At 39.9% G+C, this 57,671-nt stretch carries 34 protein-coding genes (1 of these 34 only partly in view); 9 read left to right on the top strand and 25 right to left on the bottom strand.

Annotated features, from left to right (window positions below):
- The 8 genes from LVD16_RS26805 to LVD16_RS26840 all read left to right on the top strand — a co-directional run.
- Positions 1-234: the final stretch of an AlbA family DNA-binding domain-containing protein gene (locus tag LVD16_RS26805; RefSeq protein WP_233771371.1), read on the top strand. 423 nt of this gene lie to the left of the window's left edge; 234 of the gene's 657 nt are visible here — the last part of the coding sequence; its start codon lies beyond the left edge, outside the window; it ends in the stop codon at positions 232-234.
- Positions 235-338: 104 nt separating this feature from the next.
- Complete coding sequence (locus LVD16_RS26810) at positions 339-896, top strand: Fic family protein (protein ID WP_233771372.1); 558 nt, start codon at positions 339-341, stop codon at positions 894-896.
- The gene (locus LVD16_RS26815) at positions 854-1,432 is read left to right on the top strand and encodes a Fic family protein (protein WP_233771373.1); all 579 of its coding nucleotides are present in this window, start codon (positions 854-856) and stop codon (positions 1,430-1,432) included. Before LVD16_RS26810 ends, LVD16_RS26815 begins: the two co-directional genes overlap by 43 nt.
- Before the next feature lie 88 nt (positions 1,433-1,520).
- Positions 1,521-1,874: a GNAT family N-acetyltransferase gene (locus LVD16_RS26820; protein WP_233771374.1), complete on the top strand. Its 354-nt coding sequence runs from the start codon at positions 1,521-1,523 to the stop codon at positions 1,872-1,874.
- Positions 1,875-1,999: 125 nt separating this feature from the next.
- Positions 2,000-3,340, top strand: coding sequence for a PhoH family protein (locus LVD16_RS26825; protein WP_233771375.1), 1,341 nt, complete (start codon positions 2,000-2,002; stop codon positions 3,338-3,340).
- Positions 3,341-3,396: 56 nt separating this feature from the next.
- Positions 3,397-4,239 (top strand): DUF3298 and DUF4163 domain-containing protein, encoded by an 843-nt coding sequence (locus tag LVD16_RS26830; RefSeq protein WP_233771376.1) that lies wholly within the window; start codon positions 3,397-3,399, stop codon positions 4,237-4,239.
- Positions 4,240-4,360: 121 nt separating this feature from the next.
- Entirely contained in the window at positions 4,361-4,519 is a 159-nt protein-coding gene (locus tag LVD16_RS26835; RefSeq protein WP_233771377.1) for a hypothetical protein, read from the top strand.
- Between the two features lie 99 nt (positions 4,520-4,618).
- Positions 4,619-5,233 (top strand): hypothetical protein, encoded by a 615-nt coding sequence (locus tag LVD16_RS26840; protein WP_233771378.1) that lies wholly within the window; start codon positions 4,619-4,621, stop codon positions 5,231-5,233.
- 56 nt (positions 5,234-5,289) lie between these two features.
- On the opposite strand, the gene LVD16_RS26845 is transcribed toward LVD16_RS26840, so the two are convergent.
- The 24 genes from LVD16_RS26845 to LVD16_RS26960 all read right to left on the bottom strand — a co-directional run bounded on the left by LVD16_RS26845 (position 5,290) and on the right by LVD16_RS26960 (position 50,450).
- Entirely contained in the window at positions 5,290-6,816 is a 1,527-nt protein-coding gene (locus tag LVD16_RS26845) for an alpha-N-arabinofuranosidase (protein ID WP_233771379.1), read from the bottom strand.
- Positions 6,817-6,888: 72 nt separating this feature from the next.
- A complete protein-coding gene (locus LVD16_RS26850) occupies positions 6,889-9,552 on the bottom strand; it encodes a glycoside hydrolase family 2 TIM barrel-domain containing protein (protein WP_233771380.1) in 2,664 nt (887 codons plus the stop codon).
- A gap of 76 nt (positions 9,553-9,628) precedes the next feature.
- Complete coding sequence (locus tag LVD16_RS26855; RefSeq protein ID WP_233771381.1) at positions 9,629-10,615, bottom strand: family 43 glycosylhydrolase; 987 nt, start codon at positions 10,613-10,615, stop codon at positions 9,629-9,631.
- A 67-nt stretch (positions 10,616-10,682) separates the two neighbouring features.
- Positions 10,683-14,054 carry an RICIN domain-containing protein gene (locus tag LVD16_RS26860; RefSeq protein WP_233771382.1) on the bottom strand — a complete coding sequence of 1,124 codons (3,372 nt, stop codon included), beginning with the start codon at positions 14,052-14,054 and terminating at the stop codon, positions 10,683-10,685.
- 74 nt (positions 14,055-14,128) lie between these two features.
- Entirely contained in the window at positions 14,129-16,489 is a 2,361-nt protein-coding gene (locus tag LVD16_RS26865; RefSeq protein WP_233771383.1) for a glycoside hydrolase family 127 protein, read from the bottom strand.
- 15 nt (positions 16,490-16,504) lie between these two features.
- Positions 16,505-18,538, bottom strand: coding sequence for a beta-L-arabinofuranosidase domain-containing protein (locus tag LVD16_RS26870; protein WP_233771384.1), 2,034 nt, complete (start codon positions 18,536-18,538; stop codon positions 16,505-16,507).
- 87 nt (positions 18,539-18,625) lie between these two features.
- Entirely contained in the window at positions 18,626-19,330 is a 705-nt protein-coding gene (locus LVD16_RS26875; protein WP_233771385.1) for a DUF3823 domain-containing protein, read from the bottom strand.
- A gap of 13 nt (positions 19,331-19,343) precedes the next feature.
- Entirely contained in the window at positions 19,344-21,278 is a 1,935-nt protein-coding gene (locus tag LVD16_RS26880) for a RagB/SusD family nutrient uptake outer membrane protein (protein WP_233771386.1), read from the bottom strand.
- A gap of 11 nt (positions 21,279-21,289) precedes the next feature.
- Positions 21,290-24,751, bottom strand: coding sequence for a SusC/RagA family TonB-linked outer membrane protein (locus tag LVD16_RS26885; protein ID WP_233771387.1), 3,462 nt, complete (start codon positions 24,749-24,751; stop codon positions 21,290-21,292).
- A gap of 198 nt (positions 24,752-24,949) precedes the next feature.
- A complete protein-coding gene (locus LVD16_RS26890; protein ID WP_233771388.1) occupies positions 24,950-26,107 on the bottom strand; it encodes a DUF4998 domain-containing protein in 1,158 nt (385 codons plus the stop codon).
- A gap of 28 nt (positions 26,108-26,135) precedes the next feature.
- Complete coding sequence (locus LVD16_RS26895; protein WP_233771389.1) at positions 26,136-27,332, bottom strand: DUF5000 domain-containing lipoprotein; 1,197 nt, start codon at positions 27,330-27,332, stop codon at positions 26,136-26,138.
- 27 nt (positions 27,333-27,359) lie between these two features.
- The gene (locus LVD16_RS26900) at positions 27,360-29,273 is read right to left on the bottom strand and encodes a RagB/SusD family nutrient uptake outer membrane protein (RefSeq protein ID WP_233771390.1); all 1,914 of its coding nucleotides are present in this window, start codon (positions 29,271-29,273) and stop codon (positions 27,360-27,362) included.
- A 20-nt stretch (positions 29,274-29,293) separates the two neighbouring features.
- A complete protein-coding gene (locus tag LVD16_RS26905) occupies positions 29,294-32,728 on the bottom strand; it encodes a SusC/RagA family TonB-linked outer membrane protein (protein WP_233771391.1) in 3,435 nt (1,144 codons plus the stop codon).
- Between the two features lie 143 nt (positions 32,729-32,871).
- Positions 32,872-33,972, bottom strand: coding sequence for a FecR family protein (locus LVD16_RS26910; RefSeq protein WP_233771392.1), 1,101 nt, complete (start codon positions 33,970-33,972; stop codon positions 32,872-32,874).
- An 80-nt stretch (positions 33,973-34,052) separates the two neighbouring features.
- Positions 34,053-34,631, bottom strand: a complete 579-nt coding sequence (locus tag LVD16_RS26915; RefSeq protein WP_233771393.1) for an RNA polymerase sigma factor — start codon at positions 34,629-34,631, stop codon at positions 34,053-34,055.
- 194 nt (positions 34,632-34,825) lie between these two features.
- Positions 34,826-36,631: a glycoside hydrolase family 2 protein gene (locus LVD16_RS26920; protein ID WP_233771394.1), complete on the bottom strand. Its 1,806-nt coding sequence runs from the start codon at positions 36,629-36,631 to the stop codon at positions 34,826-34,828.
- 40 nt (positions 36,632-36,671) lie between these two features.
- Positions 36,672-39,101 (bottom strand): glutaminase family protein, encoded by a 2,430-nt coding sequence (locus tag LVD16_RS26925; protein WP_233771395.1) that lies wholly within the window; start codon positions 39,099-39,101, stop codon positions 36,672-36,674.
- A 42-nt stretch (positions 39,102-39,143) separates the two neighbouring features.
- Entirely contained in the window at positions 39,144-40,178 is a 1,035-nt protein-coding gene (locus tag LVD16_RS26930; protein ID WP_233771396.1) for a glycoside hydrolase family 43 protein, read from the bottom strand.
- Positions 40,175-41,338 carry an aldose epimerase family protein gene (locus tag LVD16_RS26935; protein WP_233771397.1) on the bottom strand — a complete coding sequence of 388 codons (1,164 nt, stop codon included), beginning with the start codon at positions 41,336-41,338 and terminating at the stop codon, positions 40,175-40,177. Before LVD16_RS26935 ends, LVD16_RS26930 begins: the two co-directional genes overlap by 4 nt.
- 21 nt (positions 41,339-41,359) lie before the next feature.
- Positions 41,360-42,544: a glycoside hydrolase 5 family protein gene (locus LVD16_RS26940; protein ID WP_233771398.1), complete on the bottom strand. Its 1,185-nt coding sequence runs from the start codon at positions 42,542-42,544 to the stop codon at positions 41,360-41,362.
- A 67-nt stretch (positions 42,545-42,611) separates the two neighbouring features.
- Positions 42,612-44,627, bottom strand: coding sequence for a hypothetical protein (locus LVD16_RS26945; RefSeq protein ID WP_233771399.1), 2,016 nt, complete (start codon positions 44,625-44,627; stop codon positions 42,612-42,614).
- A 54-nt stretch (positions 44,628-44,681) separates the two neighbouring features.
- Complete coding sequence (locus LVD16_RS26950; protein WP_233771400.1) at positions 44,682-45,854, bottom strand: glycoside hydrolase family 43 protein; 1,173 nt, start codon at positions 45,852-45,854, stop codon at positions 44,682-44,684.
- Entirely contained in the window at positions 45,845-47,371 is a 1,527-nt protein-coding gene (locus tag LVD16_RS26955) for a RagB/SusD family nutrient uptake outer membrane protein (RefSeq protein WP_233771401.1), read from the bottom strand. Before LVD16_RS26955 ends, LVD16_RS26950 begins: the two co-directional genes overlap by 10 nt.
- 22 nt (positions 47,372-47,393) lie before the next feature.
- On the bottom strand, positions 47,394-50,450 hold the full coding sequence (locus LVD16_RS26960; RefSeq protein ID WP_233771402.1) for a SusC/RagA family TonB-linked outer membrane protein: 3,057 nt from the start codon (positions 50,448-50,450) through the stop codon (positions 47,394-47,396).
- Between the two features lie 352 nt (positions 50,451-50,802).
- Here LVD16_RS26960 and LVD16_RS26965 point away from each other — a divergent pair, with 352 nt between their 5' ends.
- Positions 50,803-54,789, top strand: coding sequence for a hybrid sensor histidine kinase/response regulator transcription factor (locus LVD16_RS26965; protein WP_233771403.1), 3,987 nt, complete (start codon positions 50,803-50,805; stop codon positions 54,787-54,789).
- A 3-nt stretch (positions 54,790-54,792) separates the two neighbouring features.
- Here the strand turns inward: LVD16_RS26965 and LVD16_RS26970 are convergent, their stop codons facing one another.
- Positions 54,793-57,492 carry an ATP-binding protein gene (locus LVD16_RS26970; RefSeq protein ID WP_233771404.1) on the bottom strand — a complete coding sequence of 900 codons (2,700 nt, stop codon included), beginning with the start codon at positions 57,490-57,492 and terminating at the stop codon, positions 54,793-54,795.
- Positions 57,493-57,671 lie beyond the last annotated feature (179 nt).

Genomic DNA, 57,671 nt, shown 5'->3' on the forward strand with positions numbered 1-57,671 from the left:
AGGCAAAGTAAAAACAAGAGCATCCAATTCAACTTTGGTGATAAGGAAAAGCTGCTCATGACCTACCTGGAAAACAATGAAACCATTACCGTAAATGAGTTTAAAAAAATTTCAGGTAGAAACTACTATCAAGCTTCCAGGACATTAATCTTAATGGTTCTGGCCAATGTACTGGAAATTCACCCTCATGAGAAAGAGGATTTTTATACTTTGAAGGGAGTTGGGTTGGGTTGACATTAATTCCATATTCCAATGAATTGGAATACAACATTCCATATTCCATTAAAATTAATTATATTAGAATATGAGGATTTATAATCTATTTCATTGGAATAAAAATGAGCTCACAACCACACAAATTAAAACTGCTACCTCCACATATTGATTATTCTGGTTTAATAAAAGAAATTGGAGATGCAAACCGTTCACAAGGCGAACTAAAAGGTCTTTTAGCCAATATTCCTAATCCAGATTTATTGACGACTCCTCTACTAACCAAAGAAGCTGTAGCCAGTTCTAAAATTGAAGGAACTCAAGCCACGATAGAAGATGTATTCAAGTACGAAGCGGAAGGAAGAAACACAGAAAACAATTCCAGAGAACAGGATGTAAGAGAAATCATAAATTATAGAATGGCAATTAGAGAAGCCACTGAAATACTCCCTAAAAAAGCTATTGGAGAAAACTTCATCAAACAACTTCATTCTATTCTACTAAATTCAGTTAGAGGTGAAAGTAAGGATAGAGGGAATTTCAGAAGAATACCTGTTTATATTGGAAAGCCAGGAGGCTCAATAGAAAATGCAATATACATTCCACCTAGTTCATCCGAGTTAAATGAATTGGTTTCTAATTGGGAAAATATATTAATAGCCAAGAAGAACCTGATCCATTAGTTCAGACAGCAATTGCTCACTATCAATTTGAGGCGATTCATCCCTTTCTAGACGGTAATGGAAGAATAGGTCGTTTATTGATTCCTATAATTCTTTATGAAAAAAACATATTATCATACCCTCTTTTATATGTAAGTGAATACTTTGAAAACAATAAACAAGAATACTATAACTTTTTAAGATTAGTAGATACTGAAGAAGATTGGACTTCTTGGATCAGGTTTTTTCTCAACTCAATCAAAATACAAGCTGAAGACACTCAAACCAAGGTAAAGGATATGTTAGAACTATATAAAAAAACAAGAGAAAAGTTGGTCAATTTTAATTCTCAATACGCAGTAGACTTGTTAGATATAATCTTTGAAAACCCAATTGTTTCTTTTAAATCAATCAGGCTACAAATAAAGACTAACAGCTACCAGACCATTTATAATTTATTAAACAAATTTGAGGAGGAAAGCATTTTAAGGCAAATTACAAAAGGCAGAAGAAACAAGGTTTACATATTTGAGGATCTGCTAAAGACTATAAGATAACACTTTATTAATCACTTAACGTTTTACGATCATTTTAGAAATTCACCCTATCCCCCACCACCAAACCTGGCCATTAAGACACACCGTGATGTGGCCGGACAAGCCTTTGGACTATGTAAAACTGGATAATGATGAAGAAGGGTGTCATTATGGCTTGTTTTTAGGTGATCGATTGGTATCTGTTGTTTCTCTTTTTATTGAGGGCGATGAAGGTCAGTTTAGGAAATTTGCCACCGACTTAGATGAGCAAGGCAAGGGTTATGGCTCTAAACTTTTACACTTCCTTTTCAATAAGGCTGAAGAGGAAAATGTAAAACGCATTTGGTGCAACGCCCGAAAGGACAAGGCAGGGTTTTATGAGAAATTTGGTATGCAAACCACTGATAACGAGTTCACCAAAGGTGGAATAGACTATGTGATCATGGAAAAAATAATGAATTAAATAGCTTCATTCTCTTCTTTTTGGGTTCGCCAAAATTTACTTAAAATCTTTTCTTCGTTTATTTCTGTTTTTCACCTAGTTAATTAAATTTACCTAACATCCACTTTTTAAACGACCTACCCTTTATGGCGAAAGCACAGACGAAAGAAAAGAAGATTTTTGTACTTGACACCTCAGTTATCATTTACGAACACAACTCCATCATGAACTTTGAAGAGCATGATGTAGGCATTCCTATTACTGTTTTAGAGGAGCTGGATCAGTTTAAAAAAGGAAACGACACCAAAAACTTTGAGGCTAGAGAGTTTACCCGACTACTGGATAAACTGGCCCAAGGGCAGATGTTGCATGACTGGAATAATCTGAACGGAAGGAATAAAGGGAAGTTTAAAGTGTTGATGCATGCAAAAAGCAAGGTCGATGCAAATGAGGTGTTTGATGAGGAAAAGGCTGATCACAGAATATTAAATGCTGCACTGCAACTTCAGCAAGAATCTAAAGACAAAAAGGTAATTCTGGTAAGTAAAGACATTAACCTCAGGTTAAAAGCCAAGTCATTAGGTCTACCTGCTGAGGATTATAATACAGGTAAAGTGAAGAATGTAAGCTCACTTTATTCTGGAAAAAAAATTCACGACAAACTGACTCCAGATAAGATTAATGAGCTTTATGAAAAAGGATCATGCGAGCCTAAAGACGTTTTAGGCAAAGAAAAGCCTTTAAAAAACAGCTACTACATTTTAAAGAGTGGTAAGAAGTCTATTTTATCGTACTACAATGCGATTACTGATAGAATAGAACATGTAGAAAAGCGGTCAGCATATGGCATAAAGCCAAGAAATGCAGAGCAGACTTTTGCTATTCATGCCATATTAAACCCTGAGATAAAGCTAGTTACCATGCAAGGTGTAGCGGGTACAGGTAAAACGTTAATTGCACTGGCCGCCGCGTTGGAGCAAAAGAGAAGCTTTAAGCAAATCTATCTGGCCAGGCCAATCGTACCTTTAAGTAATAAAGATATTGGATACCTTCCTGGTGACATTAAGTCTAAGCTCAACCCGTACATGGAGCCACTTTGGGATAACCTAAAGTTCATCCAGAATCAGTATCACGAGTCAGATAAGGAATATTCCAAGCTTACTGAAATGGTAAATCAGGAAAAGCTGGTGATAACACCTTTGGCTTATATCAGAGGTCGTAGTTTATCTAACATTTGCTTTATAGTAGATGAGGCTCAAAACCTTACTCCACATGAGGTAAAAACTATTATTACCAGAGCTGGTGAGAACACCAAGATTATTTTTACCGGAGATATTTATCAGATAGACACCCCTTACCTCGATTCGCAGAGTAATGGCCTTTCTTATCTGATAGACCGAGTGAAGGATCATGAACTGTATGCCCATATAACCCTTGAAAAAGGTGAGAGATCCGAACTGGCTAACTTGGCTAACGAGTTGCTTTAACAATTTGATAGCCTTGCCGGTTTTATAGGATCAATTTTATTCAATATATTGGCGACATGAAGATTAATCTACACCATTGGCTGCTGATGCTATTGCTAGCAGCAGCCACCAGTTGTACCAAGCAACCTAAAGAGGAGACTACGGAAGAAGAGCCACAAGAGGAAAAAATCACTTCTCTGGAATATACTTTTAACGATTATACCAAGCAGTATGGTCAGTGCGATACGGATACATCCATCTATTGTACACGCATTGAGCTCAATTACCCTGAATTTGATACTGATAAGCATCCATCGCAGGCCACTGCTATTAATGAGCAAATAGAGTCTTATGTGCTTAATCAGTTTTTCCCTGATTCAGTGGAAAATAAATCTATCGCCATGTTTGTAGAAGGCTTTATAGCGGATTACAAAGAGGTGAAAGAGGCTTTCGGAGAAGCTTTTGGCTGGTATGCTAAAATCAATGGGAAAGTACTTAGAAACGACTCTGTTTCAGTAACAGTAGAGCTCACCGCAGACATTTATACCGGTGGCGCTCACGGAAGCTTTGACATGCATTATCTAAACTTTGATCCTGCTACTGGTGATCTGATTGATTTTGAATCACTGTTTAAGCCCGGATTTGATGCCAAGCTGAACCAAATAGTAGAGCAGAAATTCAGAGAAACTTATAAAATAGAACCTGGCACTGACTTAAGTGACGAAGGCTATGAGTTTGAAGATGGTGTTTATTACAACCTGAACAATTTTGCTCTATTAGATAAAGGAATCAAATTTTACTATAACAGCTATGAAATTGCTCCATATGCCAAAGGTCCATCAGAGGTATTTGTAAGCTATGAAGAGCTAAAAGATTTACTTAAACACCCTGAAGCTGAAACAGTTGCAGAAGTTTTATAATATAGAAAACGCCTCATTATATGGCTTTTGAGCATTTAATGAGGTGTTTTTATATTTGCAGTACCAAGTATTAAATTGAAAAATCAACTTTTTCTTAGTATATTTCGTTAAACACTTAGCTATGAATAGTCACGGAAACAGTCTATCGGAAAAAGAAATTAAAGAGTTATTTAGAGAGAAGAAGTTTGTGGAAACAGACAACAACGCTCTAAAGGTAGACCGAGACTATTTCTACGAAAGCCCCCATATCAAAGTCATCTACGACGATATGAAAAGATAATAATCTCCAAATATGAGCTGGAGTATCATTGTCCTCCCGTTACTCGGAGGATTTTATTTTTTATCACGATCTATTTTTTGGAGAAACAGAATTAGACGCATGCCGCGTCAGGTACTCATTTATGCTTCTGGTGTGGCCGGCATCCTCTGGGGATTTGCTCTTCTTCTTTTATCAAAAACTTTACAATATTGGGATCCTTATGGCATGATCAGCAGCGCCGAAGCAGGCATTAGAAGCTTCGTACAGATCAATGAACCTTATGCCTATACCTTGGCAGCATCATTTCTTATTCCAGCCATACTCACTGAATTTATCAATTTCCTATTTAGGAAAAGGGAAGACTATCAGGTATACCTGGCCATTAGAAAGGAAGGTGATGAATTTCAAAGGCTTTTGCTACAGGAATTTATAAAAAGAAGGCCAATGCTTTTTACGCTGACCACCCAAAAGGTTTATGTAGGCGGCCTTACCAGAATGGGAGATCCACACGGAGAAGATGGCTTCATTAATATTATTCCGCTATTTTCTGGTTACCGCAATGCCGAGGGCAAACTGGACCTCACCACAAATTACCCACGAGATGAGAATGACAATTTCGAAATTGTACTACCCATAGATAAAATCATATCTGCCTCCTCATTTAACTACGAGACATACAAAAAGCTGAATGAAGGAAAAGAGCAATCTTCTATTTTTAAAAAGATCTTTAAATGAAAAACCATCCGATAGTATTACTACCGGATGGCCTCAAAGAATTAAGCAATAATTCACTAATTCACTTCAAATACAACCACTGAAAATGGTGGTACGGTTAAAGTAAGTTCTCCTTTTTTAGCTTTGAATTTCTTAAACTCAGCAAGCTTTATTTTGTCAGGCTGCTCGAAGGTGTTGTGGTCTTGTAGCTGAGCTGAAGTTAAAATTTCTGCTTTAGCATTTTTTAAATCAACATTTCCTAAACTGAACGTGATGTCATTGGCTTTTTTAGCGTCAATGTTCACCACAGAAATATGGATTTTACCATTGCTATCTTTAGAAGCTGAAGCTGAAATAGCTGGCAGCTTATCATCTCCGAATGAATAGAACTTTTCGTCTACCTTCAATGGCAAGAGCTGAGCATCCTGATGTACGCTGTACATCTTCATGACCCAATAGGTGGGCGTAAGGATCATTTTTTCCTTATCAGTAAGGATAACAGCCTGCAAGACGTTAATAGCCTGAGCCAGGTTAGCCATACGAACTCTCTCCGCGTGATTATTGAAAATATTCAAGGTAGCACCGGCAATCATGGCATCTCTCATGGTATTTTGCTGATATAGAAATCCCGGGTTAGTGCCCTCTTCCACATCATACCAGCCGCCCCACTCATCAACCACTAAGGCAATTTTCTTTTCAGGATCATACTTATCCATAATAGCACTGTGCTTTTCAATCAGCTCTTCCATTCTTAGCGCCTGCTTCATTATTTTGAAATATTGCTCTTCAGAGAAAGTTGCCGCAGGGCCTTTATTCCCCCAGTCGATTACCGAATAGTGATGCAAGGCCATGCCCTCGATCATGTGATTAGGAATGTTTTTCATTAGTACTTCAGTCCAGTTATAATCATCAGAACTGGCGCCAGAAGCTATTCTATATAAACCCCCAGGCATGAAGGTCACATATTTCCTGTAGATATTTGAATAATACTCAGGAGTCATATTTCCACCACAGCCCCACGCTTCGTTTCCAATGCCCCAAAATTTCACATCCCACGGCTCTTTTCTACCGTTTTCTATTCGGTATTCTGACATAGGACTCTGTCCGTCATGAGTCACGTACTGAGCCCAATCAGCAACCTCCTGCACGGTACCGCTTCCCACATTAGCAGAGAGATAAGGCTCAGCCTCTAGCAGTTCGCACATATTTAGGAAGTCATGGGTACCGAAACTGTTATCTTCCGTAACGCCACCCCACCATTTGTTCACAATAGTAGGTCTGTCTTTTTTGGGTCCAATACCATCTTTCCAGTGATAAGTATCGGCAAAACAACCACCGGGCCATCTCAAATTGGGTATTTTAAGATCTTTAAGGGCCTTTACTACATCATTCCTTACTCCGGCAGTATTGGGTATTTCAGAGTCTTCACCCACATAGAATCCACCATAGATACATCTACCAAGATGCTCTGCGAAATGCCCATAAATATCTTTGTCAATTTTAACAGACGGCTTATCAGTCTGAATGTCAACCTTAACCTGCGCCCATAAAGTTGAGGACATCATAAGACAGCAGGTAAAGATCCAGCGGTTTAGAATTTTCATAGCGTTTTTGTTGATTATTTTTACGTGTTAAATATACACTTAAATTCAATGAATGCTATGAAAAAGTCCGTTCTAATATTCCTTTCTCACTTTTAGCCCATTGAGCACTGCCTGACCAGCAGAAGCATCAAAAGTTAACTGAAGGCCTTTTTCATCTTCCACAAACACCTCTGTTTTGATTTCTACGGCCACACGTTCACCGTATTGTTCCGCAAGATTCAGGTCGTCAATGATTAAATTTCCATTGATATAAACATCAAATACACGTTTAGAAGCCTTCTCCTGTTTTGTGTCATTGCCAAGATTATAGACCAACTTCTCCAGCTCTTTATTAGATAGTAATTCTGCAAAATAAAAAGTTACTTCATACTTGCCTGCCGGAACATCTAACTGATATTCTTTGATATCATACTGCTGGGTTTGATAGATGGGGTCAATATTGGTACCGAGTATATCTGAAGGATTTTCCTTTTTAGATTGAAAATCACCCTTTTCACCCCATTGGCCTGCTTTGTACATCTGATCCGGCATCCATACTTCATGGGTGAGGTCATCTACAAAATAGCGGTGATCTCCCAGACTGATTCTGATTTCTTCAAAAGGCCATTTTTTACTTTTTAGATCGTAAGGTTGAATCTGAAAATTCACCTGCATAAAATCCTTTACCTTCTTGCCATCTCTTTTCCCTATGGCTTCAAGCCAATTGATCCCATTTTTAAATGGGACCTTCCAGCTCGCAACATTCTTATTCACCTGCTTCTCTCCCAAATCCTGACCATTCAAAAACAGATTTACTTTATCCAGATTGCTGTACACTTCAAATTCCTGAGAAGAAACACCAGTATTTTCAGCATCTTCGACACCTGCTCTGTACTGCCAAATTTTTGATCCCAGGCCCACAAAAGGTTCTTTCCATAAGGCTGCCTGATAATAATAGAAAGCATCTTTTGGTCTTCTATCCTGAGTGACCAGGCCTTTGTTATTTACTTGCGGCACAGCATCTCTCCTGCCTGAAGAATAGAAATCATTCAGGTTCCAAACATTGGCACCAGCTACAAACGGGTACTTTTTGATTTGCTCCACATAGTGCTTGTGATAGTAAGTTTCATATTCCACTGTGAAATCAAATCGTTTAGGGTCAAAAGAATGCAATCTAGGATCGGCCCCTGCCCCATATTCGGTGATTATCAATGGCTTATCAGATAATTCCTGATGATGCCTTTCCAGAAATTTCTCCAAGCCATGAATGTCAGCTCCGTACCACCCCGGATATAAATTCCAGCCGACAATCATCGGAATTTGAGTAAGTTGAGTATCTCTATAACCTTCAAACCAGCCGTGATTAGGAATCATGGTATATCTGGTGGGATCTTCCTTTCTGATCAAATTTTCCAGTTCCTGAGCCTGGCGAGTGATTTCTTTATAATAAGCCTTTCGTTCATCCGAATCATTACCATATCTTGGCCTAAGCAGAACTTCATTCATGTAAGCCCATATCACCACGCTGGGATGATTAAAGTTTTGACGGATCATTTCCGTCATCATCTGCTTGCAATTGCTGAGGAAAACCTCTGATTCCGTCACTCTGTTAACGATCGGAATCTCTACAGAAGTAATAATCCCTAACTTATCACACATCTCCAGAATGGTAGGATCTTGAGGATAATGAGCTATTCTCAGGAAGTTGCCACCCATGGCTTTCAGCAATTTGATGTCATTGATATGCAGCGCATCAGGCAGGGCATTACCTAAGCTTAAATAATCCTGGTGTCGGTTAGTGCCAATCAGTTTTACATGTTTCCCGTTAAGTGAAAAGCCTTCATTGCCGTCAAATTTAAACCATCGAAATCCCAGGGAATTTTCTACTTCATCCAGCACCTGCTTACTTTTGCTGTCTATTATTTTAGTGACAACGGTGTACAAATAAGGATCTTCAATAGACCATAAATGCGGGTTTTTAATTTCTTTTATATTCTGACTCAGATCTGCAGCCAAACCTGGCTTTAACGTAAGTTTATTAAATACCTTTGCTATGACCTTCTTATCCGCATCTAAAATCAGCTGTTGAACTTCTACTTTGCTCGCTTGTTTTTGCTCATTAACCAAATGAGTCATCACCTCCACTTCAGCCTGCTCGGTTGACACTTGCGGAGTGGTTATCTGAACACCAGAAGAGGCATATTTTTCTAAATCGGTATGAACAGGCTCCAAAGCTACTACATAAACATCTCTGTAGATACCACCGAAGAAAGTAAAATCTGCTTCTAAAGGAGGTATCTCTTCATTATGACGGTTGTTCAGCTTCACAGCTATGGTGGCTGTAGATTTTTCAAAGTCTATGAGGTTGGTCATAGGAATGGCAAAGCGAGTATAGCCTCCGATATGACTCCCTGCCTTCTGGCCATTTACAAAAACTTCAGCTTCCTGATTGGCCCCTTCAAAAAACAGGTAGAGCTTTTTACCTTTCCAATTAGGGCTAATGGACAATTCTTTAGTATACCAGGCTTCACCACGATAATAACCTGGCTCTTCATCAGTAGCATCCTGAGCATTCCAGCTATGGGGCAGAGCAATGTGCTGCCAATCTACTGATTCTGCAAATGGCTGAGTAAGTTCACCTTGATGAAATTTCCAGCCTGAATTAATGCTAATCTTTTGTCTGACAGTGCTTTGTGCCTGAACTAAAGAAATGCTGGTAATAAGTAATAATAATAGTGGTAGCTTGAAAGGATTCATTAGAAAAGTGTTAATCAAATGATGCTAAAGTAGCCATTAAACTCTCAAGATGATATGTGCAGTACTTTTGCATCCCTTATTTAGGACAATCATTATCCTTAAAATAAGGTCCATCAGCATTCCATAGCACCTCTTTTTTAGAAATCATCCAGGTATGGCCATTGTCATTATTTCCCTGGAAGAAGAGGTAGGTTTTACCATCATTATCCTTAAAAATGTGGGGATGACCAGACTCACTACTGTTCCAGCTGCCGGGATCTCCATTTTCAAGAAAAGGCTTATTGGATAAACGCTCCCAATGTACTCCATCCTTGCTTTTAGCCAGGCCCACCTGCTGCGGCTGATTGTTATAAGCACCGGCATAAAACATGTACATTTCATCGCCTCTGGTAATCACTGAAGCTCCTTCCACGCACTCTCCTTCCCATGGATATTTATGGGCAAGCACAGGTCCATCCCCTTGTTGTATCCACTGGTCTCTGTCAAAAGATTGTCCTTTGGCCACCGCCACACCTTGCATTTGGGTAGTCATGGTGGTGTCACGGGTGGCGAAGTATAAATAGAATTTCCCTTTGAACATTCCCACTTCCGCATCTATAGCACGGCCAACCGTCCAGCTGCCCTGAGGTCGGAATATTGGGTTGGTAGCGTTTTTCTGAAAATGAACACCATCCACTGACCAGGCATGGCAGATAGCATCCTTTTCCCAGTTACCATAAGTCTGATAGAAAAGGTGCACTGTATCGTTTCTCACCAAAGCCCCAGGAGCACACAGCCCTTTGGCCTCATAATCATATTCAGCGGCAATATGATCTATTGGTTTCCAGCTAGTTAAGTTGTGACTTTCGGCTATGCCAATGCCCCAGCCTTTAAATTTATCGTTGGGAGGAGTGGAGTAATACATGAGATACCTGCCTTTGAAATTTACCACGTGCGGATCTTTGGAAAAAGGTCTTCCCAGACGTGAAGTATCACCAAATTTCATTTTGGGCTCTTGCTTTGAAGATTGAGCCATTACATTGGCACTTAGCAAGAGTAGTAAAAGGTACAAAAGGTTTCTCATAGTATCAGTTTTATAAACAGCCTTAAAGCATGACCGCAATCTTGTGCTTTAAGGCTGTCTTTCATTTTTATTTCAATAATATTTTTTCACATCTGGAATAGTCTCCCGAACTGATCTTCAATAAAATCATACCCTGATGACCTAGTGAAGATGTTTCAAGCTCTATTTGCTGGGTGTTTTCATAATCTTTGTGCAAGAGCTCTTTCCCATCAATAGTGAGTAATTTCACATTGATTTGAGACTGTAATTTAGGCAATTGAACCGTGAGCTTGCCCTCGGTAGGATTAGGAAATACGTTAAATTGAGAATCCAATTTACTTTCGGGTGATTCTTCTCTGGCAAAACCTGATGGCTTAGAAAAATCTCGCTCAAATCTCCATAACTGACTATCTCCACCAACAAAGTCCCACTGCCCTACCTTGGCTCCGTTATTCGTATTCAGCCCTAAAACATCCATGGCCTTCCCGCTATGACGATTAATTATTCTGTAATAACCATTACTTTCAGGTATGATAGACCACTGCTGATTGTGGCCACCCCAATAATCGAATTGCTTTACAAAAGCACCGTTGGTGGTCAGTGAATTCTCTATCTCAAGTGACTTGCCGGAATGCATGGGTGTTATTCGGTAAAAACCTCCATTGGTCAGTTCTACTTTGTATTGTTGATTCAGGTTGCCCAAATATTCCCACTGAATGAGTTGCGCCAGGTTATTTTGTGACATGGCATCGATATCTAATGACTTGCCGCTCATTTTATTGATCATTCTATAAACACCACCTGAAACTACCTGATTTGGAGCAGGATCAGCGAGTTTTTCCAGTTTCCATTGCTGGTGTGCTCCTCCGGTGTATTGCCATTGCCTAACGTCAGCACCATTTTGAACAGAGGCATTTGCCACTTCCATCACCTTGCCACTATTATTGTTAATCAGCTTAAAGAATCCATCGCCGGTGCTCACTACAGCCCATTGCTGGTTGCCTCCACCAAGATAATCCCACTGCACCACCGTAGCTCCATTGGCCATTGAAACACCTAAAACATCTAGTGATTTATTGCTATGAAGCGGATAAATAGCATATACACCATGACTCACTTCCTCCAATCTGAATTTTTGATTGTTGCTACCGAAATAATCCCATTGCAACAAGTTATCACCATTATTTTGGCCGCTAGAGCCAAGATCTAAACTCTTATTTGAATTTCGGTTGATGATTTTATAAACACCGCCAGTGAGAATACCAGAATCGTCAGCTGGCTTGTTTCCATCAAATGCCGCCAATACTTCAATCTTATCAATCTCAGCATAATTGGCCACTCTGGTAAGTTTGATGGTATTACTACCTTCATTTAAGCGTACCGGAGCCTCTATGAAATTCTGTGAAAACTGTCCCCACGGGCCGCTGTCAGGATATTCAACATTACCCAGGCTGACACCATTTACCTGAAGTTGATGTAAGCCCATGGAAGTAGTAGCATTGGCATAGAAAATCCTTACCATATGCTCACCCGAGTAAGAAGCAGAAACATTTTGAAATTCGATGGAGCTGGTATTGGAATCAATTCCGCCTACATAAGATCCACCTGAGGCCGATGAAGAATTGTATAAACGAACAGCATTGAGCACGGCATTCTCTGATTCATAACTTACTGATGGCAAGGTGGGTACCTGAGTTATAACAATATCATCCAAGTTAGCCCACTTACCTGGGTTAGTGGTTGGTGGCGTGTGCATGCCTACATCCATGGAAGTGCTATTAGGACCAAGCGTTACATACAAATAGCGATAAGGAAAATCCGACAAATGATTATAAATGGAGGTGTAAATGTATGGTCCGCCGTAGTTATCTGCATAGAAGCGGGCCTGTCTGCCTGCCGTGCTATTCATACGGGCTTCTACTTTATAAGTGGCTCCGGGGGTTAATCCCGTCACCGTCTGGTAAAGCTTGGCATCATCCTGATCCGAGCCAGTGATTACGGTCCCTTTATATTCTCCTGTTGCCGCAAAGCAGGCTTTAGTGCCATTGTTGCATTGTCGTTCTACAAAAACAGCGTTGCTATTACCGGCTGAGCCCCAGACATTCCAATTAGTAAAGTCACCCATTTCAAAATCCCAGTTTTGAGTGGCAATGCTAGGGATATTGGCTGTTTCTCTGTTTACATTATAGGTATTTCCAGCGACAGTGCCACCATAAGCCCTAAGCATACGCTCCATATTTCTTTGGAACAAACTGGTAAGATCGGTGAACTTATGCTCCACAGGAAAGTCTTTATCCATATGCAATGCATGGTTCATATCGTTGATCCACTTACCGTTTCCATTAGCATAAATATTATCAACAAAAGCCTGGGGTGTGCCTGACATTCCTTTGATAATCCCCATCATACCGCAAATATTAGCGGCAGTACAATCTCCATCTCCACCAGCCAGTGAGCAGATTTTGAGGGTCTCCATGTAGTTATTTTCCCCATAGAACACGGCCAGTAATCCAAGGCCGTGATTCACTTCTGGCTGCAAATGCACTTTATCTGACCCTACTGCGTATACGCCTCTTCTGTGATCATTCCACAGCTCACGGACAGCCGCTCGCCAGTCGTTAGGATATTTTTGATGTAAAGAAACGGCTATATCATACATTTCCCGGGCATAACAATTTTGCGGCAATACGCCCAGTGCTTTTTCTACCACCACACGAGCATCCGTTTCAAAGTAGGCGATAGCATGAGCTGCTGCCCAATATTGCCCCCAAAGCAGATTCTCTCCCTGGCCCGACATGCTGGCAAACTTGGCTACATACTCAGCTGCCTTGTTGGGCATACCTGGAAAATTGGCGCCCACCATTTCATGTTCGATGTAACATTCCGGGAGCCAGTGCCCATAATTACCATGTTCCCTCTGGCCCATTAAAGGAGCAATTAAATTTTTACTGTTAATTAGGCCTAGGGCATCAGCTGTACCTCCAAAATCACGCAGATCATGGGTAATCCATTCCTTCTTAATATCCTCAAAAGCCACTGAGGGGCCATACTGTTCCAGGATATGCTGGTTGAATACTTCTACATGCTGGTCATCATCAGAGTAGATAATGCCAGGCTGGTAATTCGAAAAGTAATTGTATTCATCTTTGGTGGTGCCGCCCAAAGTACCGTTCAACAGGATAAACCAATCGTCAGGAAGGCCCAAAAGAAACTCAACGGGCTGTTTCACAGTAGCTCCGGGCTGGTAAAACCCATTAGGCGTATTGTATACTTTCAGATATTCATATCCCGTGACTACACCACCACATGTACCAATGAGCATAGCCAGTGTTTTGTCATAATACTCTTGTTTGGAAAGAGTAACCTGCTGCGAATAAGTGTTAAAAACACACGTAAAAAAAGAAAAAAATAATACCAGATTAAAGAGCCTATTAGAGGCTCTATTTTCTAAGTTTAACATAAGGGAGGGGTTTAGGTGTTGAAAATTGATTTACATAACTAATGCATATGGTTTGATAGTTTTTTGATTTGAGATTAGATCAGGCTTAAGTCAAGGTCAGCATTCTCGTTAATGAGCCTGCAACCAAATATACCGCCCGCTGTGGCCCCGGGATGGGCCTGAAATTTGACTACGATAGATTTCTTCCCCTTCAACAAGGCATTAGGAATGGGGTAAGTGATGAAATAATAATCCTGGCCGTTTTTCTTTATTTGCTGCGTGGCAATCTTTTCATTGTCTACCATGATATCGAAGACTCTGTTGCCACCATCAGGACCGAAGTATCGGCACACCAAGGCTATATTTTTATTCTGATCAGATAATGACATTTCGTAAGAGAACCAGCCTCCATCGGTAGCGTGCCTCCATTTTTCTGTGGTTCCACCGGCTTCTGTCTTTTCACCTGTGAAATTATGATCTCTTTCTGGCTGCATTTCGCCTATTCTCACGATATCAAGCGTATTTTTCTCCAGCTTTTCCTTGGCTGCCTTCTGAGCATTTAGCTGTGCTAGTTTATTTTGCCAGCCATCCTCATCCATGAAGTCAAAGTAAACAGCATAATTATCTTTATAGATTTGATAAAAAGGCTTGAGCACCGCATCAGATGGTTTGGTTACATTCACCGTTCTAAACATAAGATCATCACCTTCCTTTTTCTCCAAAGCAGATTCTAATGTGCTCTCATTTAATACAAATGATGGAATATCTTCAGGGTTCAACTCTTTGATGCCAAGATCAGCCGCAAGTACTAGTGGACCATAAAGAATGGCCTTTTTAGAGCTGTCGCCACGTAAATCTTCAGTATGAATGCTCATTGGTAGCTCGTATTCCAGAATATCACCATCCTTCCACTCTCTTTTGATGGAAATATAAGATGATGGGTTTCCATCTACTTCTACCATTTCTCCATTAACCCGAACTAAAGGCTTGCTAGCAGCCCAGGCAGGCCATCTCAGTTGAATATTCAGTTCTTTAGGCTGATCCACAGTAATCGTATATTTCATACTGCTTTCTTCCGGATAGTTGGTCTCCAGCTTTATCTTGGTCTTCTGCTCTTCCCAATTAAGGATGGATGGAATAAAAAGATTAGCCCAAAGGGTATTTTGATGATGGAAATAGATATTTCCACCGTATTTCACATGATTTTCCAGACCTGTTCCCACGCAGCACCAGAAATCTTCCGTGGCGTGACTGAATTTTTTACCTTCACCTGAAGCCATGTTTACATAGTAGGTAATCATGCCCGTTTCAGGGTTTTGAGAAGCCAGAATATGATTGTATAAAGCTCTTTCATAATAGTCTGCATACTGAGCCTGAGGATCCCAGGTGAACAATTCACGAGTGAGCTTCAGCATGTTGTAAGTATTGCAGGTCTCTGCTGAGTTAGTACTCAACCTGCCGGTAAGATTATCGGCCGGCCCAAAATGCTCAAAGTTGCTGTTACCACCTATTACATAGCTATGATGGTTTACCACTCTGTTCCAAAAGAACTCTACTCCTGCCCGCTTGCTATCGTCTCCACTAAACTCATACTGACGGCCAAGGCCTATCAATTTTGGAATCTGAGTATTGGCGTGCAAACCTTCCAACTGATCATTTTGGTGAATAATTGGATCTAAGACCGCCTTATGATTAAACTTTTCGGCCAGATCATAATATTTCTTATCGCCGGTAATGCCATATAGGTAAGTGAGAGATTCATTCATCCCTCCATGCTCACAGGCAAGCATTTTCTGAAAATCATCCTGACTAAGACTGCCTACAGTATTTACCGCCCAATCTCCCAATTGGGTAACTATTTCTTTGGCTTTTTCATTGCCAGTGAGCAAGTACACATCGATTAATCCTGCAAAAAGCTTATGCAAATTATACCATGGCACCCAGCCACCATTAAGATCAAAGCCTGCCGATCTGATATCTCCATTACTGACCTCCTTAAATATTCTCTCATGCTCAGGCACAGCGCCTACATAGCCATTTCCATAGGCTTTTTGACAATCCGCTAATTCGTCAACTATATAATTTGCTCTATCTAGAAACTCCTTATCGCCAGTAGCATCATATCCCATGGCCAGTGCCGACAAATAATGCCCTAAAGTCTGACCGGAAACACCTCTGCTCTCCCAACCACCATAGATTGAATCCTTGGGTTGCAGACCAGCAAACTTCCTGAACCTATACAACAGTCGATCTGGCTTCAGCAATAGAATCCATTCCCTATCTTTTTCATAGGCATGAGTGAACGGACTTTCCAATAGTTCCACCTGATGTAAAGCAAATGGCTCAGCCTGAAGCTCTACTTTTTTTTCTACGGCCAGCTTCGGCTGTTCTTTTTTATCGCAAGCTATGAGCAGACACACAGCACCTGCGGTGAGTAAAATATTCTTTAATTTCATGAGTGATTTTCTTTATTACCAAACTTCCGGGAACTCACTGATTCTCATCGTGGTGCATCCGTAAGGTATTAATGTGATTTCTTCTACTTCCTGATTAGGCTCCCAGTTGGGGCTATAAGGTATTGGACCTGCCATTCCATTATATTCCTGCCATCTGCTTACCCTTTTTGCTGTAGCTTTTATTTCCAACGGAGCATTTTCCAGATTCCAGGGATAACCATTGACTTGCTTGGCACTGAATGTCATGGTAGAGACCAAATGATCTTGCCTCAAAAGGCCGTAGTTCCATGGGCTTTTGGCATACACCTCATAATAGAAGTCGCCATACCACTGCGGATCTTTTTTGTTTTCTACTTTCTTCCATTCTTCCTCCACTTTTAAGGCATATACCAGCGGCCCTCTCTTAACGGAAAGTGCCCTTTCATGCCACCTTTCAGTTTCAATGTGCATCGGGAATTCCAGTGTTACCTGATCTCCCTTTTTCCATTCTCTACTGACAGTAACTATTTTACCGCCTTTGGAGGTGGCATACTCTTGTCCATTCACCAGCACCTTTGCCTGGCTACACCATTCAGGGATACGAAGGTCAAAATCAAAGGTCACTTTTTTCTTAGATGCCCTTTGTAGTGTGAATTTTACGGATTCTTCGAAAGGATAATTGGTTTCTTCTATAAAGTTAACTTCAACACAGTCAGCCACTTTCGCAGTCACTTCACTGGGAGCATACACCAGGGCAGCAAGGCCACCTTCCGGCGTAGCGTACCATAGATTCTGTACAAACTTAGGCCATCCCTGATGCATATTGGATGTGCAGCAAGGATAGCCAGTAAGTAAACCGAAACATAGTGTGTTTCCTCCATTCTGCTGGACGAAATTTCTTAATTTCCTGCTTGCTTCAATCTGGTTAGATTGTTGAAAATATTGTCTTGCCGTATAGTCATCATTAGCTTGGGTTGGGAGAGCGTTGAAAGCTACTCTCTCCAGCCTTTCGGCAAAATCCAGCATACCTGTGATTTTCAGCATACTTTCCAAAGAGAACATCATCTCTACAGCTGAGCAAAATTCTGAGCCCTGAGTAGGGTCAGAACCATGGAGCCATTCATCGCCTCCATACAGGCCGTGCGGCTGGCCATTAAATTTCATTAAATCATAAAAGCCTTTTTCAACGGCCCTTATATAAGTGGAGTCTTTGGCCTGCTGATAGTAAATGATGGGCTCTTTTATGCCTTGCGCTATATTCACGCAGTGTAGACTTCCTTTAGTTCTTAGGTGTTCCTGGTTGAGAAAAACGTCTGTCCAGTTGAAGGTTTGTTCATGGACGATCTCCGCCAGATCAAGGAGAAATTTATCTCCAGTAATGTTGTATAACCAGTAGATTACCTGAAGATTATCGCCTCCTCTTCTGTTAGCCCAGAAAGTCCAATGGCCGAGTGGGGTGTTTGGTAATTCTTTTAACTGGTATTTAAAATATTTTGTCATCAGCTGTATAACACGCTGATCCTGAGTGGCTGAGTAATACTGCTGAAGCACCTTTAGCATCACCATTTTTGGCCACCAGTCTTCAATATTATCTCTTTGGATGCCGTCTTCATGTCCATAGGCTTGTTTGGGTGGGATAGGCCCGAAATATCCATCTTCACGCTGGTTATTGAGACTCCATTCTATCCAGGGCTTTACTTTGGCTTTGAGCTCTTCATCGTCCAAAATATAAGCCAGCGGCAAAAGACCATCAATCCAATAAGGTCCTCTTTCCCACTGGTCTCCATCACCACCGAGCCAGCCGTTTCTTTTTCCCATCACCAGTGGATATTGCTCATCCAGGTGGCCTGTCATGCCCTGCTTTTGCTTCACCAGCTGATCTTTTAGCCAGCCATGGGGCTTAATAGCTCCCAAAGGTAACTCCAGATAAGGTGAACTGATTAAAGGACTGCGGTTGGTTAAGTAATTAGCTTCAGATTTAGGTTGAGCGTCATCTTTTTCTCTATCACCAATAGGACTCAGGCCTAAAGTGAGAAAAAACAGCAGCGTTAAGGTAAGGGAAGAATACATAGAATTCTTTGAGTTTAGGGTAGGTCGGAAACTTGTATGAAAAAAGAAGTGGGAAGAAAAATTTCTTCCCACTGTCCTTTTTAGTTATTAGAGATCAATTTTTTCTACAGGAGAAAAAATCATGTCTTCTACGCCTTGGATTTTTAAGCCTATGCGGGCGTAGATGTAGTTTTGGTTAGGCACTAAATCTGGCACATCAACCGACAGGTTCACAGAAGACCCGGTAATATCACCTCCTCCAATTTCGGAGTTTCTGATATTATTACCTCCGCTTACAAATTGAGTTTTGTTGATATAGAGATTTACCCTTTCTATGCCTTTGGCATCATCTCCCGTAATCACTTGCTCAAGATCCGCAGAGGCTGAGATAGTTCTACCTGAAATGGAGAAATTACTGTTGTTAACCATGTAATACGGCAACACCTCAATATCCATTTCCACAATTCCATTAAGATTGACATTAATGGTGTCAGAATTAGTCTCACCATTCACAAGTGGAATATAAGGCCCTTGCCCACCCGGGAAGGTTAGCTTATAGGACCCAGAGAATAAGACTGAGGAAAATGAACCATCTTGAGCAATTGCTACATCTATAGGTAGCAAAGAATTATACTTAGGCTCCCAAAGTTGAAACCTTACCTGGTCATGTTGCACATTAATGGGCGTTCCATTATAAACAATATTACCTTTGAAGAAAACATCAGGAGCATCATAGTTATCCTTCTCACATGACGCAAAGAAAACCACCGCCATTAATCCCAAAAGTATTTTTATATTATTTTTAAACATCATTTTAGAATTTAGATTATTGATTAGGATTTCTTACTAGTTTCGGATTGGAGGCAATATGGCCATCAGGTATTTGAGAGTAATAATTGCCTAATCTGAATAAGTCATTTCCAGTTACCGGATTGGGTTTAGTAATTTTAAAAACCCAGTCAATATGATTTTCCAACCCTGCAGCTGGTGGATTATCAGGATGGTTTGGATCATAGTACTTGTATGGTATCAAAGCAAACACTTGTGTCATTCGGTTATCAGCCTCACCAAGACCTGTTTCCAAATCCTGAACATCCATAGAGTTTCCATCCCAAACTTCATGAGCCAACCTCCAACGTTTCATATCCCAAAGTAAATGAGACTCAAACGCCAATTCTACTTTTCTTTCATGTACAATTCTATCAAAGGTTAAATCTGCACTGGTAAGGTCTGTTGTGAAACCAGCTCGTCTTCTTAAGAGATTCATATAATCTACGGCCTCATCACTTCTTCCTAATTCAAACAATGCTTCAGAAGCATTGAGAAGAATTTCTCCGTATCTAAAATGAATCCACCAAACTTCACTTTGAGTTCCTAAAGAACCTGCTCCATCAATTGGATCGAGGTATTTTCTTATCAGAAACCCAGTTTGGGCTGTATTTTCACGTCCTGGTATAGGACCATCTCCACCTACTACAACCTCAGGATCAGCTTTTCCTGGCAGTTTTTTCAGGGTTACAAAATCGGTAGCTGTAATTATTGAGTCATCAGGAACAATGTATCCACCCCATATATCCAACTTATTTCCCTTAAATGTAGAACCAGGAACTATTATAGTACCTTCCAATCTTGCGTCTCTATTAGCGAAAATTTCACGGGCCGTACTATAATGTATGTAATCCCCACTCTCTTCGATCTTTAGAGGCTCAAAAGTATTATCGAGTAGCTCAAATTCTTCTACCATGTTTAATGATGGGTTCATTCGTGATCCGAAGGACTCCTCGGTCATGCTAAATGGCTGATTTTCTACTGTAAAACCTTGAAATTTATGCTTTAATAAAAAATCTTCTACAAAAATCACTTCCGAATTACCACTCTTATCCAAGAATAGCTGTGAAAAATTATTAATCCTACTCTCTATAGGATCATTCTCGTCAATAGCATCTACATAAAGCTGATACCCTAAATCCATCACGGCCTCTGAGGCTTCTAATGATTTTTCATAATAGTCATCAGCCATAGATGCAGGAATACCAACTTCTTCCCCAGGCAATGATACGGAAGGCGTTGAGGTTCCATGCTTTGCGATAGAACCAGCATATAATGCAGCTCTTGATATAAGCGCATAAGCAGCTCCTTTTGTGGCCCTACTTTTTTCATTGATATCGCCAGGTAGATAATCTATTATACCTTCTAACTCATTAATTACAAAATCATATATTTCATATTCTTTTGCTCGTGGGTATTGAAGATAAGCAGGATCGCCATTGAAATCATACTCCAAAGGCTCTAGAATTAATGGCACCCCGCCATCTCTAATCACCATATTGAAGTAAAGAAAAGCCCTTAGAAACTTAGCCTCTGCGGCAAACTTCTCCAGATCATCATTTGTTAACTGAGACGAGATCACAGCTTCAGTTTCTAAGCTTTCTAAAAAAAGGTTAAGGTCTCTTACATATCCATAATCCCACATGAACCAACTTCCATAACCGAAATCATTATTAGAAAACCTTCCATAGGTACCGTTTCTCGAGATTAATGCTTCATTTAAATCTCCATAAGCATCTATGTTTTGAAAATGCTGGTAGTTCGGTATTCTGTCGTATAAATCAGAAAGAACATTCGTTATTAAAACTTTACTGCTCCAAATTTGCTCAGGAAGCAACAAGTCTGTTGGCTCCTTACTTAAGAATTCCTCATCATTACATGAGGTAGATAAGGCCAAAACCAACCCGACTAAAAGTATATATATTTTTTTCATCGCTATTCTATTTAAAGGGTTAGATTGATTCCAAAATTGAATACCTTATTCTGAGGATATTGAAGACCATTAGGGTCAATAATTTCTGGTTCAATACCTAGATCATGCACATTATCTATAGAGAAGAGGTTAAATGTATTTACATACACTCTCAGTTTCGTAATCTTAGCTTTTTCTAAAATATTTTCAGGGACACTGTATCCTAATTCTAATGTTCTTGCCCTTAAATATTTAACATTGGTACTAAAGAAAGTGGAGGGTACATCACCGTTTCTATAATTACTATGCCCACCCTCATTATATCTTAAGGCTGGATATGTTCCTGCAACCCATTCACTATTAACATCAAACGGGTCTTCTCTATGCCACCTATCCTGATAGATAGCTAACAAATTTCCACCGTTTTGGTAAGGCCATAACATTTCCCATCTCTGTTGGAAGGTATACATTGAACCACCGGAAAAATCAGCAGTGAAATCGAATCCCTTATAGTCAAATGAGAAGCTAAGACCAAAGTTTACTATAGGATTTCTGTCCGGGGAATATCCTATAGGTCGCTCATCTAGTCCATCAATTTTTCCATCTCCATTCTGGTCTTTGTATATTAAATCTCCTGGCAAAAGGGTTTCATTTCCACGTCCGTCAATATTTACAGGGTAATCACTAATTTCCTCTGCAGACTTAAACTGGCCTTCCACTTCATAACCCCACATGATGTTATTCCATCTATTCTCTATACTAGATCTGTATTCATTCCATGAATTACCAAAAACAGGCTTATATGAAGATAGGAATTTACTTCTAGCGTAAGAGACGTTGCCTCCAACTGAGAAATTAGCTTCTCCAACCTTCCCGAAATACATTAATGAAACCTCTCCTCCAATAACAGCATCACTATTTACATTTTCATCAGGAAGAGCATATCCTAACTCTGCAGGTAATAATACATCATACTTTCTACCTCTAAGACCTGTCCTTTTTCTATAGAAGTAATCTACTGTACCAGATAATTTACTATTAAAGAGACTAAAATCTGTACCTATATCTGTAGTAGTACTAGTAAACCAAGATAGGTTGTTCACTGTATTTCTGTAGCGTGCTCCTAATACTATCTGACCATCAAATACAGAGCGTCCTGTACCTGTGTTGTAACCATAGCCAGGTAGATAAGCAAACGGATCAATACCGATATTATCATCCCCTAACTGACCGTAAGAAACTCTTAATTTTAAACTACTTAAAACTTTTGTTCCTATTAAGTCTTTTATGAAAGGCTCATCTGTAACAAGCCAACCTGCGGATACGGACGGGAAATATCCCACTCTATTTTCAGGTGAGAACTTCCAAGAAGCGTCTCTTCTGCAAACCAACTCTAAGAAATACTTATCTGCAAAGTTGTAAGTTAAGCGACCAACATATCCAATCCTGGCTTCAGGTTGATCTAAATCTGCAAAATCCGTATCATCCATTGTAGAAAATGAAAGGTTAGGCAAATAATTATTAGTGGGTACTGCATGTTGAAAAGTATAAAGTCTTCTTCTTTCTATCCTTTCATTTACAAATGTCGCACCTATTGTATGTTGTCCAAAGGTATTTTTATAATCCACCTGAACCTGAGATACTTTGTTAAAAACTTTTTCAAGTCTTCTTTCTCTCCACGGATTAGTACTTCCTCCAGTACGTGTGTAAGTGCTATCAGCAGGATTGAAGGTATAAGCATCATAAGTATATTCATGACCATTAGTTACCATGTCTGCTAAGTAGTAAGAATACTTACCTGACACTTTTAATCCCTTAACAAATGGCACCTCATATGAACCTGTGAAGTTCGTTTGTAACACTCTCCAATCTTGAGTCCAATATCCAGAATTTTCTTTATTCAAAAGCCCCCAGTTTTCTGCGTTATGACCGATATCATTCAGGTATTCTGGATTGTCATTAGCAAATGGCCTTTCCCAAGGCAAATTACGAAGAAGAGCAAATCGTGGAGCCCAATAATCATCACCTCCAGGTACACCTGGATTATCCCTTGTTTCAATTCTACCATTTATCTGAACTCCAATTTTTAGGTTTTTAGTAATATTAGCATCTATATTACTCTGCATATTTGTTCTGCCAAATGTGAATTCTCTACCAAGAACAGAAGATTGATCTAAGCGCGTTAATGATACATAATAATTTATCTTTTCACTACCGCCAGTAGTACTGAGGTTTATAGATGTAAGAGGTGCGTCCCCTTCAATAATATAATCATACCAATCAAAATCTCGATAACCATACTCTGTACCTTCTTTCCATCTTTCGAGTTCTTCAGGCGTCATACTTGTTCCTGGATTTACTCGATTCATATCCGCCTCTAGTTTTCCAACTTGCCATTCATAAGAATTAACAGTTTCAGGAAAACGAGACCAGTTCTGAACACCGTAATATGCATCTAAATTAATAGTATTACTTTCTCCTCTCTTACCTCTCTTGGTTGTAACCAATACTACTCCATTGGCAGCTCTAACACCGTAGATGGCTGCTGATGCATCTTTAAGTATAGTTATACTCTCAATGTCATTTGGAGCTAGGTTATTAAATTGTCCTGCATCTTGTTGTATTCCATCAATTACGTAAAGTGGGTCTCCCATATTACGGATTTGAATGGTAGCTGATGCACCAGGTCTACCATCAGGCATTCTGAAAGTAACGCCTGGCAGTTTACCTGCTAAACCAGAACTTACGGTAGATCCACCGTGAACCTTACCTATCTCTTCACTGGTAATGGATGATACAGCAGCTGTAATAGACTGTTTGGTTTGGGTCCCATATCCTGTAACCACCACCTCATCCAATGATTGAATATCAGACTCTAATTGTACATCTATTGTGCTTCTGCCATTAATAGCCACTTCTTGAGATTTGTAGCCTATGAAGGAGAAGATAAGTGTATTCTGATCATCGGGTACTGAGAGGGAGTAGTTTCCGTCTATATCTGTAACGGTACCGATGGTGGTGCCTTTTACCAGGATACTAACACCTGGTAAGGCCTCGCCCTCATCTGAGGTTACGGTACCTTGAACGTTTACATCGTAAATAAAGACTTCCAGCTGGTTAGTAGCTTTCTTGGAAACTTTCTGAACGTGTATGTTCTCGTTTATTTGTTTGAAATGCAGGCCTGCTAGCTTTGAAATTTCGATAAGCAGATCTGCCACTTTTCCCTTCTTATTGTAAGAGAATCGGATGTCTTCGTTGAGTATGTGTTTATCGTAAGAGAAGCGTAAGTTGGTTTTGCTCTCAATAGTGCGGAAAGCATCTGAGATTGAAACATTATTAAGGGCAATACCAAAGTCAATTTTCTTAACACTTGAAATGCGCTGGGCAGATAGATCTGTGGCTAGAAGTATAGAAATGGACAGCACTTGCACCATTAAAATACACAGAAACTGCCTTGAGCCCATCACGGTTAGGTGAAGTAACTTTTGTTTCATAATTTTATGATTTTGTTTTAAACATGTAATAATCCGCTTTAGCAGCGTCGCCAAACTATGCTTTGCGGAGGAAGAAAAACCGGTATCTCATATCGGTTTTTCCGTTTTAAAGAGGGTTTTAGGTCATAAGTGGTCGAGTCGCTTTTTCATTTTCATAAGGGTAAGGTTTATAGTTAGTTTTAGTAATTGTTCGTTATATCATCGGCGATAAATACCCACCTCTGCAATGGCACATCTTGGCTTATCTCTATAAGTTCCATTGCATACAATCTGGATATATCTCATGGTTTGAGGCGTAGCAAAATCATAGTACTGTACATTGCCATTATCAGGCACATCAAACACGCCTGCAGATGACCATTCTACATTATCACTGCTTACTAGTATCTCGAAATTATTGAGCCTTGGATTTTCCTCAGCCATAGGATCATTGGTGTTAGTTCGAGGCTGCAAATACAGGCCAGTCACACTCTGAATCTCCTCTTTCATATCAATATTGAAATAGAAAGGAAACTGCCCATCTTCCGGCTGGGCTGTCCACCAGTATGTGAAAGGATTTCCATCTATAGCGTTATAGGCCGAAAAACCGGGATCTATACTGTTTGCGGTAACTTCCCAGTTACCTCTAGAGAAAACTGTAAATACCTCTGAAGTATCATACTTGGTATAGAACATATCCAGCGCAAGTGAATCTGGCAAATAGACAGTTCTAGTGTAGATAGAGCCTCCATTCTGGGCATCATAATCAAAAATAGCGGTATGGGCTGCTTTACTGTCTGCTAAAATCTGCTTTTCGCCCCCACTTTCAGACTGGTATATAACTTCTACTCCAAGCGCGGTATCATCTAAAGCAGCGCCCCAGGATACCGTGAGACTGTCACCTTGAAATTTAACTTCTTCAACACTCCTGTTTATGATTAAGGAATTATAATTATCTCCATAAACTCTTCCTGCAGCATTTGCCGGTATTGAAATATTATTATCATCATCGAAGGTATAGATTTCAAATACATAAAACTGTTCCTCTAAGTCATTGATAATCACAGAAATACTATCCGCCCCACTGGTTGACTCAAAGGGTACTCGAAGAGAGTCGTTTCTGTTATTCCAATAGATTAGAGCACTAGTTACTGATGGATCACCGTTAATGATCCAGCTTAACCCTATTCTGTTTCTACCTGGAAAAACGGTAACAGAATCAGCATTGGCCGGATAGACAATCTCCCCTTCAGACCAAAACTGATCATACGTATCATCCATATCAGTACAGCCTATGGCCACCAGAAACACTGAAAGTGCGAGCAGGAGACTTTTAGCTATAGTGGGTATTTTATATTTTTTTCTTTGCTTATTCATTAGCTAAATTTCAAATGAGTAGTCCTGATTATTTTCCTCCATCACCCCACAAGTCCAACTGCACTATGGTAATGTTCGCTCCATTCCATACTTCCAGCGTCTTAAATCTGATGTATCTCACCGGAGGTATATCTGAAGGAAACTCATAATCAATACCATCTAAACTATACTGTCTGTCCTCATCAGTGACTACTCCTGTAGGCTGACCTGATGGTTTTAACATTTCGCATTCCAGGAGTAATGACCAGCTATCCCAACTACCATCCGGATTAGGATCATTAGAACCCCATATCTCGAAAAATCTCGGTTGGTTAGAATAGGCAAAAACACCGTCTGACCGAGGGAAATATTTCATCCTGGCCAAGGTAGTGGTCACGCCCAGATCAAAGGCAAAGGCCTGCGGAAACCCAGCCCCAGGATTACTACCGAAGAAGGTTCCCGGATCATTATCCCACATTAATGGCATAGCTAAATTATATAGAGGGTTCGGCATCCAGTTATCTCCCGGGAGTTCTAAAACCTGGAAGTTTTTACTATCTATTTTCTCCTCATAATAAGGTTTCAACTCTGTAAATAGAGTATCTGAATAGTTATCCCATCTATCTCTGATATAGACTCCAAAAACTCTTGACAAAGAATCAAAACCACGTACTGACATAGTTCCTTCCGTTCTTTTAGTATAGTAAGTGTCGGCTATATAAAAATCATCCAGCGAATCAGTGGTGACCACGTTAATCTTTAGGTCAGCCTTACTTTCATTCAGAAAATTTATAAAGATCCCGCCAAATGTAGGCCCTACCTCCAGGTTAGCCAGCGCGGAATGCACTGGTGGTGTTTGGGGCTTTACCAGAACAGAAACTGGCTCTGATTTCTTACCACTACGCGTAACACTTCTTAATAGAACAGAATGTTCGTTAGTATCTGGAAAACCTAAAATGGTAATACTGTTATTATAGTAAGAAGATTTCTGAGTGGCCGTTTCACCATCTCCCTTGCGCGAATACTCCGCTTCTACATAGAGTACATTTTCACTATCTGGAAGTGAGTAGGTGATGGTAGCACCACCTGGAATATTTTCAACTAAAGGTTCGCTTACAGGACCTGGTACGGAGCCATCATCAAAAGGAATACCCCTTTCTTCAGACTCATCGCAGGCGATCATAACAATAGCTATCATGAAAACTGCCAGGCCAATATTTTTAATATGATCAAATAAATATTTCATATTCAATTTCATTTTATCATTAGAAAATTACCAACCGGGATTTTGAACCAGCTTATTATTTACAATAAGAGCGTATTCATTTAATGGCCAGAAATAATCTCTGGTAGTAAATGATTGGCTATACACCAGACTCTCTTTATAATAATCTTCGGCTTCAGGCTGGGTTAAATTCCATCCTGTTATAGGTTGGTTAAGCTCCACAAGCGCTTCTTTCCATCTTCGGAGATCCCAAAATCTTTTACCTTCAAAAGCTAATTCAATGTTTCGCTCCGTATGGATAATTGATCTCAAACCTGCTTGGGTAGTAAACTTGCCCGGGTTATTAGAATAATTGCTCCATGACTCCTGAACCGATGGGATACCTGCTCTTTCTCTTACCTTATTTAGATAAGTGTACACTTCTTCAGTTGGTCCATTTACCTCATTCAGAGCCTCGGCATATAAAAGGTACATGTCTGCAAGGCGAATAACAGGCCATGGATAATTTTCTATACTAAAATTATTTCCTTCACCAATTGTACTCTCGAAGTGTACCAGCTTTTTAGGCCAATAACCTGTAGATGAGTAATATAGCACACCAGATGTGTTATCTCTTGTAGCCGCTGGTTGTCCCCATTTGGCCTGTACATAGTACACATCAGCACTATTATCATCAAATACTCCCTGGCCATACCAGATCCCTCCGTCAAAACCCAAATCAGCATAGTACCTAGGCTCTCTGTCAAAATTCAAAGCCGCGGTTGAGTATCCTTCTTTGAGATAAAATTTATGTGATGCATCACCCTCTTTCAATTGGAATCTTCCTGAAAAATCATACGTAACATCTTCATTAATAGGAACTCCATGTGATGAATAGAACATCTCAGCGATTTTGATCGGAGGAGCCATGTTACCTCTTAGAGATGAATTAGTAGTTTTAGCTGGATCTAATCCTCTGGGTATAGCTCTACTTTGCAGATCATAATTACCCATACTGTTAGTATTCCCCCAAATCACTTCAGAATTCCACTTTTCGCATACGGCATTTCTGATGGTTAATTTTTGAATGGTAGTATCAGAAAGGTTGTACTGACTAAACGGAGCATATTCATAAAGCTGAATACCCTGTGCCTCGCAAAAATCAATAGCTACCTTACAGGCCTCAGCAGCCTTTTGCCATTTAGCAGCATCGTAAGATGGATTAAACAGTAAAGTACCATCACTATTTGAAAATCCCTGATAATCTGGATTGCCATTAAATAAAGGACTAGCTGCCGTAACCAGCACTTGTGCCTTTACAGAAAGCTCAATGGCTTTAGTTATTCTACCAAGCTCATCCACTTTGTTAGTAATAACTTCCGGTAGGCCTTCTTCAGCCTCATCTAACAATTGAACTACATAATCAAAACAAGCATCGATTGGTGATCTGGCTGCCCTTACCTCATCTGGTGAAGCAGAAACAGGAACGTTCTCCTTCTTTAAAACTATTGGTCCGTACATTCTAATGAGATAGAAATGGTAGTAGGCTTTCAAAAACTTCGCTTCGCCAATCCATCTTTTTCGCTCTACTTCTGTAAGATCAGGGACCTCGTTAACATTCTCTAGAAAAATATTACACTGACGAATGCCTTCATACAAATCTTTTCCTCCGCGTGTACCTCCCCAGAAGTTACAGTACTGATCTACTACTTCTTGTGCCCCCAGGGCTATTTGCCAGCCATAGTTACCATTATTCGGGGCCAACCATAATTCGTCACCAGCATGAAAGGCAGGATTATCCTGGCCGCCATGAGCTGGCATATATGAGTAGCATGTAAATAAGAATCTTTCTGCAGTATTTCTTAACCTAAAGGCCATATCTATCTCAGCCACGTTATCAGGAACTATGTCCAGGTAATCGTTACATCCATCGAGAATGAAGAGCGCTATGGTTAAGTATGATATTATTAATTTATTCTTCATAGTAATTCGTAATTCTCAGATTAAAAATTGGCCAATAAGCCTACGTTAAAGACCTTCTGTATAGGATAACCCAGGCCATTTCCACCCACCTCAGGATCCCATAATTTGAATTTACTCCACACCATTGGGTTGGTGCTGTTCAAATAAATTCTTAGAGACTTCATTTTTAATTTGGTAGTAACATTAGCAGGCACATTATAACCTAGCTCTACTTGTTTCAACCTTAAAAATGATCCATTGCGCATAAACCATGTATTACGAACATTATTATTATCGTTACCTGAAGCATTGCTACTAAGCCTTGGCCAAAGAGCATAAATATCCTGATCCTCTTCTGACCAATGATCATCAGCATATGCTTTAAGTAATTGCGTATCTCCACGGAAAGGTGCGGTGCCATTGGCGTCTATCCAGAAAGACCTTCTGCCTAGACCTTGAAAGAAAATGGAAAAATCAAAGTTCTTATACCCTACAGATAGACCAAAACCGTAAACTATTTCTGGTATAGTAGGATAGCCGATGGGCACTTCATCTAAAGCGGTAATTCTACCGTCGCCATTTACATCATGGTATTTGATATCTCCACCTCCATATTGGCCAAACTGTTGGGGTGATTTCTGAGTTTCAGCATCATCAACAAACAGACGCTCAGCCAGATATCCCCATTGCTGACTTATAGGATAACCTCTTCTTGATTTCCATGGAGCATCAGGGTATTCAGGTTCTTCAAAAACCTTAAATTCACTAGTGGCATAGGTAAAGTTTCCTCTGGCCTGTAACCAGAAACTATTATTGAAATAATGATTGTAATCTAATGACAGGTCAACACCTTTACCTTCAACTTCACCAATATTAGACTGCGGCTGTGCCGAAAGGCCCATTTCTGCCGGTATGTCAGCACGGCTTTGAAGTATGTTGGTTCTTAATTCCCTATAAAAATCTGCCTGAAAATTTAGCTGGTCCATAATGCCGATTTCTACACCGATATTGGTCTTAGCCGCCTTTTCCCAGGTAATGTTAGGATCAGAGTATCTGTATATACCCATTCCGTTTCGGTAATAGCCATTATTAGTACCAAACACGGCTCCATGTGCAGGATCATTCAGATTAACATCTGACAGATATAAGAATCTATCGCCAGGAGCTCCAATAGCATCATTTCCACTTATACCGTAGGTTCCTCTAAGTTTGAATAGTGTAATCTTCTGCTTTAAAGGCTCCCAAAACGGCTCGTTAGAAACGTTCCAGGCTAGACCTACAGCTGGAAATAATCCCCATCTATGGTCTTTATAAAAACGCTCTGAAGCATTATATCCAAAGCTGAGTTCCGTAAAATATCTGTCTTTATATGAGTATGTAGCTCTACCTGCCAGGCCAACATTTCTAAATGGTAAGGATGACTGTAGGTTGCCGGCATTTCCTGTTAATCGGTTTTGAACCAGGAACACCAATGCCCCACCTACTTTATGGATTTTATTGATCTCCCCACTGTAGTTTAAAGAAGACTCAAAGTAAAAATGAGACTGTACATCTTTTCCGCCAGGCACATAATCCAAATATTCTCTTCCCCCCTCTTCATTTAGTAATTCGATACTGTATTGGTCAGAGTATTTATCATAATTCTGAACGCTATACCAGTAAGGTGCATATTGTCTGGTTACATCAAAATAGGTGTACTTTCTGGTATTCACCCTTGCTCTGGCACGTAAACCTTTCACCAAAAATGACAAATCTTGCTGCAGTTGTAGCTGAGCATTCATATTAGACCTGGAGTACTCTTTATAACCCCTCACTAATTCTGCATATGGGTTTCGGCTAAAGCCTCCACCGTCATTTTGGTAGTTTCCAAACATAATATGCTGCACATGCTCATGTTCCGCATCAATGGGGAAATAAGCAGGAAAGCGAGTAGGATTAGTGTGCATAATATCCCAATACACCTGCGCTCCACCACTTATAGGCCCGGCATAATCATCAAATGCACCATAAAGGAGTACATCTAGCTCAGTAGTTTTAGTAAGGTTGATGTTTACATTTGAGCGTAGGGAATAAGTTTTAAGGCTAACGTTATTGTTAAAATTATTACGATTATCCACCTTCAACAAGCCATTATCATGATTAAAGGATGCGGCCACGTAGTATCGCGCTACTTGTCCTCCACCTTTCACATTTATATTGGCCCTCTGATTCATGGTGTAATCCTTAATCAGCTCATTTCTCCAATCTGTAGACGGATAAACAAGTGAGTTACCTCCTTCTCTGGTTTTCTCGATTTTCTCCTGAGTATAAGGTAATTGGCCTAGCGGATCTCTGGTAAGAACGGCTTCATTATTTAGCGTCATATAGGTAATAGGATCGGCCAGTTCTACCTCTCTGGTAGGCATAGATACTGAATTTTCCAACCTTACTGATACTGTTGCTTTACCTTCTTTACCTTCTTTACTTTTAATTAAGATTACACCATTAGCCGCACGGCTACCATAAAGGGCAGTAGCTGTAGCATCTTTCATAATGGAAAAACTCTCTATATCATCTGGGTGCAATCTTGCTAAATCTGTAGATGTACTTTCAATACCATCTATCAGAATTAAGGGATCACTTTTATAACCAAACGTGGTTACACCTCTAATAAAAAACTGAGCATTATCCTGACCTGGCTCACCACTGGGTTGGTATGAGATCATACCTGAAACTCTACCAGCCATAGCTGTGGTAAGGTTACTGGATGGAACTTTCAATTCCGCTGGCTTAATGGAAGTTACTGAGGCTACCAGATCCTGCTTTTTTTGTTCACCAAAGGCTACTACCACCACCTCTTCAAGGGCAGTAATATCTGGTTCTAGCTGTACATTTACTTCTTTGCGGTTATCTATAAGTACCTCTTGGCTCTTGTATCCTATAAATGAAAATATTAGGGTATTTTTTCCGTCTGGTATGGTAAGTGAGTATTTACCGTCAAGATCGGTAACAGTACCTATGGTGGTTCCTTTTACGAGCACGTTAACACCAGGAAGGGGCTCATCTTCTTCCGAGAGCACCTGGCCGGTTATTCTGGTATCGAATATTACTACATCGATTTCTTTAGTGCTGCCTTTTCTCTTATTGACATGCACATTTTCATTGATCTGTTTGAATTGAAGACCTCCAAGCCTGGAAATCTCAATAAGAAGGTCAGAAACAGGACCTTGTTTATGATAGTTGATCTTTAGATCGTTATTAACGATTTGATTATCATATGAGAAGTGTAGATAGGTTTTCTTCTCTATGTCATCAAACGCTTCTTTGATAGATGCTTGTGTAAGATCCAGGTTAACCACAATATTCTTCACACTAGATATTCTCTGCGCAGTAAGATCTGTAGCAGAAAGCACAGTCATAGTGAGAATCTGTATGAATAAAATGGCAATAAATTTCCCTGAATACATCACAATACGGTGAAGTAAAGTTTTTTTCATAGTTGATGGTTTGTTTCAAACATGTAATAAATCCAGCCGGGTTTACGTCGCCAAACTAGCCCAGTGGATGAAAGAAAAACCGTAAGTAAATCGGTTTAATAGCAAGTCAACTAGTATTCTGATTTTTCATGAGGTGTGTGTGTTTAGGGTTTATAATTTATAGTAACGTGTTTATCTTCTATGGTATAAGAGAAGCCTTGAGTGAAACTCAGGCCATCTAATACGCGCTCCAGACTTTCGTCTTTATACTGCCCCGAATACCGCCATTCGCGGATTTTATCGGAAGTATTTTGAAAGTCGAACTCTACTCCATACCAGCGTGAAAGGGTAGAAAAAACCTCCTCCTGATCAGCATTTTGAAAGCTGATGATGTTGTTTTTCCAAGCCAGCACCAAAGTGGGATTGAACATCTCCCGGTGAGTAGTGTGCTTTAACAGATCAAATTTTAATTGCTCTCCCGGGGTGATAATGTGCTTATCATCTTTACCATTAGGACCTTCTACTTTTACCTTACCAGTAACTAATGATACTTTTAAAGGTGATCCGTCTTCGATGTATTTTATATTAAATGAGGTACCTAAAGCCGTGGTTAATATATCTGCGCTATGAACCACAAACGGCTTTTCCGTATTCTTTTCTACTTCAAAGAATGCCTCTCCTTTTAAGTATACTTCCCTGGTTAGTCCTTCAAACTTCTCTTTGTAAAGCAGCTCACTCTCAGCATTTAAGGTAACTTTAGAACCATCAGGCAGCTTTATCTTAGACTTTTGGCCTTTAGGGTTCTGCTTTCTTACCCAAAGAATTTCTTCTTTCATCTCTTTAGTCGTTGAGCCAAAGAAATAGCCGGTGATAAAAACTCCTATTATTAATAAAGAAGCAGCTACACCTAAATTAATGAGTAAGGCACGTCGCTTAACGGTCTTTTTTTTAGGAAGATCAGGATTTACATACCTGGGGTGGATAGGAAGCACCTTTCCGTTATCTTTTTTTTGATTATCAGTAGATTGATTGGTTTCTTCAATCCGCTTCCAGAGCTTCTCTCTTTTTTTCTGGCTTACCTCTTTCCTTTCAGCCTCAAGATCTAACAGAACTTTGCGGGCTTGCTCTATGACAGAGTAGGCTTCCGGGTGGTCTTTGATCCACTCTAGCCAATATGCTTCTAATTCAGAGTTGGGCGTAAGCACCCAGGCTCTAAAATCAGCATTGTCAAGGAAATCGCTTATTTGGTAACGATTGAAATTCACAGATAAAAGCAGTTATTTATCTGTAAGAGAGATGGTAAAAGAAAATCTCACCATTTATAACTCAAATTTTTAAAAAAAATTTAACGTAGTACTTTCTTCAGTTTTCCTATGGCTTTGGAAATGAGATTATAGGTAGATTCAATGCTCAAATTCATGATATCAGAGATTTCCTCATTACTGAAATTATCCTGATACCTAAGTTTTATTATCTCTCTCTGTCTTTTGGTAAGGTGCTGTAATGAGTTACTGAATTTCTTTTTACGCTCTTTTTCTGTTTGTTCAGAAATTAAATCTTCTTCATAAGAAGGTACACCTTCCAGATATACTTCATTAATGTCTGACGTCGGGTATTTACGAGATGCCTTAAGCACATGTATCACCTTTCTCTGCAAAGATTTAAATAGGTAGAATTTCAGAGAAGACTTAATTTGAATGTTGTTTTTATACTTCCATATGTCAGTAAATACATCATGAATACAGTCTTCAATAACTGATTCATCAGAAGTTATTCTTCTGCCATAAGAAAATAGATCATCGAGGTATAGATCATATAAATGTCTAAATGCCAGCTTGTTTCCAGATTGCACATCAATCCATAATTGATGGCATTCTATATCAAGCTGCTCGGTAGTAGGGTTAGTTGCGATTGAGAGATTCATAAGAGCGTTGATTCATCCTATGATTTCAATGTATGAATATATTTTGAAACTTGAAAACGATTGCAGTATAAAATGTAAAACTTACGGTTATTATTTTATTTTTCTAACTTTCTATTATACAAATCCTATAAAAAGGAAACAGGCCAGCCATTTACATGACCAGCCTGTTTGTCCAAACTAAACCTACTTACTACTTAGTCTTCAATGCTTTGTATCACTTTTTCATTGGCCTCACGTACTCTGTCTTCGTCCACTTTAATCACCTTTCTATCGTAAGTTAAAAGGCCATTTACCTCCACCTCTACATCAGTGGTTTGTGTATAAACAGCTGCTGAAAATCCTCTTTTAGCTAGTTCTGCTAATTTCTCAGCATATTTTACATATTCATCAGTTACTGCTTTAGAGTTTTTAAACTGTACATATCCCCAGTTCTTATCAGGCACCCATAGATGACCTTCAAGCGCCAGGCCTATACCTCCATACTCTCCAAGTACGGTAGATCTCATACCATCATATAAGTACATATCTGGTCCCGGGTAATTGTGAAGATCCAGCATATCTCCTGTTTGGAAGTGATTACCACCACTAGCAGGGTTCACTAGTCTTGATGGATCGTACTCCTTAGTCCACTCTACAATTTCTTTAGTTTTAAACTGTCCCCATGCCTCGTTGAAAGGCACCCAAACTACTATACTTGGATATGAGTAGAGATAATCCATAATTTCTTTCCACTCTTTTCTATAAGTAGCTTCTGATTCAGCTGATCTCTGTAGTTCTTCGCCCTGGAAGTAATGGTGGTTATCCCATCTTTGGAATCTCTCGCCGCTAGGCATATCTTGCCATACTAATATTCCAAGCTTATCACAATGCGTATACCATCTTGCTGGCTCTACTTTTACGTGCTTTCTGATCATGTTGAAACCAAAGTCTTTGGTTTTTTTGATGTCATATACCAAAGCTTCATCAGTAGGAGCAGTGTATAATCCATCAGGCCACCAGCCCTGATCTAAAGGACCAAACTGGAATACGTCCTTGTTATTCAGTTGCAAACGCACTATGCCGTGCTCATCTCTTTTCTGAGATATTTTTCTCATAGCAAAATAGCTTTTCACATTATCCAGTGCTTTGCCATTTTGTACCAACTTCACTTCTATATCATATAAGAAGGGTGAATCCGGAGTCCATAATTTTGCATCAGCTATAGAGATTTCTACTGCCTGATTTGCAGCAGCTTTCGCAGTAGTTACTACCTTACCATCAGCCTTAACAATCACCTCAGCAATGTCAGCATATTGCTCATCATTGGTTTCTACCTTAATAGAAACACTGTTGTTATCGATGTTTGGAGTAGTTTTTAAGTTAGTGATATAGTGCTCAGGCACAGGCTCTAACCATACTGTTTGCCAGATACCAGTTACCGGAGTATACCAGATTCCTTCCGGATTTTTCACCTGCTTACCTCTTGGCTGATGACCTCTGTCTGAAGGATCCCAAACTTTCACCATCAGCTTCTGGCTGCCAGATTTGTTAATAAATGGAGTAATATCGAAAGAGAAAGGCGTGTATCCACCTGTGTGCTCACCTACTTTGATATCATTAACCCAAATTTCTGTTTTCCAATCTACCGCTCCAAAATGAAGTAGCACATGATTTCTCTTCCAGCTGCTAGGCACTTCGAAAGTTCTTTTATACCAAAGCTCATTTTGCTCGCCTACAGTCTTTTGCACGCCAGAAAGGCTAGACTCCACTGCAAATGGCACTAATATTTTTCCATCAAATCCTGCTGGTTTTTCACCTTTTGGCTTTATGGCATAATCCCATAGGCCGTTAAGGTTTTTCCAGTCAGATCTTTCCATGATCGGTCTTGGGTATTCGCCAAGTACATTATTCGGGTCTACTTTCTCAGCCCATTCAGTTTTTATTTTATCGCCAGCCGGCTTCCATTGAGCCTGTGCTGTTATCATTACAAAACAGGCCGCTACAGCTAGTAGTCTTTTCATTGAGTCTTAATTTTTATGATTTTCTTCTTAATTGTATTTCTTAGTTATCCATCATTTTGATGAAATAGCCACCCACAACGCTACGTGCCTGAAAGCCAATATGCTTTCCGTTTGTAGTTTCATGCCAGTCGCTTAAAGGTATTCTGTCTGATGTCTCTGTGGCGAATTTGTATATTGGCTTTACCAGAGCTTCAAAGTCTTTTTGATTATCAGCTAAAGTGGCTGTCCACATGATCCAGTCAGACTTGGTGTAAGTTTTACGGCTATCTAATGGCAAGCCATAGTTATTTTGATGGCTTAGATAATAGGCCATTTCTTTTTCGTAAACCTCCTCAGGGAAAATATTTAGGTCTAAAAGCTTATCCCATACCAGATTGTATTTTTGGCTCCAGGTACCTGGATTCTCAAAGGTTAGCGAGTAATGATCACCGTCACCAGCCAGTTTCATCCATTTTTGAGCAAAGTCTTTAGCCATCTTATCATACTGCTGATAGGTATCTTCTTCGCCTAGCATTTTGGCCAGCTTAGCATAACAGCCAATACCCACAATAGCCTTCACTGATAGGTTAGCATTTCTTGCTATATGACCAGCAAAATCATCTGTACACAGCTGATTTTCAGGATCAAAGCCATCTCTTTCAAGGAATTTCACCCACTGTGTTAATGACTCCCAGTGCTTCTTGGCATAGTCTGCATTACCTTCTGCATCTGCTATAGCCGCAGTAAGTATAATCATGTTTCCAGATTCTTCTACTGGCATATCACCACCGTAAACCTGACCATTAGCTTTTGGATAAGTACCTAAATCATGTGCAGCAAAAGGCTTTTTCCACTTTCCACTTTCGCTGTAGTAGAAAATACCGTTGAGCATTCCTTTTAATAAATCAGGGTTATAGATAAGGAAAAGCGGTGCAGATGGATAAGTAACGTCTACTGTGTTAATACAACCATTACTATAATTTTCTTTAGATAAGAAAAGTATCTCACCATCAGGGCTCTTGACTAATTTGTGAGCAGAAATAGCTTGTCTGTAAGCTATAGCACAAAGTTTAGCATACTCCACGCCGCCTGCTTTCTCTGCTTTTTTATAAAGACTTTCGTCGAATGACTGGCATTGTTTTATGATGCTTTCGTATTCTTTCGACGCAGCAGTTAGCTCACCTTCAATGGTAGCTTTACCATCGTTATTCCACCATGGTCTGATTTCCTGCTCGAAATATTCTACAGCATATTTATCATCATAGCCAAGTAAAAACAGCCCTTCAGACTCCTTTTTACTTACACTTCCTAAATCAATAGATGTACTTAAAATGGTGTTAAGTCCTGTTTCAGAACCTTTGCTATCCACCTTATTTACAGACTGTTTCACATTGCTCCCACTTTTTGTAGCCACGTACATGTATCCCCAGTCTATTCGAAGGTCATCTCCTTTTTTCTTTAATACCGGCTGCGCTTGTGTTCCTGCTTTCAGAATTGTTAAGCCACCCTCAGTTAAAGTCTCTGCCTCCACCTTTTGAGCTGGAGTGTTTACGGCAATCATGGCCGAAGCATCTAACCTTACTTTTACCTTATGCTCTTTACCATCATTAGATTTCACGGCATAGTTGATGTATGAAACCGGTCTTGACATTAAATCAAGATTGTCCATTAACAATGGCGATGTGAAAGTTAACCTAGCATCTACGCCTCCACAGGTAAAGTCATAAATGGTTTGAGTGGGTGTTATGCTCACCCCTTTTTGTACACCTACTAAATCATTGGTGTTTTTTTCAATTCTTTCGCTAACCAAACCGGCATCTAACCAGGCTCCGCCAGCTGTATTTAATATATGTATGGCTAGCACGTTTTTGCCTACCTTCAGACTTTTCTTAGCAGCCGCTTTCAGATCCACAAAATTATATTTGGTATCCCAGCCTACCTTTTCAAATACTTGCTCTCCGTTTATAAAGATCTTAATATTATCATCATGGCTGATTTTTAGCTGCCAATTACTTGCATCGAAACCTTTTTTTAGAGTAAACTCTCTTCTTACATATAAGTCATGGCTTTTCCATACTGTTTTAGCAGTAGAAGGGTTATCACCAAAAGGAGCTTCGGTCGTTTTCCAGCTGCTGTCATCAAAATCAACTGCCTTCCAGCCTTCTGCAGGCTTAGACTCTGTGAATTTACAGGTGTAATCCTGCATGTCTGAAGTAGGAAGAATAGCATCATAAGCTACCGGCTTTTTACCTAGTACTCTATATTCCTTTCCATCTACCTCTACATAGCCAATTAATGGCTGATCAGATCCTGTCCAGTGCCTGGTAGAAGCATCTGTAAGCTTATCATTAAAAGACCAAATACTGAAATATGGATCATGAGCCACTAACGGATAAGCCGGTGCTTTCTCAGCCTGTGCCTGAGCCATATTGCTTATGAAAATGAGTAATAAGAAAGAAGGAATAAATCCTAAAACTAGTTTTTTGTTCATAAGGGTAGCTTTGAGGTTGTATTAATAGGTTATTGGTTTAAATTATTTGTCTGACGGAATAGGTAGCTCTTCACCCTCTTTTACCGGGGTACCAAAATTTGGAGTACCATCAGTGTTCCAGGTAAACTTTTGAGCTCTAGGTGATCTTTTAGGACCACAACCTAAGCCTGACTCTGAATTAGCATGGTATAGAATCCAATCTTCAGTACCATCTGCAGATTTGAAGAATGAATTGTGCCCCGGGGCATATACTCCATTTTCAGGTGCCTGCTCGAATACCGGATCTTTTGATTTTTTCCAGTTATCCGCATTCATCAGGTCCTGATCATTATCTACAGCCAGCATTCCAAGTGCATAATAATCTGTCCAGCAAGCACTTGCAGAATAGATTATAAATATCTTATTACCATGTTTTAACGGCTGAGGACCTTCATTTACATAGATGTGCTCCATGTCCTCTCCTTCCCATGTAACTTTACCATGCTTTTCCCAATCATAGGTAGGAGTAGAAATCATGGTTCTTTTCCCCTCTAGAGTCCAGGGGTTTTTCATTCTAGAAATGTAAATGTCCTGGCGGCCATTCCTGGCTCCTTCCCAGCCCGACCATACCATATAAAGCTGGCCATTGTTTTCAAACACTGAACCATCGATAGCCCAGTGATCTCCGTTATCCTGAAGCTTTCCTTTTACGGTCCAGTTTCCCTTTAGCGGATCCTGACTGTCGCACTCCAGCACCCACATTCTGTGGTTAATGTTTTTACCGTTATCAGCGGCTACATAGACATACCATTTGCCCTGCAGGTAATGAATCTCCGGAGCCCAAAGCTCTTTTGAGTTCATGCCTTCCGCCGGTGGGTTCCACACTACTTTACTTTCTGCAGTAGGTATATCAGCAATGTTTTTAGTTTTCCAGATTTTAATATTTCTACCCATGGTATGGGTGTAGTAGTAATATCCATCTTTATAAATCACCCATGGATCTGGACCGCCAGGTAATATTGGATTAGTGAAGGTTTTAGACTGCCCCCACGCAAGCGCAGGGAACAGAACTAAAACTAATAAATACCTTAATTTCATTTGGTAGAGAACTTGTAGGTGGTAGATGTGTGATACGTCTCACCAGGATTTAACTCAACAGACGGGAAGTCTGGCTGGTTAGGAGAATCCGGGTAGTGCTCTGTTTCTAAAGCTATACCCCATCTGTATTTATAAGCTACACCACCTTTACCAGTTAAAGAGCCATCCAGGAAGTTTCCAGAATAGAACTGTAAGCCAGGCTCTGTAGTAAAGATCTCCATTAATCTACCGCTCTTAGGCTCGTAAACGCTAGCCGCTTTGGTCATACCTTCACCATCAGCATTTAAAACCCAGCAGTGATCATAACCACCACCGTATGTAAGCTGCTGATTATCTTCACCAATTCTAGCTCCGATAGCTGTGGGCTCTCTAAAATCAAATGGAGTGCCATCCACAGATTCCAGCTGACCTTCAGGAATAAGCGTGCTATCTATAGGCACAAACTTATCTGCATTGATCATTACCTCATGACCTAAAATATCACCTTTTACTCCGCCAGTAAGATTGAAGTAAGAGTGGTTAGTTAGGTTTACTATTGTTTTTTTATCAGTAGTAGCGGTGTAATCGATTTTAAGACTGTTATCATCTGTAAGCACGTAAGTAACTTCTACTTTTAGCTCACCAGGATAACCTTCTTCCATATCAGGGCTTACATAGTTTAGCTTTAGTCCCTCACCTTCATCTGTAGTGATTTTTTCAGCATCCCAAACTACTTTATCAAACCCTTTTTTTCCACCGTGCAAAGTGTTTACACCATTATTCACTGCCAAAGTATATTCCTCACCATCTAAAGTGAATTTACCTTTAGCAATACGGTTTCCATATCTACCAATTAGGGCACCAAAATAAGGGCTATCCTTTTGGTAATCAGCAAGATTATCATACCCTAGCACTACATCTTCTAACTTACCAGTTTTATCAGGTACCATTAAAGACGTGATGATACCTCCGTAATTAGTAATGTGTGCTTCCACACCATGGCTGTTTTTAAGGGTGTACAAAGACACCTTCTTTCCATCAGCTTCACCAAATTCTTTAGGTTCATTACTTACAGCAGTAGTATCTGCTGTTTCTGTTTCATTATTCTCTTTCTTAGGACCACATGCCAGTACGCACACAAAGGCTACTAACAATAGTCCCAGGTTTAGTTTTGATTTCATTATTATTAAGTAGTATTAGTTTCAATTATTAGCTTCGGCAGTCATCTTTTTAATAAGCGCTACCTCTTCTTCTTTGTATGGTTTTCCGTCAGTATGTAATACTTCGTGGAACCATACATCTGGCTCAGCAGTGTATTGCTTATCCCAGCTGTCCCATGGGTACTTGGTCTGAGTTTTTCCATCTACAAAACCCCAGTTATACATAGCTATATTGTATTTTCTGGCAATGGGAAGGAAAGCTTCGAAAGTGCTACCTCTAGGTCTGGCCATGTATTCTGTACACATTAAAGGCTTACCATATCTCTGCAACCAGTTGATTCTTTTTTCAAACTCAGCGGCATCGTCATAATTATGGAAAGAGATTACATCAGACTGTGAAATCTGTGTTTTTTGAAGCTCTGACATTTTATCTTCAGAAGACCAATCTCCTAACCACACCCCTGAAGTAAGTGGCTGAGCAGGATTTACTGATCTGGCCCACACAAATGATTTCTTTAATAAAGGCAATACATAATCTACCTTATTCTCTAGCTCTACTTTACCGTAAGCTCTATCATTAGTGTTATCAGGCTCATTCCAAACGTCCCAACCAAGGATTCTCTCATCGTTAGCAAAATGTCCTACCACACCCTTTACATATCTTTCCAGTCTGGGATATTGAGTGCTGTCTGTTAAAGCCTCCTTTCCAGGGCTTTGCAACCAACCTGAATTATGTACATGTGGCTTAGGATCTCTCTGATCACCTAATTCTGATGATGGATCCCAGCAAGAGTCAAAAAGAACGAATAAAGGCTTTATTCCATGATTATCCGCCATTACCAAAAAGGCATCTAATCTATCTATGAAGCCAGCAGAATCTGCCTTCCACAATAGATCATGGAGATACACACGGGCCGTATTCATACCCAACTCCTGAGCCCAACCTAGTTCTCGATCAATGGTTTCTTTGTCGAAACTAGATGCCTGCCACATTTCTAATTCATTAATGGCAGTACTTGGATTGAAATTGCTACCTACCAGCCATGGCTGAGATTTATACCATTCGTTAGCCTGTTCTTTAGACCATATTTCTCTTGGTGCCGATGATACTTTTTCCACAGAAGCAACTTCCGTAGTGTCTTTATCTTCGCTTTCGCCTTCCTTAGGAGCATTGCAGCTTTGGAACATCACTACAGCTGCGAGTAAAGAGTATTTAAAAAATTTCATATGTCGTATACTAAATTAGTTTAGCTTGATTATTACATAAGAGTAAGGTGAGTTAAAAAACTCACCATTATTTTTTTAAATATTCTTCAGTTCGTCCTACTGTTAGTAATTCCCATAGGGAAGCTACCGTCCAGCCTGGAGCGAAGTGTAGGTTATAGAAGCCTTTTCCAAAGTGACCATAATCCCATTCGGTATGCTGAACCACCTCTGGGTAATAGCCCACCTTAGCAATGCCTGACATATGACCTTCATAAGGCAACAGTTGCTCTCGCATAGATGATTTTATTACTGCAGCGAAATCATCAAATCTCTTTTCGCCAGTTTCATCAGCCAGCCAGTTAAGCACTTCGTCAAATTCAAAAATGAACACATCAATGTGATTATTTTCTACCGATACGTTACCCCAGCCTCTGCTTTTAAGGCCCAGGTCTCCCAGCATCTGACCTTGAGCAAATGGCACATCCCAGGTGTAATACCATGAAAGGGTGAAATAAGCCACTTGCTTGGCTAGTTCAGTGTAGTGCTTCTGCTCTTTACCTTTAGTAACCATAGCCATGTAATACAAAGCAGTGGCTGCATAAAGTGACGCCTCTTTGTCTTCACAATCTGCATCTAAAGTAGATGAGAAGTAATCTGATTTCGAAATAATGGCGGTTTCTAGATATCCCACTACTTTACGGGCAGCATTGAGATAGGTCTTATCTTTAAAGTATCTGTAGGCCATAACTAATGGAAGTACGCTAGATGGTGAGCTACCACCTGTTTCATCAACTAATGATAAGTCACCCTTAAATTTTCTAGGGAAACTTCCATCCTCTTTTTGCAGCTCAAGTGTTTTAGCTAATAGCTTCTTTATATGCTGCTCATATTCAGGGTGTTTTCTGCCATTTTTTCTCTCGTAATCCAGATAAAATAGGATAGCATAAATTCCTTCAGACTGTCTTCTGATAGAATATACATCAGCCGCAGTGTGCTTATTAATATCTGCTGTTTCTTTAAAGAAGCCATTATCAGCAAAACCGTATTTTTCATAGCTATCTAAAGTAGCTTGAGCAATTTCTTTCAGTTCATTATCTCCTTTTGCCTCAGCATATTCTAAAGCATTGAAAGCATTTAATAATACTCTTCCTATGAAGCCTACTTCCAGGAACGGAAGCTTTTCACAAAGGTGTGTTTGCAAGTGAATACCACTGAAGCCTTTCAGCTCATCACTAGTTACATAAGACTGTTTGAAGAACTCAGTTAAGGTAGTCTTGATTTCATCATCAGTCAGCTTATTATCGGCTACGGGCTCAGGCTTGAATAAATCGAAGCAGGCTGTCCATGCTTTTGCTACATAATCTGCATAATTTTCAGCATTGAATGTGCTCAGCTGATAAGTAAGCTTCACTTCCTCCCCTTTTTTCAGGAATAGGAAAGAAGTAACAGGTTCACCCATAGTTAACTTTCTGAAATAACTATGTGGTGCCTCTGCATAAGGATACGCGAACTCTAAATAAGGCGTGCCATTTTCCTCACCAAAACCAATGGCTCCCAAATCTGAAGGGCCACTAAGTACTACTTCACCATGAGCCAAAGGAGCTAATGAATGTTCTTTGATCTCATCCACTCTGGCTAAAGAGTAGCTTTGCTTTTTATCATTATCATAAACGCCAACCCAGGGAGAGCTTACTCTATCTTCTCTCACCAACCAATTGTGGCTCAACCTGGCAGAAGGAGCATTATCAGGTGATCTTAAATTTTTTCTGTACCAGAATCCTGGTAAATAAAGGTATGAGTTATCATAGTTCAATCCTTGAGCCAAATACTTACCATTTAAGTTAAAGTAAGTATCTTCTTTAGCTTTTACAGTAATGGTAAGCTGCTGATTACCATTTACTGGCTCACTTTTATATTGTAGTGTAAGTGGCAAGTTGGCGCCTTGTAGCTGGCCTCCATAGGCCTTTAGCTGAATAGCCTGAGCATCGTTGCCCGGCTGCTTTATTTTTAATGTATAGTTCATGCTTTCCGCAAAATCATCAGCAGACTGGGCCATGACTGATAAGGATAGAAAGCATAAGCATATGAGGCTTAAATATTTCATTGATATCATTGATTAGTATTGTGAAAAAGAGGCCTTTCAGGCCTCTTGGATGATTTATTCTTCTCCTGCTGGTTTTTCAATAGCAGTGTTAATGCTTACAGGTTCTCCGAAGTTTGGAGTACCGTCTTCATTCCAGGTAAATTTCTGAATTCTTGTACTGCGGTTCCCGCCACATCCTTGACCAGGCTGTGGGTTAGCATGATAGATAATCCAATCTTCTGTACCATCAGGCGACTTAAAGAAGCTGTTGTGGCCAGGGCCATAGGCGTTATGCTCGGGCTTCTTAGTGAATACAGGCTCAGACTGCTTGGTCCAATCTTCTGGATTAAGCGGATCACCACCTTCTTTTAGGGTAATCATACCAAGCTTGTAATCATCTGTCCAGCAGCCACTTCCTGAATAAATCAGGAATACATCACCTTCGGCATTCTTTAATATTTCGGGTCCTTCATTTACAAGGCCATTTTTTTCCCAATCATAAGTAGGTTCACTGATCATTACGCGGTCACCTTCTAAAGTCCATGGGTTAGACATTTTAGCGATATAAAGCTGCTGAATACCCGGATCGTTATCTCCTCTCCAACCTGACCAGATGAAATAGTTGCTGCCATCATATTCGAAAACAGTACCATCGATAGCCCACTTATCAGTTTCTGTGGCAATTTTACCTTTAAATTCCCAGGTGCCGCTGGTAGGATCTTCGTTGCTGTTTTCTACCACAAACATTCTGTGGTTAGCATCATCTCCATCATCTGCAGCAAAGTAGAAGTACCATTTACCATCTACTTTGTGAAGTTCAGGAGCCCAAAGGTTTTTAGAGTAAGGCTGGTTTGGCTCAGGAGTCCATACAGTTTGGCTATTTACATTTTTAAGTTCCGAAACGGCAGTGGTTTTATAAATACCTAACCTGTTTCCCATGGTATGGGTGTAGTAGTAGTTGTCTCCATCCTGAATTACCCAAGGATCAGGACCGTTACTAATAATGGGGTTGGTGAAAGTGCTATTATCTTCTGGTTCTTCCGGAGTGGTTGGCGTTTGTGGAGTCTGAGAGCCAGATCCACCATCCTCATCGCCACAGCTGGACAGCGCCAGACATACGCATAATGGAAGGGCCTTTAAAATAGATTTGATATACATTTTTATACTTTTTGGTGAGAAGGTTAAAACCAAAGAAGCTGGCAGGTAAAATACCTCCAGCTTCTCTGCTTTAATTATGTTTATTTCCAAGCATCATGCTGAGTAAGATTTGGATTCAAATCTATCTCCGCTGTTGGAATAGGCAATATTTCATCTTTACCCACTTCGAAATTAGCAAACCCAGCATCTCTGCTAGCCAAGTCAGGACCAAGATCTCCCCAACGAGCCAGGTCATTCCATCTGTGACCTTCACCGCTAAGCTCAGTTACTCGCTCATGCTTTAACTGCTCTAAGAAAGCCGCCTGGCTAAGCCCTGGCTTTGCTGTAGAAAGCGCTGCCAATCCTGCTCTTTGTCTCACTCTGTCTACATACTGGTAAGCTTGAGTAGTTTGACCTTCTTCATTAAGACACTCTGCGTACATTAGAAGTACATCAGCATATCTTAAGAATCTCCAGTTATTTGGAGATCGGTAGCCTTCTTCATTTTTCCAGTGATCATTTTGGAATTTTCTGAACCACACACGGTTGTTATTAGTACCATAGCGAGATGCAAATGTTTGACCATAGATCATAGTCTGCTCAGGGCCACCTACATCAGTAGAATCATATAAGAATGAGGCTGCTATTCTTGGGTCTCTATCACCTGTAGTGGTAGTTTCCTCCATCATTTCCCAGATTGGCCATCTTCTAGCCTCACCATCTGACCAACCAATACCGCTTGGTCCGAAGAATTGAGCTAATGAAGTACCATAGTTATGGTTTGGTGTAGCTGCATCATCATCAGTAAATTCTGTTGGGTTGATAGCAAACTGCCACTCAAATACAGATTCTCTATTGTTTTCTGTAGTGATAAGGAAGTTATCTCTATAATTATCTACAAGGTCATAAATACCAGCTCCTTCACCTTCTACCATCCATCTAAGAGGAGTTAAAGCCTCATCATATTTATGCTGCTGCATAAGTGCTTTAGCTAATAAAGTTTGAGCGGCACCTTTAGTGGCTCTACCCAGGTTTTCAGAGCTATACTGAGCTGGTAATTTATCAATAGCCATACCTAGATCTAACTCTATAAGTCTCCAAACCTCTGCCATTGGTGTTGTAAATGGCTTATCTTCAGGAGTTGAAGGGTCTATTAACACTGGCACATTACCCCATAAAGAAACTAAGTTATAGTAGAAGAAAGCTCTCATAAAATAGGCTTCACCTTCAGTTCTATTCTTAATCTCCTCGCTAATTTCCATGTCTGGAACATAGTAAATCACCTGATTAGCACGGAAAATACCGGTATATAAGTCGCCCCAAATACCGTAAGCGTTTCCATAATTATAATCTGTAACCACAAACTGGTCCATGTTATTCACAATATCAGTAGCCGGGCTGGTGCTCCAACCTTCGTCTGAACGAACAATGTAATAGAAAGGCATCCATCTTGAAATAGCACCTCTATGTAGGGTACTGTAAACAGCGTTAACACCATTTATAGCATCCTGCTCTGTTTTCCAGTAAGACTCCCTACTCAGTCTGTTTGGATCTGGTATAGTTAAGTCTGAATCGCAGCTAATTAATACATAACATGCAGCGATAAACATTAATAATATCTTTTTCATAATCTATAATGATTTGAATTTATTAAAAATTGAACTGAAGACCTGCAGAATACACTCTACTTGAAGGCCAGTTTCCAGAATCTAAACCTCTTTGTAGAAGTCCACCGCCTGTAACGTCAGGATCATATCCAGAGTAATTAGTGATGGTGAATAAATTCTGACCACTCACATATATCTGGGCATTTTGAATACCTGCTTTTGAAAGGAATGACTCTGGCAGTTTATAAGAAAGCTGAATGTTTCTCAATCTTACGTAGGTTCCATCTTCTAACCATCTATCAGTATTTCCCCAGTTGTTTTCAACTATTCCTTGATCTACTGAAGCAAGGCCTAAACGTGGATCACTTGCATTAGTATTTTCTGCTGTATATGGGTCAAGATCGCTTCTGTAGTTAGTATTTTGATAGCTATCTAAGGCTCTTCTCACATCATTGTAAATCTCAGTACCGAATACACCTACAAACTGCATATTTAAGCTGAACTGCTTGTAGCTCACGTTGAACTGAGCACCCGCCTGAAGTGATGGCCATGGAGAACCTGAGAACACACGGTCATCAGCGTCTATGTTACCGTCACCATCTGAATCTACATATCTGATATCACCAGGCTTTGCATTTGGCTGAATTAAATTTCCATCTCCATTAACATAAGCATCAACTTCTGCCTGGCTTCTGAAAATTCCGTCAGTTTTAATCAAGTACCATTCACCTAGTGCTCTTCCTTCTTTTGATCTGGTATTTCCAGCCTGGATATAATCGTTTCCTTCTCCTCTTTCACCTACATCTTCTACAGTATTCTTAATGGTAGTGAAGTTCAATGAGGCATCCCATTTTACTTCAGACTTGTAACTTCTATAAGTAGCCGTTACTTCAAGACCTTTGTTTCTTATAGATCCGGCATTTACAAATGGAGCTCCGTTAGATCCTAAGTATCCTGGAAGTGGTAATGCTAATAAAGCATCATCAGAAAGTGAGTTGTAAGCTTCAACTGAAAGTAGAACCTTATCATCTAAGAATCCTGCTTCTAAGCCGACGTTTTGCACTTTTCTTTCTTCCCATCTTAGATCGTCATTTGCTAATCTTGTTTGAGTAGCACCTACATTAGCAGCCTCATCAGGTCCAAAAATAGCTCTCGGATTAGAGTTAATGTAGGCTGTGTATTCCCAAGAACCAATCGGGTTTATACCTAACTCTCCATAACTTGCTTTCAACTTTAAATCAGAAATCCAATCTACGTTAAAGAAGTCTTCAGAGCTTATTCTCCAGGCACCAGCTATAGAAGTGAAATAACCAGTTCTGTAATTCGACCCAAATCTTGAATCACTATCTTGTCTACCTGTAAGCGTTAAGAAGAATCGGTCATCATAAGAGTAGTTTATTCTACCTAAGAAACCTCTGATCTTGTAGTTTGAGGTTACACCACCTGCAGCGGCAGCATCTCCTGTGGCACCATCAATAGTCTCAAAGTATTCTCCAAGTCCATTAACCTGCACATTAGTACGAGAAGCTGAATTGTAAGATCTTTTAAATTCTTGCTCACTGATACCCAATACTCCATTGATGCTATGAGCACCGAAAGTCTTATTAAAATTCAAAGTATGCTCTAACAATAGGCTGCTATAAGTAGCTCTGTCTTCAGTGATTTTAGAAGGGTAAACGGCTGCGTTATATGACCAGATACCATCTTTTCTCAGCACATTGATTACATCAAAACTAGCTTCGACACCTACGTTGAACTTATAGTTTAACCAATCTAAAATTCTAACATTAGCGTAAGCGTTACCCACTATTTTAGAATATGTGGACTCTCTTGGGTTCAAATCATTAACCGCAACAGGGTTCCATGCATAGGTCACTGTGTCTATAGATCCAATTCCGTAGCCCATAGGATTGTTAGCCGTAACATAAGCAGAGCTTTGTACCGGAATGATAGGTAGCATTTGTGGTACATCATAGAATGGATTTCCTGCATCTGGCTGCTTGTCTCTGGAATGTGTAAGAACGATATTCTCACCAAAAGTTACTCTGCCAATATCAGCAGAAGTGTTTATTCTTAAACTTGCTCTATCAAAGCTGTTTCCAATAAGTACCCCTTCGTTTTTGAAGTAACTCCCTGATACTAAGTATTTGCTATTTTCAGATCCGCCTGAGATAGAAACATTATAATCTTGCATGTTTCCTGTTCTCATAGCCTCATCTTCCCAGTTAGTTCTGAAAGATGGATCTTTAGTTACACTAGAAGGTGGTGTTACACCAGAGTTTTCATACTGCTGTCTTTGTGTAGCCACAAATGCATCAGCATCCATTACATCATAGGTTTTGTAAATCTGCTGAACACCATATTTAGCTGAAGCACTAACTTTAGGCTTTCCTTTTTCACCTTGCTTAGTAGTGATGATGATAACACCATTAGCCGCACGTGAACCATAAATGGCTGATGCAGAAGCATCTTTCAATATTTGCACTGACTCTATATCGTTAGTATTAATAGTAGAGTTAGCATCTGATATCATTCCATCAATCACATAAAGCGGGTCCGCATTGGTAAAACTGGCTACACCACGAATGTCGATAGCAGCACCGTCACCAGGGCCTCCACTATTTCTTACTGTAACACCTGCAGATAAACCTTGAATAGATTCTGCCAAAGAGTTTGAAGTTGTTTTAGAAATTTCACTGGCGTCTACCCTTTGGATAGCACCTGTTAAATCTTTCTTTTTCACAGTTTGGTATCCGATAACCACCACTTCATTTAGTGATTGTACGTCTTCTGTTAACTGTACATCTATAGTAGTTTTTCCAGCGGCATTAACTTCCTCGGTGATATAACCTACGTAGCTAAATTGTAATACTGCGGCAGGATCAGACACCTTAATAGTATAGTTACCATCCATATCAGTAATGGTACCTGTAGAGGTTCCTTTTACAAGGATGTTTACTCCGGGAAGGCTCTCACCTTCCGTAGTGCTGGTAACCTTACCAGTGATACTGATATCTTGTGCTGATGCATAGGATACCTGACAGATAAGTGGTATAATAAATAACCACCATCTGAATCTTTTCAGTAGCTTTTGTTTCATGTTCATTCGGTTTTTGTTAAGTACAATCCGAAATCGATTGCAAGCCGTGTGAAAAAAAAGTGAATCGGAAAGAAGAGCCCGTCACCCTTCTGACGAACTCTATTGATTCAACTATTTCCCTATCACACCGCATTTCTATCGATTGCGGATTTCGAAGTAAGCCATAACGGTTGATTAAGTACCCTCTATTCTTTATCAGAATTTCTACAATTTGTATCAACCATCGTTTTTAACCGATTTGAAGGCATTTTTTGAAACAAATTGCATAACATTGAGAAAATTTGAGAGAAGTTCTGTCATGGGGCACTAATTGGGGTTAGAATTGATTAATAGGATACGACACTACTTTATTTTGGATAAAAGAGCACTCTTATCGGTACTATTTTGCTTGCTGCTGGCTACATCAGTATCAGCACAGTCATATTACTTCCGTCACTACCAGGTGGAGAATGGTTTATCTCATAATACCATTACTTGCTCGGTGCAGGACCATGAAGGCTTCATGTGGTTTGGCACTAAAGACGGGCTGAACAGGTTTGACGGCTATAGCTTTAAAATATTTAGAAATGATCCTCAAGACTCCACCACTATAGGGAGTAATTTCATTCAAAATCTCTATGAACTCAATGGCACTTTGTGGGTAGGCACAGATGGAGGACTTTATAAATATAATCCGCAGCTGGAGACTTTTGAAATCCTGCCCATTACTCTAAATCATACCATAAGAGACATCACCTCAGACCATGAAGGCAACTTGTGGTTTATCGCAGGCTACACGCTTTATAAATATCAAACCTATAATGCTCAACTCATTGAATATGAAACAGAAGAGCATTTCTTTGCTACTTCTGTATGTTCTACCCCTAACGGAAGCATTTGGGTATCTACCAGGGAAGGATTTATTCAGAAATATGATCCAAAGTATAATCATTTCACTGCTAAAAACCTGTTTGATCACTCACCACCTACACCAACACATTGGATAGAGCGCCTGTACAGCACCACGGATAATACTATTTATGCAGGTACGCAAAGCCAAGGTATAAAGGTTTATCATGCTGATTCAGGTTCATATGAAGATCTGAAAATGTACGACGAAGAACGCTCAGCACTATTTGTCAGGGATTTCGTACAAAGCACAGAAAATGAACTTTGGATCGCCAGTGAGTCTGGTATCTACATTTATAATATATCCACTGGTAGCTTTACCAATCTTACTAAAAGCTATAACAACCCGTATAGCTTGTCTGATAATGCCATTTATACCGTTACAACTGATAGGGAAGGTGGCGTGTGGGCAGGAACATACTTCGGCGGCCTTAATTATTACCAAAAACAATATACCTCCTTTGAAAAATACTTCCCAAAGATTGGCGAGAACTCCATTAGTGGTAATGCTGTGCGTGAAATTTGCGAAGACAAATACGGCAATATATGGATAGGCACAGAAGATGCCGGTCTCAATAAGCTAAATCCTGATACGGGAGAATTCACGAATTTCATGCCTACTGGCCAGCCTGGAGGCCTTGCTCATTACAATATTCACGGACTATTGGCCACTGGTGATGAACTATGGGTAGGAACATTTCATCATGGGCTGGATGTATTAGATATAAGAACTGGAAAGGTTATTCGCCATTATTCTGCTGGCAGCCAGCCTGGAACATTACAAAGTAATTTCATTTACAGCATCATAAAAAACGCCAATAATGAGATAGTTATAGGCACTTCTAATGGTCTATTTAAATACAACGAAAGTGAAGATAACTTTCTGGTTATCCCCGCCTACCCTGACACCTATGAGTACACAGTATTTATCATGGAAGACCACGAGGGGATTATTTGGGCTGGAACCTATAATCAGGGCGTTTACTATGTAGATCCGAAGGCGCAGAAAAAAGGGTATTTTGTCAGCAAGTCGGCTGATACCACCAGCTTAAGCAGTAATTTCATCAATAGCATTTTTGAAGACAGTCACCAGCAGCTTTGGTTTGCCACCAGTGATGGCCTTTCAAGGCTTAACCGACAAGATAGTACTTTCAAGCGCTTCACCACGGCTAATGGACTTCCTAGTAATGTTATTTATTCTATAGAAGAGGCTGGCAATCAAGACTTATGGGTAAGTACTTCTAAAGGCCTGGTGAAATTCAACCCTAAAGAAGGAAAAACCAGAATTTACACCACTGCCAACGGACTGCTTAGTGATCAGTTTAACTATAACTCCTCTTACAAAAGCCCGGAAGGCGATATGTATTTCGGGAGCGTTAAAGGTATGATTCGCTTTAACCCTACTTCTTTTAAAGTCAATCAATATATTCCGCCAATCCATATTACTGGCTTTCAGATTAATAACAAGGAAGTTGAAGTAAATCAGAATGAATCCCCATTAAGCAAGTCCATCACTCACACTTCTAAAATTACTTTAGATCATAATCAGTCCTCCTTTAGTATAGATTTCGCCGCCTTAAGTTATACTGCACCTACCACATCAGAGTATGAATATCAGATGCAGGGGCTCAGTGACGAGTGGACTTATTTAAAAACCAACCGAAAGGTCTATTTCACTGAATTGGCCCCTGGAAATTATACTTTCAAGGTGAAAGCCTCTAATAGCAGCGGCATTTGGAACAAGAAAGCCACCATTTTACATATTAAAATTCTCCCCCCTATCTGGGCTAGCACCTGGGCTTATATCTTATATGTAGCTATTATCATTGTCATTCTTTACTTCGCCTTTAAATACTATCACCAGGTAAACGATGATAAAAACCAGCAAAAGATCAACCACCTGGAAAATGAGAAGGAGAAAGAGATTTATGAGGCAAAAATTAAGTTTTTCACCAATGTGGCCCATGAAATAAGAACGCCACTTACTCTCATAACCGGTCCTTTGGAGAAAGTGCTGAACTCAGCCCTTGAAAACCCAGAGACCAAAGATAGCCTGGTGATCATGAAAAAGAACACCAACAGGCTGCTCGAGCTGACCAATGAACTGTTAGATTTCAGAAGAACAGAAATAAAGCAGTTTAGCCTCACATTTATCAGAGCAAATGTAAAAAAGGTGGTGGAAGAGGTAGTTTCCAGGTTTAAATCTGCCATAGAAGAAAGAAACCTTCAGGCCAGCATTAATTTACCTCATAATGATGCATTTGCATATGTAGATCCGGAAGCGCTGACCAAAATAGTGAGCAATTTGCTGAACAATGCAGTGAAGTATGCAGACCAGAACATTTCTATTCAGCTAAGTCCATTCACAGAAAAAGATCCGAAGTTCTTCATTACCGTATCTAACGATGGACATATTATACCCCTTGACTTAAGAGAGAAAATTTTCGAGCCATTTATGAGACTTGAAGAGGATCAAAAAGGTACAGGAATTGGATTATCTCTAGCAAGATCTTTAGCAGAACTTCATAAAGGAAACTTGTTCATGGATATGGAGCAAAAGTCATTAAACAGCTTCATTCTCTCACTCCCTGTGCATCAGGAAAAGGAGTTTAAGCTATTCGAAGATGTACAAGAAGCACCGAAAGAAGTTGATATTGAGGAGATTGTAGAAGAAGTGGAGCCTGAAACATCTACTGATAAGCCAATGATTCTAATTGTAGAGGATCATACAGATATGAAAGCTTTTGTAACTCAACAGCTGGAAGGGATGTACCAAATTTTGGGTGCGACGAACGGGAAACAGGCTTTGGAAGTGTTGAGTAATCATAACGTAAGCCTGGTTATCAGCGATATCATGATGCCAGTAATGGACGGTTTACAGTTATGCCAGCAAATTAAAACCAATGTGGAGTACAGCCACATTCCTATTATCTTACTTACCGCCAAGAATAGCTTGCAATCACGAATAGAAGGCTTGGAAACAGGTGCTGATGCTTATATTGAGAAGCCTTTTTCAGTGGAACACTTAAAGGTACAAGTAGCGAACTTGCTGGCTAATAAAGACAAGGTAAAGCAGTATTTCTCCAGCACGCCTTTAGCACATATTAAAAGTATGGCTCACTCTAAGGCGGATGAACAATTTTTAGAGAAGCTTAATAATGCTATATATGCGAATATCTCAGATTCTGAACTAAATGTGGACTACATAGCTGATACGCTCAACATGAGCAGACCTACATTATACAGAAAAATTAAGGCAGTGTCTAACCTTACACCTAATGAACTGATTAACCTTGCCCGCCTTAAAAAAGCTGCAGAACTACTCAGTAATGGTGATTATAAGATATATGAAGTGGCAGAAATGGTAGGCTACAACTCGCAAACCAGCTTCGGAAGAAATTTCCAAAAGCAATTTGGAATGACTCCTTCAGAGTTTATTACTAAAAATTAATGATTAAGCTGGTTTTTCTTCGGAAGCGCTTCGGTATTTGCTAAGCGTCTGTTTCAAAATAGCCTTGTCTACAGGTTTAATTAGATGTTCATGAAAACCAGCCTCTCTGGCTTGCTGAATTTTATCCTTATTACCCCAGCCGGATTGTGCAATGAAAATAGTGTTGGCTGCTTCAGGCGTATTTCGAAGCGTTTCACAAAGCTCAAAGCCGTCCATATCTGGCATTCCAATATCAAATAAAGCAAAATCAGGCTTAAACTCTTTAAACTTATCAATAGCATCAGCTCCATTGTAGGCTGTGCAAATTTTGAAACCTTCACTGAGAAGCATCATCTCGTACATGTCTACCACATCTACATTATCATCCACTATCATGATTTTGATCTCCTCATTATCAGTACCATTTTCAGATATGGTGGTAACGCTATTTAAGCTGGTACCATGTGAAATGATGGGTAACAACACTTCGAATTCGGTTCCCTGACCTAGACCAGCACTCCGTGCATGAATATGACCACTATGCAGAGCTACAAGTTTTTCCACTAAAGTAAGACCAATACCTAAGCCACCTTTAGTTTGAGTAGAATGAGCATCAATTTGGGTAAACATAGTAAAAATAGATTGAAGCTTTTCTGCCGGTATACCTACACCGTTATCAATTATTTTCACTGATACTTCTGTATCCCTCTTCTCTACAATTATTCTAATTAAACCACCATCTTCCGTGTACTTGGCGGCGTTATTGATGATATTAACAAACACCTGGGTCAGACGAGTAGAATCTCCATAGAGCTCGGCATCATGCTCCTCCAGATGTAAATCAATATCGTGGTTTTTCTCTTCAATTAGCCTTTGACAAGTTTCAACGGCATTTCTAAGGATATCATTAATTTTAATATTTTCCTTCTCTAGTTTTACCTTGCCCTGGGTTATTCTGGAAACATCCATTAAATCATTAATGAGCGTATTCATATGAGCCAATTGCCTTTTCATGGTGCCAATGATCTTGGTTTGCATAGGATCATTATCACCCTCTTCCAGCAAACTTACACCTACAGTAAGTGGTGTAAGTGGATTTCTCAATTCATGGGCCAAGGTAGCCAAAAACTCATTTTTATATTTGCTCTGCAGCTCCAGCTGATTGATATTCTTCCGCATTTGCTCCTGAATTTCCAGCACATGAGCCATGAACACCTTATTGAAACGGTTGGCAGATTCTATATCAGTGTTATCCCACTCCTTGCCCTTATCTTTAATAAGTCTTTTGTGTACCTGAAAAGATGACCTGGGTGATAAGCGCTCCTTTTTGGGAGCAAAGGCTGATTTCTCTTCCGGTGTGCCAGCCCATTTCTCTTCTACTACATGTTCCTTTCTGAACCAGGCAGTGAAATACCTTTTATTTTCAACCAATGGAATGAGCAGTACACCACGAATTCCGTTGAGCTTAGACACATCACTCACACATTCTCTAACATCCTGTTTTACAAGGGTTTCCTTTCCATTTTCACAGCAATTATCATACATCTCCACCAGAGCTTCCACTTCAGGAGTGGCCCCTAGTCGGATTTTTTCAGCTTCCGTATAAAACAAAAAGCCATCAGTATCAGTAATCTCCAGTATTTCCTTTTCATTCTGCTTAAACACATCCACTATAGGAGTACTGACAGAGGTCTTATCTAACATACCGTTGATAGCTTTTTCAGTTACTTCCTTGCGTCTGATCAACAGTTCCTCCTCCTTCGCATACAAGTGCCAGCTGAAAAGCTGGCTTAAATTCTCACATTCCAGCCTCACGTTTTGAGGGATATATTTCGCCTCACGATTATGACATGAAATAATACCCCACAAATGATCATGTGTGACTAATGACATAGACATTGAAGCCTTCAAACCTTGATTTCTCACATATTGCAAATGAATGGGCGACAGGCTCCTAAGGATCGACTTGGTCATATCCAAAGGCTCGCGATCCTTGTCTTTGGTAGAAGGTATAATCGGAGATGCTTTTAAATTAACATCGGGAGTTAAACGCACCCAGTTTTTCTTATACAGCGCACGGGCTTGTTTAGGAATATCTGATGCAGGATAGAGTAAATCAAGATAAGACTCCATTTCATCTTCCTTAGCTTCCGCCAGTACGCGACCTGTATTATCAGCATTGAATCTATAAAGAACTACCCTATCATAACCACTGATATACTTAATGGTGGATACAATCTCCTCAGCCATCTGAGCCAGGGTTTTATAGGCCTTAAACTTAGGCGCAACGCTGGTGGCATAAAGTTTCATAAACTGAGTGGCACTATAAACATCTCTAAACTCACCGGCCGGCTCAAGTTCCACCACCATATACTGATCGCTCTGATAGACTACCGCAAAATAGTCTATAGCCACCTCGTCCTGAAGTTTTTCTTTTTTTAGATTAAACTGAATGGGCAATCGCACACCTTGCTTGCGTGCTTTCTGGTAAGTCTCTTTTAAGAAATCTATATATTCCTCACCATCAACCAGATCATAAAAATTAGATCCAAAAATATCTCCTGAGTTTTTAAGAAGACTATCTATATTTTGGCTGATTAGCTCAATTTTTCCTGTTTCAAAATTAAGTGCAAAAAGATAACCATAACCTTGAATCGACTCTGGTATATGTATTTGTTCATCTTCACATTTGTCAAAATCAAGGGCATCAATATTCAGTTGCATAACTCCAGGTTAGGGGATTAACTTTGATAACACGCTGACAGGCTCATGGTTATGATAAATGTGCATTCTTTTGACACAATAAAAACAAAACCCTCACAACCAGTCACTTAAAGCAAAAACTCTTTTTTATTAAATGTAATGTTAAACCCGCAAGCTCCAGCAGACAAGTAAAACACTAT

Source organism: Fulvivirga ligni (assembly GCF_021389935.1).
GTDB lineage: Bacteria > Bacteroidota > Bacteroidia > Cytophagales > Cyclobacteriaceae > Fulvivirga > Fulvivirga ligni.

What these genes read in the sequence shown, in the direction of transcription:
- LVD16_RS26850 (WP_233771380.1), bottom strand. Translation starts at nt 9,552, where the DNA reads ATGAATCCTTTCAAGCTACCACTATTATTATTACTTATTACCAGCATT.
- LVD16_RS26820 (WP_233771374.1), top strand. Translation starts at nt 1,521, where the DNA reads ATGTGGCCGGACAAGCCTTTGGACTATGTAAAACTGGATAATGATGAA.
- LVD16_RS26845 (WP_233771379.1), bottom strand. Translation starts at nt 6,816, where the DNA reads ATGAAAATTCTAAACCGCTGGATCTTTACCTGCTGTCTTATGATGTCC.
- LVD16_RS26955 (WP_233771401.1), bottom strand. Translation starts at nt 47,371, where the DNA reads ATGAAAAAGATATTATTAATGTTTATCGCTGCATGTTATGTATTAATT.
- LVD16_RS26925 (WP_233771395.1), bottom strand. Translation starts at nt 39,101, where the DNA reads ATGAACAAAAAACTAGTTTTAGGATTTATTCCTTCTTTCTTATTACTC.
- LVD16_RS26930 (WP_233771396.1), bottom strand. Translation starts at nt 40,178, where the DNA reads ATGAAATTAAGGTATTTATTAGTTTTAGTTCTGTTCCCTGCGCTTGCG.
- LVD16_RS26885 (WP_233771387.1), bottom strand. Translation starts at nt 24,751, where the DNA reads ATGAAACAAAAGTTACTTCACCTAACCGTGATGGGCTCAAGGCAGTTT.
- LVD16_RS26835 (WP_233771377.1), top strand. Translation starts at nt 4,361, where the DNA reads ATGAATAGTCACGGAAACAGTCTATCGGAAAAAGAAATTAAAGAGTTA.
- LVD16_RS26915 (WP_233771393.1), bottom strand. Translation starts at nt 34,631, where the DNA reads ATGAATCTCTCAATCGCAACTAACCCTACTACCGAGCAGCTTGATATA.
- LVD16_RS26865 (WP_233771383.1), bottom strand. Translation starts at nt 16,489, where the DNA reads ATGAAATTAAAGAATATTTTACTCACCGCAGGTGCTGTGTGTCTGCTC.
- LVD16_RS26940 (WP_233771398.1), bottom strand. Translation starts at nt 42,544, where the DNA reads ATGAAATTTTTTAAATACTCTTTACTCGCAGCTGTAGTGATGTTCCAA.
- LVD16_RS26895 (WP_233771389.1), bottom strand. Translation starts at nt 27,332, where the DNA reads ATGAAATATTTATTTGATCATATTAAAAATATTGGCCTGGCAGTTTTC.
- LVD16_RS26960 (WP_233771402.1), bottom strand. Translation starts at nt 50,450, where the DNA reads ATGAAACAAAAGCTACTGAAAAGATTCAGATGGTGGTTATTTATTATA.
- LVD16_RS26830 (WP_233771376.1), top strand. Translation starts at nt 3,397, where the DNA reads ATGAAGATTAATCTACACCATTGGCTGCTGATGCTATTGCTAGCAGCA.
- LVD16_RS26855 (WP_233771381.1), bottom strand. Translation starts at nt 10,615, where the DNA reads ATGAGAAACCTTTTGTACCTTTTACTACTCTTGCTAAGTGCCAATGTA.
- LVD16_RS26840 (WP_233771378.1), top strand. Translation starts at nt 4,619, where the DNA reads ATGCCGCGTCAGGTACTCATTTATGCTTCTGGTGTGGCCGGCATCCTC.
- LVD16_RS26880 (WP_233771386.1), bottom strand. Translation starts at nt 21,278, where the DNA reads ATGAAAAAAATATATATACTTTTAGTCGGGTTGGTTTTGGCCTTATCT.
- LVD16_RS26900 (WP_233771390.1), bottom strand. Translation starts at nt 29,273, where the DNA reads ATGAAGAATAAATTAATAATATCATACTTAACCATAGCGCTCTTCATT.
- LVD16_RS26870 (WP_233771384.1), bottom strand. Translation starts at nt 18,538, where the DNA reads ATGTATTCTTCCCTTACCTTAACGCTGCTGTTTTTTCTCACTTTAGGC.
- LVD16_RS26875 (WP_233771385.1), bottom strand. Translation starts at nt 19,330, where the DNA reads ATGATGTTTAAAAATAATATAAAAATACTTTTGGGATTAATGGCGGTG.
- LVD16_RS26905 (WP_233771391.1), bottom strand. Translation starts at nt 32,728, where the DNA reads ATGAAAAAAACTTTACTTCACCGTATTGTGATGTATTCAGGGAAATTT.
- LVD16_RS26970 (WP_233771404.1), bottom strand. Translation starts at nt 57,492, where the DNA reads ATGCAACTGAATATTGATGCCCTTGATTTTGACAAATGTGAAGATGAA.
- LVD16_RS26810 (WP_233771372.1), top strand. Translation starts at nt 339, where the DNA reads ATGAGCTCACAACCACACAAATTAAAACTGCTACCTCCACATATTGAT.
- LVD16_RS26860 (WP_233771382.1), bottom strand. Translation starts at nt 14,054, where the DNA reads ATGTTAAACTTAGAAAATAGAGCCTCTAATAGGCTCTTTAATCTGGTA.
- LVD16_RS26920 (WP_233771394.1), bottom strand. Translation starts at nt 36,631, where the DNA reads ATGAAAAGACTACTAGCTGTAGCGGCCTGTTTTGTAATGATAACAGCA.
- LVD16_RS26825 (WP_233771375.1), top strand. Translation starts at nt 2,000, where the DNA reads ATGGCGAAAGCACAGACGAAAGAAAAGAAGATTTTTGTACTTGACACC.
- LVD16_RS26945 (WP_233771399.1), bottom strand. Translation starts at nt 44,627, where the DNA reads ATGAAATATTTAAGCCTCATATGCTTATGCTTTCTATCCTTATCAGTC.
- LVD16_RS26890 (WP_233771388.1), bottom strand. Translation starts at nt 26,107, where the DNA reads ATGAATAAGCAAAGAAAAAAATATAAAATACCCACTATAGCTAAAAGT.
- LVD16_RS26935 (WP_233771397.1), bottom strand. Translation starts at nt 41,338, where the DNA reads ATGAAATCAAAACTAAACCTGGGACTATTGTTAGTAGCCTTTGTGTGC.